This window comes from Paraburkholderia sp. SEWSISQ10-3 4 (assembly GCF_030464785.1).
Lineage (GTDB): Bacteria > Pseudomonadota > Gammaproteobacteria > Burkholderiales > Burkholderiaceae > Paraburkholderia > Paraburkholderia aspalathi.
Window position 1 is genome coordinate 287055 of sequence record NZ_JALPRI010000002.1, and the last position, 57671, is coordinate 344725.

At 64.6% G+C, this 57671-nt stretch carries 36 protein-coding genes and 4 tRNA genes (2 of these 40 cut by a window edge); 19 read left to right on the top strand and 21 right to left on the bottom strand.

Annotated features, from left to right (window positions below):
• The 5 genes from M0D68_RS07150 to M0D68_RS07170 all read right to left on the bottom strand — a co-directional run.
• Nucleotides 1-453, bottom strand: the beginning of a protein-coding gene (locus M0D68_RS07150; protein WP_266224085.1) for a non-ribosomal peptide synthetase. 10824 nt of this gene lie to the left of the window's left edge; only the first 453 of its 11277 coding nucleotides appear in the window; its start codon is at nt 451-453; its stop codon lies beyond the left edge, outside the window.
• A gap of 45 nt (nt 454-498) precedes the next feature.
• Nucleotides 499-17847 (bottom strand): non-ribosomal peptide synthetase, encoded by a 17349-nt coding sequence (locus M0D68_RS07155; protein ID WP_266224086.1) that lies wholly within the window; start codon nt 17845-17847, stop codon nt 499-501.
• A 152-nt stretch (nt 17848-17999) separates the two neighbouring features.
• A complete protein-coding gene (locus tag M0D68_RS07160; protein WP_266224087.1) occupies nt 18000-19448 on the bottom strand; it encodes a peptide synthetase in 1449 nt (482 codons plus the stop codon).
• A gap of 84 nt (nt 19449-19532) precedes the next feature.
• The gene (locus tag M0D68_RS07165; RefSeq protein WP_266224088.1) at nt 19533-20285 is read right to left on the bottom strand and encodes a thioesterase II family protein; all 753 of its coding nucleotides are present in this window, start codon (nt 20283-20285) and stop codon (nt 19533-19535) included.
• Between the two features lie 26 nt (nt 20286-20311).
• On the bottom strand, nt 20312-20560 hold the full coding sequence (locus tag M0D68_RS07170) for an MbtH family NRPS accessory protein (protein WP_093633364.1): 249 nt from the start codon (nt 20558-20560) through the stop codon (nt 20312-20314).
• Between the two features lie 854 nt (nt 20561-21414).
• Between M0D68_RS07170 and M0D68_RS07175 the strand changes: the two genes are divergently transcribed.
• From M0D68_RS07175 to M0D68_RS07195, 5 genes are all read left to right on the top strand, one after another.
• Nucleotides 21415-21490 (top strand) — tRNA-Glu (locus tag M0D68_RS07175).
• Between the two features lie 82 nt (nt 21491-21572).
• Nucleotides 21573-21649, top strand: a tRNA-Asp gene (locus M0D68_RS07180).
• A gap of 61 nt (nt 21650-21710) precedes the next feature.
• Nucleotides 21711-21786 (top strand) — tRNA-Glu (locus M0D68_RS07185).
• A gap of 83 nt (nt 21787-21869) precedes the next feature.
• Nucleotides 21870-21946: transfer RNA gene (locus tag M0D68_RS07190), tRNA-Asp, on the top strand.
• Between the two features lie 153 nt (nt 21947-22099).
• Complete coding sequence (locus M0D68_RS07195) at nt 22100-22564, top strand: GNAT family N-acetyltransferase (protein ID WP_211701174.1); 465 nt, start codon at nt 22100-22102, stop codon at nt 22562-22564.
• A 39-nt stretch (nt 22565-22603) separates the two neighbouring features.
• On the opposite strand, the gene M0D68_RS07200 is transcribed toward M0D68_RS07195, so the two are convergent.
• Entirely contained in the window at nt 22604-23473 is an 870-nt protein-coding gene (locus M0D68_RS07200) for a helix-turn-helix domain-containing protein (protein ID WP_266224089.1), read from the bottom strand.
• A 230-nt stretch (nt 23474-23703) separates the two neighbouring features.
• On the opposite strand from M0D68_RS07200, the gene rraA reads away from it, so the two are divergent.
• Both rraA and M0D68_RS07210 read left to right on the top strand, forming a co-directional pair.
• A complete protein-coding gene (gene rraA / locus M0D68_RS07205; protein ID WP_093633362.1) occupies nt 23704-24198 on the top strand; it encodes a ribonuclease E activity regulator RraA in 495 nt (164 codons plus the stop codon).
• A gap of 55 nt (nt 24199-24253) precedes the next feature.
• Entirely contained in the window at nt 24254-24655 is a 402-nt protein-coding gene (locus M0D68_RS07210; protein WP_093633361.1) for a gamma-glutamylcyclotransferase, read from the top strand.
• 318 nt (nt 24656-24973) lie between these two features.
• Here the strand turns inward: M0D68_RS07210 and aceB are convergent, their stop codons facing one another.
• Both aceB and M0D68_RS07220 read right to left on the bottom strand, forming a co-directional pair.
• Nucleotides 24974-26584, bottom strand: a complete 1611-nt coding sequence (gene aceB / locus M0D68_RS07215; protein WP_266224090.1) for a malate synthase A — start codon at nt 26582-26584, stop codon at nt 24974-24976.
• 83 nt (nt 26585-26667) lie between these two features.
• Nucleotides 26668-27528 (bottom strand): (S)-2-haloacid dehalogenase, encoded by an 861-nt coding sequence (locus tag M0D68_RS07220; RefSeq protein WP_266224091.1) that lies wholly within the window; start codon nt 27526-27528, stop codon nt 26668-26670.
• Between the two features lie 178 nt (nt 27529-27706).
• Between M0D68_RS07220 and M0D68_RS07225 the strand changes: the two genes are divergently transcribed.
• Together M0D68_RS07225 and M0D68_RS07230 are read left to right on the top strand one after the other, a co-directional pair.
• Nucleotides 27707-28618: a LysR family transcriptional regulator gene (locus M0D68_RS07225; RefSeq protein WP_200617916.1), complete on the top strand. Its 912-nt coding sequence runs from the start codon at nt 27707-27709 to the stop codon at nt 28616-28618.
• 237 nt (nt 28619-28855) lie between these two features.
• Nucleotides 28856-29290: a universal stress protein gene (locus M0D68_RS07230; RefSeq protein ID WP_175053195.1), complete on the top strand. Its 435-nt coding sequence runs from the start codon at nt 28856-28858 to the stop codon at nt 29288-29290.
• Between the two features lie 275 nt (nt 29291-29565).
• Here M0D68_RS07230 and aceA read toward each other — a convergent pair whose 3' ends face one another.
• From aceA to M0D68_RS07245, 3 genes are all read right to left on the bottom strand, one after another.
• On the bottom strand, nt 29566-30870 hold the full coding sequence (aceA, locus tag M0D68_RS07235) for an isocitrate lyase (RefSeq protein WP_054041024.1): 1305 nt from the start codon (nt 30868-30870) through the stop codon (nt 29566-29568).
• A 455-nt stretch (nt 30871-31325) separates the two neighbouring features.
• Nucleotides 31326-32969, bottom strand: a complete 1644-nt coding sequence (locus tag M0D68_RS07240; RefSeq protein WP_200652053.1) for a DEAD/DEAH box helicase — start codon at nt 32967-32969, stop codon at nt 31326-31328.
• A gap of 490 nt (nt 32970-33459) precedes the next feature.
• Complete coding sequence (locus M0D68_RS07245; RefSeq protein WP_054041059.1) at nt 33460-33729, bottom strand: acyl-CoA-binding protein; 270 nt, start codon at nt 33727-33729, stop codon at nt 33460-33462.
• Nucleotides 33730-33891: 162 nt separating this feature from the next.
• Here M0D68_RS07245 and tsaB point away from each other — a divergent pair, with 162 nt between their 5' ends.
• Genes tsaB through M0D68_RS07265 form a run of 4 tightly spaced genes read left to right on the top strand, consistent with a single transcriptional unit; the run spans nt 33892 to nt 37331 of the window.
• Complete coding sequence (tsaB, locus tag M0D68_RS07250) at nt 33892-34704, top strand: tRNA (adenosine(37)-N6)-threonylcarbamoyltransferase complex dimerization subunit type 1 TsaB (protein WP_200617917.1); 813 nt, start codon at nt 33892-33894, stop codon at nt 34702-34704.
• Nucleotides 34701-35195: a ribosomal protein S18-alanine N-acetyltransferase gene (rimI, locus tag M0D68_RS07255; protein WP_093633354.1), complete on the top strand. Its 495-nt coding sequence runs from the start codon at nt 34701-34703 to the stop codon at nt 35193-35195. The genes tsaB and rimI overlap by 4 nt, the downstream gene beginning before the upstream one ends.
• Nucleotides 35182-36309 (top strand): uracil-DNA glycosylase, encoded by a 1128-nt coding sequence (locus M0D68_RS07260; RefSeq protein ID WP_093633353.1) that lies wholly within the window; start codon nt 35182-35184, stop codon nt 36307-36309. The genes rimI and M0D68_RS07260 overlap by 14 nt, the downstream gene beginning before the upstream one ends.
• Nucleotides 36306-37331 (top strand): DUF1853 family protein, encoded by a 1026-nt coding sequence (locus M0D68_RS07265; protein WP_266224092.1) that lies wholly within the window; start codon nt 36306-36308, stop codon nt 37329-37331. The genes M0D68_RS07260 and M0D68_RS07265 overlap by 4 nt, the downstream gene beginning before the upstream one ends.
• Nucleotides 37332-37470: 139 nt before the next feature.
• On the opposite strand, the gene thiD is transcribed toward M0D68_RS07265, so the two are convergent.
• Both thiD and lplT read right to left on the bottom strand, forming a co-directional pair.
• Nucleotides 37471-38277, bottom strand: coding sequence for a bifunctional hydroxymethylpyrimidine kinase/phosphomethylpyrimidine kinase (gene thiD / locus M0D68_RS07270; RefSeq protein WP_211705601.1), 807 nt, complete (start codon nt 38275-38277; stop codon nt 37471-37473).
• Nucleotides 38278-38335: 58 nt separating this feature from the next.
• Entirely contained in the window at nt 38336-39643 is a 1308-nt protein-coding gene (gene lplT, locus M0D68_RS07275; protein WP_093633350.1) for a lysophospholipid transporter LplT, read from the bottom strand.
• Nucleotides 39644-39861: 218 nt separating this feature from the next.
• Here lplT and alr point away from each other — a divergent pair, with 218 nt between their 5' ends.
• From alr to M0D68_RS07290, 3 genes are all read left to right on the top strand, one after another.
• A complete protein-coding gene (gene alr / locus M0D68_RS07280; RefSeq protein WP_093633349.1) occupies nt 39862-40932 on the top strand; it encodes an alanine racemase in 1071 nt (356 codons plus the stop codon).
• 176 nt (nt 40933-41108) lie between these two features.
• On the top strand, nt 41109-42485 hold the full coding sequence (gene radA / locus M0D68_RS07285) for a DNA repair protein RadA (protein WP_054041018.1): 1377 nt from the start codon (nt 41109-41111) through the stop codon (nt 42483-42485).
• Nucleotides 42486-42628: 143 nt separating this feature from the next.
• On the top strand, nt 42629-42907 hold the full coding sequence (locus M0D68_RS07290) for a DUF2866 domain-containing protein (RefSeq protein ID WP_093633348.1): 279 nt from the start codon (nt 42629-42631) through the stop codon (nt 42905-42907).
• Between the two features lie 23 nt (nt 42908-42930).
• Here M0D68_RS07290 and M0D68_RS07295 read toward each other — a convergent pair whose 3' ends face one another.
• Nucleotides 42931-43968, bottom strand: coding sequence for a CaiB/BaiF CoA-transferase family protein (locus tag M0D68_RS07295; protein WP_093633640.1), 1038 nt, complete (start codon nt 43966-43968; stop codon nt 42931-42933).
• 142 nt (nt 43969-44110) lie between these two features.
• Nucleotides 44111-46045, bottom strand: coding sequence for an ATP-binding cassette domain-containing protein (locus M0D68_RS07300; protein ID WP_200652050.1), 1935 nt, complete (start codon nt 46043-46045; stop codon nt 44111-44113).
• Nucleotides 46046-46179: 134 nt separating this feature from the next.
• Between M0D68_RS07300 and M0D68_RS07305 the strand changes: the two genes are divergently transcribed.
• Nucleotides 46180-46659: a glutathione peroxidase gene (locus M0D68_RS07305; protein ID WP_054041016.1), complete on the top strand. Its 480-nt coding sequence runs from the start codon at nt 46180-46182 to the stop codon at nt 46657-46659.
• 23 nt (nt 46660-46682) lie between these two features.
• On the opposite strand, the gene cls is transcribed toward M0D68_RS07305, so the two are convergent.
• The 6 genes from cls to dapC all read right to left on the bottom strand — a co-directional run bounded on the left by cls (nt 46683) and on the right by dapC (nt 53111).
• The gene (gene cls, locus M0D68_RS07310; protein WP_266211516.1) at nt 46683-48122 is read right to left on the bottom strand and encodes a cardiolipin synthase; all 1440 of its coding nucleotides are present in this window, start codon (nt 48120-48122) and stop codon (nt 46683-46685) included.
• 264 nt (nt 48123-48386) lie between these two features.
• Nucleotides 48387-49271, bottom strand: a complete 885-nt coding sequence (prmB, locus tag M0D68_RS07315) for a 50S ribosomal protein L3 N(5)-glutamine methyltransferase (RefSeq protein WP_054041015.1) — start codon at nt 49269-49271, stop codon at nt 48387-48389.
• A 16-nt stretch (nt 49272-49287) separates the two neighbouring features.
• Nucleotides 49288-50427 carry a succinyl-diaminopimelate desuccinylase gene (dapE, locus tag M0D68_RS07320; RefSeq protein WP_200617934.1) on the bottom strand — a complete coding sequence of 380 codons (1140 nt, stop codon included), beginning with the start codon at nt 50425-50427 and terminating at the stop codon, nt 49288-49290.
• 190 nt (nt 50428-50617) lie between these two features.
• Complete coding sequence (locus tag M0D68_RS07325; RefSeq protein WP_093633344.1) at nt 50618-50983, bottom strand: ArsC family reductase; 366 nt, start codon at nt 50981-50983, stop codon at nt 50618-50620.
• Nucleotides 50983-51810, bottom strand: coding sequence for a 2,3,4,5-tetrahydropyridine-2,6-dicarboxylate N-succinyltransferase (gene dapD, locus M0D68_RS07330; RefSeq protein ID WP_054041009.1), 828 nt, complete (start codon nt 51808-51810; stop codon nt 50983-50985). The genes M0D68_RS07325 and dapD overlap by 1 nt, the downstream gene beginning before the upstream one ends.
• An 83-nt stretch (nt 51811-51893) precedes the next feature.
• A complete protein-coding gene (gene dapC / locus M0D68_RS07335) occupies nt 51894-53111 on the bottom strand; it encodes a succinyldiaminopimelate transaminase (RefSeq protein ID WP_200617938.1) in 1218 nt (405 codons plus the stop codon).
• Between the two features lie 379 nt (nt 53112-53490).
• Between dapC and M0D68_RS07340 the strand changes: the two genes are divergently transcribed.
• Complete coding sequence (locus tag M0D68_RS07340; protein ID WP_266224093.1) at nt 53491-54489, top strand: DMT family transporter; 999 nt, start codon at nt 53491-53493, stop codon at nt 54487-54489.
• Nucleotides 54490-54638: 149 nt separating this feature from the next.
• Nucleotides 54639-57671 carry the 5' portion of a chromosome segregation protein SMC gene (gene smc, locus M0D68_RS07345; RefSeq protein WP_200652044.1) on the top strand. It continues 486 nt past the right edge of the window, so 3033 of the gene's 3519 nt are visible here — the first part of the coding sequence; the start codon lies at nt 54639-54641; the stop codon falls past the right edge of the window.

Consider the following 57671-nt stretch of genomic DNA (forward strand, 5'->3'; position numbering starts at 1 on the left):
GGCATCGAGTGTTGCATCGAGCGCGGTGCCGTCGGCGCCGCGCAGATCGTGCAGGCGACAAGCGGGCCGCGGCGTGCCTTCCGCCGTCTGTCGCAACTCGCCATCCGCACGCTGAAAGAAGCGTGTGCACAGACTCTGATGCTGCTGCGCGACGCTGCCTAGCGCGTGATCGAGCGCTGCGGTGTCGAGTTCGCCGTCGAGCTCGATCGCGCCCGGCATGTGATAGGCCGGGTTGTCCGGTTGCAGTTTCCACAGGAACCACAGGTGCTCCTGTTCGAACGACAGCGGCGCGTCGCCGCCGTGCGCAGCACTTCGGGCGATGGGCACGATCGGCAGCGTCGCCGGATCGATGTGCTGTGCGGCCACACGTTGCCGGAAAGCGGCGCGACTCTCGGGCGGCAGTGCGGCGTAGCGGAGCGAGATGGCCTGCATTTGCGGAGTCGGTTGGGTCATAAAGTCAGAATCAGTGTCGGGTCGGTGAGCCATGGCGTTACTCGGTTACTCGAGGTCCGCCAGCAGTTGGCTTAGGGTGGCGGCGCCGGTTTGCGCCGCGTCGGCTTGCGCGTCATCGGCGTCGAGGTAGTCGGCGAGCCCGCGAATCGTCGGGTGACGGAACAGCATGGCGAGCGGCACATTGCGCGCGACCATCTGGTTGATGCGCGCGGCGACCCGCACGCCGCTGATCGAATCGCCGCCGGCCGCAAAGAAGTTGACGGTGACGCTGGCGACGGGATGGCCGAGCACGGTCTGCCAGATATCGAGCAGGGCGGCTTCACGCGGCGAGCGCGGCGTGACCACGGGCGTGTCGTCGTCCTGCCATGCGGGTTCAGGCAATGCGCGACGGTCGAGCTTGCCGCTGGGCGTGAGCGGCAGCGCATCGAGCGTGACGATGGCCGAGGGCAGCATGTGCGCCGGCAGTGAACGGGCGAGCCGGGTTCTTAGCACACGGGTGTCCGCTGCGCCGGTGATGTAGCCGATCAGGCGCTGCTGCGCGCCTTCGCCCCTGATCGCCACGGCGGCGTTCTTCACGCCGTCGCAGGCACAGAGCGCGGCTTCGATCTCGCCGGGCTCGATCCGGTAGCCGCGCAGCTTGACCTGCTGGTCGAGGCGGCCAAGCGGTTCGGGGCGGCCATCGTCGCGCAGCCGGCAGAGGTCGCCGGTGCGGTAGAGGCGGGTACCGGGCGCCCCGTCGGGATCGGGCACGAAGCGCTCGGCGGTGAGAGCGGGGCGGCGCAGATAGCCGCGCGCGAGATTGCGGCCGCCGATGCACAGCTCGCCGAGTCCGCCGTCGGGCACGGCGAGGCCGTGCGAGTCGATCACGCGCAGCACGGTGTCGGGCAAGGGATCGCCGTGAGTGATGGGCTGAGCGGTGAAGACCTGGGCGCCGGCGGAATAGATGGTGGTCTCGGTCGGGCCGTACAGATTCCACAAGGCCACGCCGCGGGCGATCAGCGCGGCGGCGAGATCGGGGTGCAGCGGTTCGCCGCCGCTCAGGCCGAGCAGCGGGCGGTGCGGCACGGACAGATCGGCGCGCCAGCCGGCTTCGAGCAGCATGCGCCAGCCGCTGGGGGTGGCCTGGAAGACGGTGGCGCGGCTCGCTTCGAGGCGTGCGGCGAGCGCGATGCCGTCACGGGCGGTCTGCGAGGAGACGAGTTCGAGCGGCACGCCGCGCACGAGCGGCAGACAGAACTCGAGCAGGGAGATGTCGAACACGGGTGCCGATTCGCTGAGCCAGAGATCGTCATCGCGCAGGCCGGGTTGCAGATCGATACTGGCGAGGAGGCGGTCGAGCGCGCCGTGGGTGACGCCGACGCCTTTGGGCCTGCCGGTGGAGCCTGAGGTGTAGATGACGTAGGCGAGCTGGTCGGGGTGGAGGGCGGGTAGTGGGTGGGTGCGGTGACCGGAGTGGGAAACGCAAGCGTGCCGCACGGCGGCGAGCTCGACCACCTGACGCCCGGCAAACAGCGCGGGGCTGTGCTGATCGGTAACCGTAGCGGCATCGGCGAGCACATGCAGCACCTGCGCATCCTCGAGCATCGCGGCGATGCGCTCGGGCGGATAGGACGGATCGACGGGGAGGTAGGCCGCGCCGGCCTGCCACACGCCGAGCATGGCGGCGAGCAGCGCGGGGCCACGGGCGACGCAGACGGCGACGCAGGCGTCGCGCTGCACGCCGTCGCGCAGCAGCCGCTGGGCGATGGCCGAAGCCTGGTCAAGCAGTTCACGATACGTGAGGCTTTCCTGCTCACCGGCAAGGGCAACGGCATCAGGTCGCCGCGCACCGGTCTGTGCGATACGCTGGCTCACTGGCACAAACGTATAACGCGCAAGCGGCACCGCCTCGCGCGTCGGCGAACTCACTGTCAGCGAGCGCAAGCGACGCGGTGCGGCATCCGCCTCAGCCTCGGCACACGTCGCCAACTGATCGAGCAACTCGACATACCCCAGCGACAACCGTTCGACGCCAGGCTGGTCGAGCCGCAAGCCGTCCCATTCCCATTCGAGCTTGAGCGCGGGTTGCGGCACGACCATCAGCGTCAGCGGATAGTGCGTGCGACCGATCGACTGCACGGCGCTCACGCGCAAGCCGTCGCCCGTATCGTTATCGCCGGCTATATTCAGCGCATCGAGCGCGGCATCGAGCGGATAGTTTTCGAACACGAACAGGCTGTCGAACAGCGCATCACCGCTGCGCCCGACCCAGCGCTGCAATTGCGCGAGCGGCGTGTGTTCATGGCGGCGCATCTCGACCGACTGCGTCTGCATGCGACGCAACCAGCCGCCGACGTCCTCGGCCCCAGGCACGCTCGCCCACACCGGCAAGCTGTTGATGAACAGCCCCAGCATCTGTTCGGCGCCGTCGAGCGATTCGGGCCGCCCAGACACGGTCGTGCCGAACGCCACCTGTTCGCGATTGCCGTGTCGCGCGAGCAGCAGCGCCCACGCGCTCTGCATCAGCGTATTGAGCGTGATGCCAAAGGTGCTGGCGGCCGCGCGCAGACGCGCGTCGCGTGCCGCACCCAGTTCGCGATCCAAACGATAGGCGCCAGGCTGAGGGACTGCGGGTCCCGCGACGGAGGTCGTCAGCGTCGCCGGGTCTTCGCAAGCCGCTGCGGCTGCGGACCACCACGCGCGGGCGTCCGGTTGTGCCGCAAGCCATTCGACGTAAACGCGATACGGCGTAGCGCGTTGCACCGGTTCGGCGCGCGAGTTATTCAGCAACACTTCCGGTGCAGCCGACGCATCCGACCCACGATACCCCTCGCCAATTTCCGCGAGCAAACGCGCGGCGCTCCAGCCATCGATCAGCGCATGGTGAGTGGTCCAGATGAGATCGTGAGCGCCATCGGGCCGTGCGAACAGATCGACGCGCATCAGCGGCGCGCGCGCCAGATCGAAGCCGCGCGCGAGGTCGTCGTGCATCCAGGCGGCGAGTCGCGTTTCGTATGCCGCAGCGGTTTCTGCTCCCGCGCCGTGCACACCGAACGGCAACTCGACAGCTCGCTCGACGACTTGCCATGCATCGTCGTCGCGCCATTCAAAACGCGTGCGCAGAATATCGTGCCGCGCAACCGCGCGGTGCCAGACAGCCTGCAAGCGCGCAATGTCGAGCGAGCCGGCCAGCGTCAGCCGTCGCTGCGTGACGTACATGCCGCCGCTTCCACCGTTGCTGTTCCTGCTATCGGACTGGGCCAGGCTGTGGAACAGCAGACCCTGCTGCATTGCCGTGGCCGGATAGGCATCCTGAACCTGCAGCGGATCGAAGCCGAGCGCGGCAAGCGCGTGCGCATCGAGCGGTACGACAGCTGCCGTCGAGGGTCCGTCGACGCCGGTCGGACCCACTTGCACGACGGCGCAGAGGGCGCGCACGGTCGGCCGGGCAAACAGCTCGCGCGAGGTGAATACAAGACCAGCACGGCGCGCCTGAGCGACGACCTGGAACGCGCTGATCGAATCGCCGCCGGCCATGAAGAAGTTGTCGTCGATACCGAGCGCCGCTTGACATAGCACTTGCCGCCAGACATCGAGCAGCGCGTGTTGCAAGGGCGTTTCAGGCGCCGCACTAGCGTCCGCCGACCGGTGCTCTACCGGCTCGGGCAGCGCCGTGCGGTCGATCTTGCCGTTGCGTGTCAACGGCAGCGCGTCGAGCAGACAGATGGCTGCGGGCACCAACGCTGCCGGCAAGCGGACGGCGAGCGCATCGCGCAATTGTTCGGCATCGAGCGTGTTGCCGACCGCGTAGCCGATCAGGCGCACCCGTTGCTGCGAATCCGCACGGCCGATCACCACGGCGTCGCGCACACCGGGCAGCGCGCGCAATTGCGCGGCCACTTCGGCGGGTTCGACGCGATAGCCGCGAATTTTCAGTTGATCGTCGACGCGGCCGAGGAATTCAAGCTGACCGTCGTCGAGCCGGCGCGCCTGATCGCCGGTGCGATAGACGCGTGCGCCGGGCACGAACGGATCGGGCACGAATCGACCGGCGGTGAGCGCCGCTTGCTGCCGATAGCCGCGCGCCAGCGCGACACCGCCCGCGTGGATTTCGCCACGAGCGCCCGGCAGGACGGGATGACCGTCGGGGTCGAGCAGATAGACGCGCGCGTGATCGAGTGGGCGGCCAAGCGGCAATCCGTCATCGGCGCCGCGTTCGGACGTCATGATGCCGACGGTCGACTCGGTCGGTCCATAGTGGCCAAGAATGGCGCACTCGGGTTGCAGCAGCGAGACACGCTCGAGCAGTGCACGGGAGCTGGCTTCTCCACCCAGCAGCAACGCGCGCTTCGGCAATACCGCGTGCGCATCCGCCGCATGAAGCAGGCCTTCGAGATGGCTCGGCGCGATCTTGAGCAGATCGGCCGGATGCGCGCGGCACCAGTCGGCGTACGCGTCGGCATCGAAGGCACGCCGATCGTCGATCAACTGCAGGGTCCAGCCCGACCACAGCGCCGCCATCAAGGTCGAGTGGCCGAGATCGGCGGCCGGTGTCGACAGATACGCGGCGCTGCGAATGCCATCGGGCAGACGGGCGAGTAGCGCCTCGGTGTACGCGGCAAGCGAGCGGTGCGAGACCAGCACGCCCTTCGGCGTGCCGGTCGAGCCGGACGTGTAGATCAGGTAGGCGGCGAGATCGGCAGGCAGGGCGGCCAGTGTCGGCAATGTGGCCGATGCGGCGTCCGGCATGGATTCGCATTCGGGCGTGCATGCCACCAGCGCCACGTTGTCCGGACGCCAGTCGGCGTCTGCATCTGCGATCAGGCAATGCGCCTCGGCATCGCGGATTTGCCAACCGAGCCGTTCGCCTGGCGCGGCCGGATCGAACGGCGCATAGACGCCGCCCGCGCGCCACACGGCGAGCATTGCAACGATCAATTCCGCGCGGCGCGGCAAGACGACGGCCACGGTTGTTTCGGTACGCACACCGGCTGCGGCGAGGCGCGCGGCGAGGGCGCCGGACAGACGCCAGAGCGTCGCCCAGTCGAGCGTGCGGGTTTCATCGTGCAATGCGATTGCGGTGGGTTGGCTGTGCGCATGCTGGGCGATGCGCTTGAGCAGGCCGCCTTGCCATGCTGCCGATGCCGCAGTTTCTGGCGTCGACCGCGCCGACGTGATGTCTTTCGTGCTCCCGGTGATTTGCGCGTCGCTGGGCAGATGCAGTGCGCCGAGCGTGCGCGCGGCATTGGCCGTGAACATCGCGAGCGCCTGCTGCAATTGCGCGAGCAGACGTCGCATGGTCGCGCCGTCGAAGCGCTGCGATTGCGCGGCGAGCGTCAGCGTCAATTCATCGCCCGGTACCGCGATCAGGCTCAGCGGGAAATGATTGCGGCCATCGTGCGCATGACCGTCCGCGCCGGTAGCGAGCCGCTCGATCGCGAGACCATGCACGAGCGGCGTGCGCAGCGATGCATCGAGCGGATAGTTCTCGAATACGAAGATGCTCTCGAACAGGGGTTCGCCCGCGGCGCCGGTGATCTCGCGCTGCAATTGCGCGAGCGGCGTCTGCGCGAGTTCCTGCAACGCGAGATTGCGCGATTGCAGTGCCGCCAACCAGGCGTGCACGGTCATCGCCGGCGGCAATTCAACCGACAGCGGCAAGGTATTGATGAACAGGCCCACCGTGTCGCCGGCGCCGGGCCAGCCGTCGCCGCGGCCCGACACGGTGACGCCGAACGAGACCTCGCGCCGGTTCGCGTGACGCGACAGCAGCCAGGCCCACGCGCCCTGGATCAGTGTGTTCAACGTGACACCGGCAGCGCGGGCGAATTGTTCGGCCTGCGCCGTTAGTGCTTGCGGCAGCCGCACGGTGTGTTCGAGCGGCTGTCCGTGGTCGGCGCTGTCGGGCAGGCTAGCGTCTGCGTGTGAAGCGTGTGGAATGTGCGGAGCGTGTGATGAGGCCGCCAGCGGCAGCGGCGTGCGCGACCAGTCCGTGAGCAGCGGACGCCATTGCGCCAGCGCGTCGCCGTCGCGATTCTGCTGCTCGAGCCAGCGCACGTAGTGGCTGAATGCTGGCGCGGCGTTTGGCGTGGGTATCGAGGAGGTGCGGCTCAGTGCGGCGTCGTACGCTTGCAGCACGTCGCGCAGCACGAGCCCGATGCTCCAGCCGTCGAGTTGTGCGTGATGGAAGCGCCACACGAACCAGCGGCATTGCGTGCCGCGCTCGATCAACAGCAACTGCGCGTGCGAAGTCTGCGCAAAATCGAAACCGCGTGCCTGCACCTCGCGCCATTGCGTCGCCAGGGCGTCGCGCGCGTCGCCTTCGCTCAGATGGCGCCAGTCGAGCGAGCGCACGTCGACAGCGGCATGCTTGCGCACCAGTTGCACGGGAGCGTCGAGCCCGTCCCAACGGAAGTCGGTACGTAGCGCGGGATGCCGGTCTATCGCACTTTGCCATGCAGAGACGAACGCGTCGGCTGCGAACGGCCCGTTCAGTTCGAACACGCGTTGCAAATAGTAGGGGTCGCGCGCCGAACGTTGAGCGAGCGATATCAGGCCTTGTTGCAGTGGCGTTGCGATGCACAGGTCTTGCAGCGCCGCGCGTTGAGTCTCGGTCAATTGCAGTGCGTCGCTCAATGCTGCATCGAGTGTTTCGTCAAGCGGCGGGTTCGTGGGCGTAGCGGCAGGATTCGGCGCGTTTGCGGCCGCTTGCTCGACAGGCGTGGCGACTCGCGCCAACTGCTCGATGGTCGGGTGCTGAAACACCTGCTTCGGCGTCAGCGCGAGGCCTGCGTCCAAGGCGGCGCCGACCATCCGTAGACTAACGATCGAATCGCCGCCCGCCGCGAAGAAATCCGTCGTGACACCGAGTGCGGCGGACGGCAGCAGCGCGCGCCAGATCGTCAGCAACTGCGCTTCGAGCGCGTTGCGCGGCGCGATCAGCGTGGCGGTATCGGCGGCGGGCGCGGGCAGGCTACGCCGATCGAGCTTACCGCTCGACGTGAGCGGCAACGCGTCGAGTACGACCCACGCGGACGGAATCAGCGCTGCCGGCAGACGCTCGGCCAGCGCGCTACGCCATTGCGTGTGATCGGCCACGTGACCGTCTGCACAGACTACATATGCAACGAGATGAGGCGCGTCGCCGTCGTGACGCAGGACCACGGCTGCGTCGCGCACCTCGTCCAGCGTGCGCAGCGCGGCTTCAATTTCGGCCGGCTCGATCCGGTGTCCGCGCAGCTTCAATTGCTGATCGAGGCGGCCGAGATAATCGAGACCGCCGTCGTCGCGGCGCCGGCACAGGTCGCCGCTGCGATAGAGCCGTGCGCCGGGCGCGCCGAACGGGTCGGGCACGAAGCTCGCGGCGGTCAAGGCCGCGCGGCGGAGATAACCGCGCGCGAGGTTGTCGCCGCCGATGCACAACTCCCCCACCGCACCGGGCGGCGTCGGCAAGCCGTCTGGATCGAGTACGCGCAACGCGGTATCGTGCAGCGCCTCACCCAGTGTGATGGGTGCGGCGCTTGTGACCGGCGCCATGCTCGACCAGATCGTCGTCTCGGTCGGGCCATACATATTGGAGAGCGTCATACCGCGTTCGAGCAGCGCGGCCGCCAGATCGGCCGGCAGCGCTTCGCCGCCGCATAGCGCCTGCAGTGGGCCGCGCAAGACGAGGCCGGCGCGCGCTTCACTGTCGAGTAGCATGCGCCAGCCCGCTGGCGTCGCCTGCATGACGGTGGCGCCGCTTTGCTGCATGAGCCGCAGCAGACGGGCGCCATCGAGCACCGTGTCGCGCGAGGCCAGTTCGACGCGCGCGCCGCGCGTGAGCGGCAGATGCAACTCCAGTCCGGCAATGTCGAACGATAGCGTGGTCACGCTGAGCCAGACGTCGTTGTCGTCGAAATCGAGGTGCGCGGCGACGCTCGCGAGCAGGCGGTCGAGACTCGCGTGCGTCACGCACACGCCCTTCGGTTCGCCGGTCGAGCCGGATGTGTAGATCACGTAGGCGGCCTGCTGCGGTTCGACCGGCTGCGGCCAGCCCTGCGACGCTTCGTTGTGCACGTCGCTGACGCGCACCAGCGTGCGGCCGGCGAGGCAATCGGCGAGGCGGCTGGCGCTGGCGTCGTCGGTGACGACGAGATCGACGCCGGCATCGTCGAGGATGCGGCGCAGACGGTGCGGCGGATGATGCGGGTCGAGCGGCACATAGGCGGCGCCCGTTTTGGTGATGCCGTACAAACCGGCGACCAGCGCGTTCGAACGTTCGACACACAAGCCGATCCGTTGCTCCGCGCGCGCGCCGAGCGACTTGAGGCGGCGGCCGATGCGGTTCGACCAGGCATCGAGTGCGGCATAGCTCAGCGCGTCGCCTTCGCAACCGAGGGCCGGTGCCGCCGGTTTGCGCGCGGCCTGCGCGGCGAGGCGTGCGCCGATTGGCTGGAAGCGATGGCCGGCGACGCGGCGCAGCACCTCACGCGACGCCTCGGCGGCCACGTTGCCGCGCGGCATGATGTTGCCGACTGCCGGGTCGTCGGCGTCGCTCAGCGCGGCGAGCACGTCACGCCAGTCGTCGGCGAGCCGGGACAGTAGCGGCGTTGTGATCCGCGCGCCATCGGCGAGCCAGACGACGCGGCCTTGCGCGTCGTTCGAAACCAGCATGGTCAGCGGATAGTGAGTGCGTTCGGTCGATTCGACCCGGCTGACGCTCAGACTGCCGAAGCGGCCACGTAACGCGGCGTCGACCGGATAGTTTTCGAACACGAGCAGGCTGTCGAACAGCGCGTCGCCGCTTTTGCCGCTCCAGTGCTGCAGATCGGCCAGCGACGTATGCTCGGCCTGGTGGCGCTCCGCCTGCGCGGTGTGCAGCGTGGACAACCACGTCGATACGCGTTGCGCGGCCGGGACTTCGATCCATACGGGCAAGCTGTTGATGAAGAGGCCGACCATCCGGCCGGCGCCCTGCAACTGCGCGGGACGTCCCGCGACAGTACTTCCGAATGCAACGTGGCGGCGATTGCCGCGCCGCGCGAGCACGAGTGCCCAGGCAGCCTGCACCAGCGTATTGACGGTGACGCGATGGCGCTGCGCCGCTTCGCGCACCCGCGCGACGAGTGCCTCGCCCAGTTGCTGCGTGAGCATCAGCGACGCGCCGTGTTCGCGCGTTGCGCCGGCGGCCGGCGGCTGATGTTGCAGCAAGGTGGCCGGTTCGGGATGGCGGGCGAGTTGCGCCAGCCACCAGTCGCGTGGCGGCGTCTGGGCGGACAGCCATTCCACGTAGCGGCGGTACGGCAAGACTTCGGGCTGCGGCAACGGCTGCCCGGCGACGCGCGCGACGTAGTCGTCGGCGATCTCGCCCAGCAGTTGCGCGCTGCTCCAGCCATCGAGCAACGCGTGATGAATCGTGCGGACCAGATCGTGACAGCCGTCCGGACGCGTGAAAAGCGCAAGCCGCAGAAGTGGTGCGTGGGCCGGATCGAATCCGCGTTGACGGTCGGCGTCGCACCAGACTTGCAGGTCGCGCTCATACTGTGCCGGGTCGCAGGCGGACCAGTCGCATTCGACGAACGGCAACGCGGCGCTGCGCTGCACGAGTTGCAACGGATCGGCGCCGGCGGGCACGACGAAACGCGTGCGCAGAATATCGTGCCGCGCGAGCGCGGCGGCCCATGCCTCACGCAGCGCGTCGCGATCGAGCGGACCCGCGAGGGTCAGCCGTAACTGATTGACGTAGAGGCCGTGGCCGCCGTCCATCAGCGCGTGGAACAGCAGGCCCTTTTGCAAGGGCGTGGCCGGGTAGAGATCCTGGACGTTCGCGGCGTCGAGCCGCAGTGCGTCGAGCGCGGGCTGATCGAGCCGCGCGAGCGGGAAGTCGGCGGTATCGAGCGGGACGTCGCCCTTCATGCTGCGCGCAGCGAGTGCGGCGAGTTGCGCCTCGAAATCGGTTGCGAGCGCTTGAGCGACATCTGGCGAGATCTGCGCCGGGTCGTAGCGCAGGGTGGCTGTCAAGCGGCCATTCGACACCCACGCATTGATATCGAGCGCGTACTCGAGCGGCGTGTGGTCGGCGATCGCGGCGCCGAGCGGCTCGTCGAGCGCGAACGAGAGCAGGCCCGCGAGTGCGCCGGTTTGCGGCAGGCTCTGATCGAAGCGGCCGAGATAGTTGAAGCTGATCTGCGGCCTCGCGAGCGCTTCGGCGAAACGTTCGCGCATGTGGTGCCAGTTTATGCCGCGTGCCGGAATGGCGCGCAAGGTGCGGGTCGCCGCGACGAGCGGGTCGCTTCGCAGATCGAACCATGCCGGATAGCGCGTGGTGAACCAGCCGACCGTGCGGCTCGTGTCGTGCGCGGCGCTACGGCTTTCATGCGTGCCTGTCTGCACGTCCTGCGGACCGCTGCTGTGAAATTCGCGGCCATGGCCTTCTAGCGACAGCAAGGCGCCGTCTGCGCCGCTCCATTGACCGAGCGATGCGCTCAGCGCGGCGAGCAGCAGTGTTTCGGTTGTGGTGCGTGCGGCGAAGGGCGCGTCGCGCAGCAGCGTAGAGGTGAGCTCCGCGGACAACTGCAGTGTGTGCGTTGCGCTATCGCGAACCCGGCGCAGCTCATCCGGCCGCTTTGCATGCCAGGCTGGCGAACCACTGACAAGCGCTGCTTTTTTGTCATCCGGCAGTGCGGTTTCACGCAAGCACGGCGCTGCCAGCATGCGTTGCCATGACGCGTATTCCGCGTCGAGCGCCGCCGCTTCGGGCGCGCTCTGCTGCAACGCGACCCATGCGCTCCAGGGCAAGCCGCCCGACAACGTGACCGGCTGCTGCTGGGCAAGCTGTTCGTAGGCCAACTGGAACGATTCGAGCAGCACGCGCCACGATATGCCATCGACAGCCAGATGATGGATCGTCAGCAACAGACGGCCTTCGCCGCGCAGTCTGACGTACGCCGCTTTGATCAGGCGTCCGGCTTCGATATCGAGGCTTTGCTGCAACGGCGTGCCGATCGCGAGCAGACGCTCGGGCCATTGCGGGGACTCGGTGCCTCCGTCGACATCGATCACGTCGAGCAACGCGCCGGCGTCCGGCACCGAAGCGGATGCTCGCACCTGTTGCTGCCAGCCGTGAGCGTCACGGAAGAATTTGAGGCGCAGCGCATCGTGCGCGACGACGACCGCGTGCAGCGCCTGGGCGATTAAGCTTGCATCGAGTTCGCCTTGCACGCGCAATGCGACCGTCTGATTCCAGTGCGACTCACCGTGCGGAAAGCGCTCGAAGAACCAGGCCTGAATCGGCGTGAGCGGCAGGGGTACGTGCCGCTCGGCCGGCAGTGCGAGCGCGCTCGCGCTGCCCGATTCGGCGCCTGGTGGCAACTGGGCGAGTCGCGCGATGACCGGCTGCGCGTAGAACTGCTTCAGGTTGAAATGCAGGCCGCGCTGCGCGGCCCGCGCAACCACCTGCAGGCTCAGGATCGAGTCGCCGCCGATGGCGAAGAAATTGTCGTCGATACCGATGGCGTCCGTGCCCAACACGGCGCGCCAGATCGCCAGCAATTCGGCTTCCTGCGGGTTGCGTGGCGCACGAGCGGCAAGCTCGCCTTCACCATGCCCGCCGGACTCCTTCGGGTCGGGCAAGGCGCTCCGGTCGACCTTGCCGTTCAGCATCAGCGGCAGCGTCGCGAGTTGCATCAACACGGCCGGCACCATGTGGGCCGGCAGGCGTGCTTCGAGCGTATCGCGCAGCGCGCCCAAATCGAGTGAGGCGGCGCCGGCCACATAGCCGATCAAACGCAGATGGCCATCCTTGCTGCGCGCTTCGACGGCGGCATCGCGCACGCCTTCGCATTGCCGCAGCATGGCTTCAATCTCGCCGGGCTCGATGCGAAAACCACGTAGCTTGATCTGCCGGTCGATCCGGCCAAGGAAATCGAAGCCGCCGTCGGCGCGGCGGCGGCACAGGTCGCCACTGCGGTAGCAGCGTGAACCGGGCACGCCGTGCGGGTCCGGCACGAAGCGCTCGGCCGTCAGGGCGGCCTGACCGATGTAGCCGCGCGCGAGCGTGGTGCCGCCGATGCACAGTTCGCCCACGGCACCGACCGGCACGGCATTGCCATCGGCGTCGACCACCTGCGCGCTGCGCGACGGGAATGGCACGCCGATCTGCACGATGGGTTGTTCGGCGTCGGCAGGGCCGGTACGGCGGTAGAGGCAGGCGACCGTCGTTTCAGTCGGGCCGTACAGATTGTCGACGTGAATCCCGCGTAGCGGGCCGGCGTTCCAACGCGCCAGCGCGTCACCCGGCAGCGCCTCGCCGCCGACGGTGATCTGCCGCAATGCACTCAGACTCTCGCGAGCGGGCGGCGTTTGCAGCCACTGCTGCCAGTAGGCGGTCGGCATGCGCGCGAAGGTGACGCGCGAATCGATCAGGCACTGGCTCAAGGTGGCAAGGTCCCACGCCTGCGGACCGCGCATGACGACGCGGCCCCCCTGCATCAGTGCGGGCAGCAGCTCATGCAAGGCGACGTCGAAGTTGATCGTGGACGATTGCAATTGGCAATCGTGTTCGGTGATGGCGTAGGTGGCGATAAAGTCGGCGAGATGCCGCGCCAGGGCGCCATGGCTGATGGCGACGCCTTTCGGCATGCCGGTCGAACCGGAGGTGTAGATGACGTAGGCGAGCTGTTCCGGATGCGAGGTCGCGAAACGACGTACTGGCTGAGACAGATCGAGATTCGGTGCCGCAGCGATGTCGAGTGTCGCGCAGGCGCTGAAGACGTCGGCGAGTCCGCCAAGACAGGCGCTGTCGCCGACGACCATGCGTACCCGTGCATCGTCGAGCATGTGGCGAAGGCGTTCGGCCGGATAGACCGGATCGAGCGGCACGAACGCCGCGCCGGCCTTCCAGATGCCGAGCAGGGCGGCGATCATGGCGGGCGAGCGTTCGACGCACAGGCCCACGCACGCGTCGGCGCCGATGCCGGCTTCCAGCAGGCGCTGCGCGAGTTGGTCCGACCAGCGGTCGAGCGCGCCGTAGCTCAGTTGCTGCGCGTCGCATTCGAGCGCGATCCGTTGCGGATGAGTCTCGGCCGCGTGGGCGAACTGGACGGTGACCGGCAGCGGCGCGGCTTCGGCCGTTTCAGCCGTTCCGGCGGCCAGCGTATGCTGCGAATCGGCATGCGTGGCGGCCGGCTGGTGCAAGACGAAATCGCGTACGTCGAGGCTCGCGCCTTCGACCGCCTGCGCGACGATGGCGAGATACGCATCGGCCAGTTGCTCGACGGTTTCGCCGTCGAACAGATCGACCGGATAGTCGAATGCGATCTGCACGCCGTTAGCGTCGCGCGCGAGATTCAGCGCGAGATCGAACGGGGTCGCCTCGGCGCCGTGCTCGAAGCGCTGCAATTGCAGCGTCGTCGAATGCAGGGCGTCGCGCCAGTCGACCTGGTCGAAGTTGAACACGGTCTGGAACAGCGGCGTTTGCCCCCGTTCGCGATGCGGTTGCAAAGCTGCGACCACGCGATGGAACGGCACGTCCTGATTCGCTTGCGCGTCGAGCAGGGCGTCGCGCGTACGGCGCAACAGAGCGTCGAACGACAGTGCGCCCGCGAGCGCAACGCGCACCACGATCGTATTGACGAAGTAGCCGATCGTGCGTTCGGTGGCGGCGTCGCGTCGGCTATTCAGCGGCACGCCGATGCGGATATCGGTCTGCCCGCCGTAGCGATAGAGCAGCGCGGCGAAGGCGGCCATCAGCGTCATCGGCAGCGTGACGCCGTGGTTGCGTGCAAGGCGGCCGGCGCGCGCGATGCATTCGGCCGGCAGGCGCCGCGTGACGCGAGCACCGGCCGACGCGCGTGTCGCGTCGCGACGGGCACCCGACAGAATGATTTCCGCGCGTGTGTCGCCGAGTTGCGCGCGCCAATAGGCGAGTTGTTCGTCACTGCGCGTGGCGCTCAGGACACGGCGTGCGTGCTCGATGCTGGCGAAATACGTGGAAGCCTGGGCGCCGGGGGACGCCTCGCGTCCTTCGTAGCACTGAAACAGCGACTCGACGACCAGCTTGAACGACCACGCGTCGGCGACGATGTGATGCATTGTCAGTTGCAGCACGTGCTCGTCCGGGCCCACACGCACGAGCGTGGCGCGCAGCAAGGCGTCCTCGCGAAGATCGAAGGGCGCGTGCGCAACCGCGATCAGATGATCCTGGAGATGCGCCTCGCGGCTCGCGGCATCGAACGACGTGACGTCGGCGACGTGCCAGTCGAAGCGCGGCGCGGCGCTGCAAACCTGATGCGGCACGCCGTCGTGTTCGTCGAAGCGCACTCGCAGCGCGTCGTGACTCGCGCAGACTTGCGCGAGGGCGTCGTGCAGTCGCGCTGCGTCGAGTGCGCCGCGCGCACGCAACGCACCGGACACGTGATACGCGGTGCTCGCCGGATCGAGCTTCCACTCGAAGTAGAGACCTTCCTGGGCCGGCGACAGTGGGAACGTCGCGCCGGTCGCGACGACGCTGGCATGCGTGCCGGTGGCGTCGGTCTGCACAAGCGTTGCGGCCGAGGCGCTCGCGTTTTGCTGTGCCAGCCAACTGGCTTGCAGCGCAACTGTACGTGCCTCGAAAACGAGTCGCACGGGGGGTACCACGCCGAATGTCTCGCCGATCCGCGCAGTCAGTCGTGCGGCTTTCAGCGAGTCGCCGCCGAGATCGAAGAAGTCGTCGTCGATGCCGACCCGTGCGTGCCCGAATACGGCCTCCCATACCCCGGCCAGACTGTGCTCCAGCGCTGACGCCGGTGCGCGATAGGGCGCGCGTGCCAGCGTGGCGCCCACATCCTCGGCACGCCGATAGACGGCAACCGTGGGCAGCGTGCGTTCGCGCCAGCCGGCGGCGCAGGCGCTGCGGCGCAGTTTGCCACTCGAGGTGCGCGGCAGCTTGCCGGGCGCAAGCAACAGAATCACGCTAGCCGGTTCGCCGTGGGTTTCGGCAATCGCCCGATTGATCTGTGCAAAGAGTTCGGTGGGATCGGCCTTCGCGACGGCATGTGAAACTTCGGCGGCGATGCCGATGCCTTCAGTGCCATTCTCTGTTGCCGCGAACGCGATGATCCGGCCTTTGCGAAGGCGTTCGACCCGCTTCGCAAGCATCGCCTCGACATCCTGCGGATAAGTGTTCTGTCCACGGACGATGATCAGATCCTTGACGCGGCCGGTGACGAACAATTCGCCGTCCAGCACGCAACCGAGGTCGCCGGTACGCAGCCAGCGTTCAGCCGGCGCGTCGCCTGTCACGAACGTTTCGGCGCTCGCTTGCGGATTTTGCCAATAGCCGGTTGCGACGCTCGGCCCGCTGACCCAGATTTCGCCGATCCGACCATCATCAAGCACTGCATGCGATCCGGACTCGACGACGCGCACGCCATGCGCTTGAGGAACCCGCCCGCAACTCACTAGCACGACGCCTTCGCCCGTCGTGTTGAGCGCACCCTCGCTGAGCGCTTGCGGCGCGACGTGGCGCACGGTCATCCCCTTGCCGGGCTCGGCACCGCTCACGAGCAGGGTGGCTTCGGCGAGACCGTAGCAGGGGAAGAGCGCGTTGGCGTCGAAACCTTGTGCGGCGAAATGGCCGGCGAACTGGCTGAGCGTCTCGGCCCGAATCGGCTCTGCCCCGCAGAAGGCGACGCGCCAACTGTCGAGTGCGATCCCTTCGAGTTGTGCGGCGCGTACGCGATCGGCGCACAACTGGAACGCAAAATTCGGCCCGCCGCTGACCGTGCCGCGATACGCGGCAATCGCCTTCAACCAGCGGATCGGTGCTTCGAGAAAATGCTGCGGCGTCATCAGGACGAGCGGAAAGCCACCGAACAGCGGCGCGATAAGGCCGCCGATCAGACCCATGTCATGAAACAGCGGCAGCCAGCTGACCATCGTATCGGCGGGCGTGAAGGCCATGGCGGCGCTGATCGCGCGTTCGTTCGCGACGAGGTTCGCGTGGCTGACCATGACGCCTTTCGCGGTGCTGGTCGAACCCGAGGTGTATTGCAGAAAGGCGATCGTCGTACCGTCGATGTCAATGGGTGCGTTCGACGTTGCGGCGTTGCTGCGCATCGGGTCGTCGACCGGCAGCGTGAGCGGTGTGACGGCTTCGCTGCCAGGCTGCGCGTACTCGTCGGCGAGCGCGTGAACGGCGTCCGCGTGCGCCAGGTCGGTGAGCAGCAGACGTGGCTGGGCGTCGTCGAGAATCGCCAGCAGCCGTTCGAATTGCTGCGCCTGGGTGGGCTCGGGCGGATACACCGGTACGGCCGCAATGCCGGCATGCAGACAGGCGAGAAACGCGACCGGGTAGTCGAGTCCCGACGGCAGCAGCAACATGGCCCGGTCGCCTGGCGCGGCGTGGCTACGCAATGTGGCGGCGAGTTCACGGGCGCGGGTGTCGAGTTCGCGATAGGTCAGCGTGCGCTCGTCGCGTTCGCCGTCGGCGAGAAAGCGGATGGCGATCTGCCCAGGTTGCCGTTCGAGGTGCCCGGCGAGCGCGTCGAGCAAGGTCGCTGGCGGCTTCGCTACCGCCGAATGTGCGCTCGTTAAGGTCGATGCGGGCGGCGCCGCCTGCGTCCCGCCGTGCTGGTTCGATTCGATCGCGGCTTGCATCAAGCCAGGATTGCGCCGCAGGAACGGGCACGCGCCGAAGTTCGGTGTTTCGTCGTCGGGCAGAAAATATTGCTTCCACTCGCGATTGTCCGTGTCGCCGAAATAGCCGAGATCGGCGTGCGGTGGCACTTCGTCCCAGATGTTCAGGCGGCGGCGCACTTCGGAGCGCGCCTGTGTGCTGATTGCCCGGTTCGTGACCTTATCGACGAACACGGCGCGCGGCTGGAACAGCAGCACCATGCCGGGCCCGAGATTGCGGCTGTGACGCGCGCCGAACGACGGGCACGCGCACACGACAAAAGTCTCCAGACCGGCGAAGGAAAACTCCCAATCCGGATGCGACGGGTCGAGTTGCTGCCCCACCTTGGGATCGGGGTCGCGGTCGTGGAGATATTGCAGCGTGTGCCAGAACGCGTCGTGATAGGCCTCGTGCGAAAGCGGCTGTGTGTCGGGCTCGAAAAAGATTGCGATGTTGTTCTTTTCGTACTGCGGCAGCGTGGCGAGTTCGGCAAAGGCCGCCATGGTGTCCGGCAGTGACGAGATGTCCTTGCCGTCGACCCACGAGTAGAACATTTCGCCGCGCTTTTCCGCCTGGGTGCCGAAGAAGCATGGATAACCCGGGTCCATCACGTCGGCGCGCAGGCGCTCGTACGACGCAGGCAACCAGTCGGGTAACGCACGATCGAACGTGCTTGCGCCCACTCGGCGCCCCAGGATGATGCGGGAGCGCCAGTCGGATACGTCAATCGTGTCGCTTTCGAGATTCGGGCGAACAGGGTCCTTTTCAGGCTGCATCAGGTGCTCCAGATGTGCGTGTGCTAACGCCGGCTTGCGATGCGCGAGCCGGACGGCTTGATCCGGGGGGACAGGCGGCTCTGTGATCGAGCCTTGAGTGAACGGCGTGGGCGGGATTCAGGTGCGGCCCGAGTCCCGCCGGCCGATGTGCGTCAGGTGGTTGCCGTTGTGACGGCGGCGCTGCCCGCAGTCGATGGATCGGTGAGTTCGGCGATCCACTCGTCCGGAATGATCGGCTGGTGATACGTGCACGAATCGGACTCGACTGTCGAGCCGTGCAGACGCCCGTCGGGAATCAGCACCATGTCGCCGGGATGCATCGAAAGCTTCATGCCGAGGTTGCCCCAGAACAGCATGTCGCCGCTTTCGATCACGACCAGCCGATGTTCGTTGTGCACGTGAGTGGTCGAGCAGAGTTCATGAGGTTCGATGAACGTGTCGCGGTCGATGTCCGGAAAATCGATCTCGATCTTGTCGTAGATCCGGCGTGCGTACTCGCAATACGTTTCAATCGACGATAGCCAGTCCAGTTGTTCGCCGAGGTCCCAGCGTGCGCGCTGCGCCAGCAATTGCGCGCCGGCCACGCCCTGCGCGAACTGGTGCAATGCCTGCTCGCCGTGCCGCGCGATAAGCGTGTCGATCGTGCGTTCGAAGCGTGTTTGCAGGTCCGCGCGCAACGTCTCGACACTAGCGCCTGCGGCGGCGCCGGGCGCGATGTGGGCACAGGCTTTGAGCAGCGCACCGCCAAAGGCGAGATGCTCGGCCTCGGCAACGAACGCCGCGCCGGCGAGCGCGAATGCGCGGTCCGGCCGCGAGCCGAGTGCGTAGAGCAGATTGCAGCGGGCCAGCGTGGTCGGCAGATAGAACTGCCAGTACGAATGGGTCTGGCGCGTGACGCCGCACATGCCGGCAATGCGCGCGAAGGTTGCGTCGTCCGGCAGCTGGCTCGATAGACTCGGGCGAAGTTCGGGATCGAGCCAGTCGAAATAGTTGGAGCCGGCAGCCCGTGCCAGTGCGGTACGGCGCGACGGCAGCGTCGCCCAGCGCTGAATGACGATGAAGCGCAAGCCTTCTTCGAGGAAGTCGCGCTGCAGCAGTCTGTCGAAGCGTGTGCTCCAGAACTGCAGTTCGTCATTCAGGGTTGCGGTGAGACGTGTGCTGAGCGTTGCGCGGGTTTCGCCGGGTTGCGCCTGATCGCCCAGATAGTCGAATGCGTACGCTTCCAGGTAAGGGCGGATCTGTGCGCCGATGATGCGCTGTTTGTCGGCGTAAAACGAAGCACAACGCTGTTGCTGGTCGAGACTGCGGCCCGGTGCGCGGGCGATGTCGAGCTCGTTTAGCGTCAACAGCGTGCGGTTCGTGGCGAGCGACGGCAACCGGCTGACGTTGTCGGCGCGTACGGGTTTCTGGTACTGGAGAAAGTTGAAGTCTTCCGGCCGCAGCGGTCGCCGGTAGAAATCGTCGTCCAGCACCAGTTCATCCACCGATGCGCTGCGGAATGGATCGCACGCTGCGAATTCGCGTAGCAGCGACAGAAAAGTTTCACGCTGCGGATGCTGCGCGGCGAAATCGAACAGGGCGGGGAAGGCGGTTGGGTTCATGGGAAAGCGACTCCATTGCATTGAACAGGGCGGCTATGAGCGCAGCGAGCAGGTAACGCGCTGCGCGTACCGCTGACGGCCGCGTTAGCCGATAGATTGCAGGTCTGCGTGCGTCTGCTCCAACGTGGCATGCCGCAACGAAACAGCGATCGCGTCGATCAGTTCGGCGCGATGACTGTCGATAAAAAAATGGCCGCCGTCGAAAATCGAGCGATCGAAGGCGCCGCGGCTCTCGTCGCGCCACGCATCGAGCTTGAGCGCATCTTGCGTGACGTCGTCGCGACTGCCGCCGAATGCGTGGATCGGACAATCAAGCGGATTCCGTGTGCCGGGGCGCGGCGCGCGCCACGTGCCATACAGATGGAAATCGTTGCGCACTACCGGCACGATCAGTTCGACAAATTCACGATTCGCCAGCAACTCCGCCGAGGTCTGACCGAACGCCTTCAATTCGTCGAGCACATCCTGCTCCGGGCACACCAGCCAATCCGTTCTAGCCACGTGATGCGCCGGCGCGGGACAGCCGGACACGCCGAGCCAGCAAGGCTCGACACCGGTCCGCTGACACAGCGCGTGAGCTAACTCGAATGCGAGCAGCGCGCCGAGGCTGTGTCCGAACAATGCGAAAGGGCGATCGGGCTGTGAGCGCACGTCGGCGACCAGTCGGTCGATCAGACGCTCCCACTCCGGCAACAACGCCTCGTCGAGACGCACGCCGCGGCCAGGTAAATGCAATGGCGCGATCCGTAGCCACGACGGTGCCGCTTGTGGCCATTCCCGATAGACGGCCGCCGCCCCGCCCGCATACGGCAGGCAAAACAATGTGATCGGCTGCATGGAAGGTGCGTTAGTGCGTTAGTACATTAGTGTGTCGCCGCGCCGACGGGGGCTGCACTCGCGGTTTCAGCCGGAGCGTCCATCGCCTGGCGCAGGCTGAGCGGGCGCATGTCGACCCACACTTCGTCGATATATGCGAGGCATTCGGCTTTGGTGCCCTGCTTGCCCGCGGTGTTCCAGCCAGCCGGCAAGTTTTTGTAAGTAGGCCAAATTGAATATTGTTCTTCGTGATTCACGACTACGTCATAAACGGTATTTTCGTCGCCCCAGCTCATATTTTCCTCGTTAGTAATCCAAATTACCTATGCCAAAGGAATAGGTTTCTAGAGTGGTTGAATTGCATGCGTGAAAGGGTTCGCGAACCGCTAGCATTGCGAATTCTTTCGGCGGTATCTCTATTTTCTTGCGTGGATACGCGGGCTTGAAGCTTGATAAGCAGAATAGGGCAACGTAGGAAGTCCGTCAAGGAATGAGAATGATTCTCATCTTCATTTCGGGGTTATTGGTCGATTGCCTCGCACGACAAGAGCTTCCGGAGCGGACGACGATGGAATCTGTACCGCGACCCGGCATCACGGATGCAGTACAACCCGGCGAAGGTCGGCATGGCGGCCTCTCTCAATCTTGATATGGTTGTGTTCGCGTCTCGGCGATCTTCTGTTGATAGCGGCTTTTGCACTTGGCACACATGGGCTAGGTGCTTCGGGTGCATAGGCATCCGAAGGCCGTCTGGATGTCGGATAGAGCGGTGAAAGAAAATTCTTGCGCGGTGAAAAGGTAGCTGCGTATAATTGCGTTCTTCGCTGCTGTGACTTCCGGGACAAGTTGCAAGAGGGTGTTTCAGAGCGAGATGTTGTTGGAAAGCGTCGAATCGTAGATCATGTACCCCAAGTCGTACCCGATGGGGCTCGTGATTCACGAGAGCCTTTGGTGGCGTAGGTCTGCAGGGAATTTTTCGATCCCGCTTACCCCTATCAGAGCAGAGTGAAGTCGTTCCGAAGTCTGGAGCTTGTAGCAAAAAAGACTTCACAAACAGCTGTAACGTAGTTAGAATATCGGTCTTTGCTGCTGACGAAAACGAAGTTAGCGTGAATTAGCAGCAAGATAAAGACAAATCTGAAAAGATTATGTCCCCTTCGTCTAGAGGCCTAGGACATCACCCTTTCACGGTGAGTACAGGGGTTCGAATCCCCTAGGGGACGCCAAACATCAGCGTCGCTTGGTAGTAGTAAAGCAGCGCAGCTTGCAGAGAAAAAACCAACGCTCGCAAGTCATGATAGGCAAACTGGAGTGGTAGTTCAGTTGGTTAGAATACCGGCCTGTCACGCCGGGGGTCGCGGGTTCGAGTCCCGTCCACTCCGCCAGACAAAGCCCGTTCATACAAACCTGAACGGGCTTTTTCATTAAAGGTGTAAGCAGTACGTTGTCCCCTTCGTCTAGAGGCCTAGGACATCACCCTTTCACGGTGAGTACAGGGGTTCGAATCCCCTAGGGGACGCCAGCAACATAGGCGTCGCTCGGTTAGCAGTATGAGCGGTGCAAGTGGTAAATGAGCCAAGCTCATTTGCCACGGTGCAAAAATCTGGAGCGGTAGTTCAGTTGGTTAGAATACCGGCCTGTCACGCCGGGGGTCGCGGGTTCGAGTCCCGTCCGCTCCGCCAGATTTTAAGAAGCCCACTTCGAAAGAAGTGGGCTTTTTTTATTTCCGCAGCCGGTTCGCCTGGGTATCGTCCGGGTATGCTCGGGACAAACAGCCATTGCCAGCGCGCGCAGCCTGTTTTACCGTTGACCCGACTCATCTTCGTCGTTCCACCATGTTCGATCCAACCGAAGCTCCGTCACCGTTTCATCTGCGCCCGGCCAGCATGGACGATTTCGAGTTCGCCGAGGCGCTGACTCGCAATAACATGGGCGGCTACTATCGTCGGCACCATCTGGTGTGGCGTGGCGATCTGTTTCTCGGCAGTTGGCGCGAGTCGGAGAATTTCATTCTCGAAGTGGGCGGCGCGCCGATCGGTGTGCTGCGCATCACCCAGGAAGGCGATTCGCTACATATCCGCGACGTGCAGATTGCCGAAGGGCATCGGCGCCTAGGCGCCGGCACGTATCTGCTCGATATGTCGCATCAATGGGCGCGCGAGCGCGGGCTGCGCGAGTTGCAGTTGCGCGTGTTCGTCGACAATCCTGCCGCGCGGCTGTACCAACGCAAGGGGTACAAGCTGGCGGGGCCGCGTCTGGCGCAACTCGGGGCGATCCGTCATCTGGCGCGGCGCGTTTGACGCACTGCGGCGAGTGGCTGCCGGTTACGCTTTACGCCGTCACTTTTGCGCGGTCTCTTCGTCCGCCTCGCTATCGCCGCGATCTCCACTCTCTACACGATGTTCAGCGCCACGCTCGATGAACGCTCGTGGGCTTTCGCCGAATGCTCGCCGGAACATGGCCGAGAACGCACTCTGACTCTGATAGCCAAGCTCTTGCGCCACATGTGAAAGCGGCCGCCCCTGGCTCAACAGCGGAATCGCGCGCGCGAGAATGGCCTGCTGACGCCATTGCGAAAAGCTCACGCCCAACTCCTGACGAAACAGCCGCGCAATCGTGCGCGTACTCGCTCCCACGCTCGATGCCCATTGTTCGAGCGATTCGCCGTGCGTCGGGTCCGCGATCACGGCTTCGCACAATGCGCGCAAACGCTTTTCGTTCGGCATCGGCACGGACAACGGCAGCGGCTCCGAACGCGTTAGCTCGTCGAGCGCGAGCGCGCCTAGCAATTGTTCGCGCGTCGCTGAAATGCCAGGCGTGTCGAGCGCGGCGATGACTTCGCGTAGCAGATCCGATACTTCGACCACGCGCGGCGTATCCAGTCCGGCCGGAACCGTGCTTTCGGTGATGTAGAGCGTGCGCAGAAATGCATCTTCGACTGCGACCACTTCGTGTGTCACGTGCGGCGGCACCCAGATCGCCCGGGATGGCGGCACCATCCACGTCGTGCCGGTCGTCGCAACCCGCAGCACGCCGCGCGATGCATAGGCCACCTGCGCCCACGCATGCGTGTGTCGCGCGATACGCCAGCCCGAAGGCATCAGCCGCGAGCGCACGCGGATCGGGTGCGTTTGTGTCGGCTGGAATTCGGGCGGGATGTCGGCGAAGTGGACCTGGCTCGACAGGGCTGAGTCAGTGGGCGAATTCATCTTGAAGATCGATCCAATGGATGGAACGCAAAAAACGCAGTGGAGGTATGCGCGCAACCCGCAAGCAGGGAGCGCTCACGCATAGAGCCATCAAGCGCGGACCTGAGCGCGCGGGCCAAGCAAGACCCAAAGGCCCAGACTCAAAACCACCGCGAGCCTCTCATTGTAGGTGTTACGTCGGAGTCAACGTTGCATAATGTCCCGATTGCACGGATCCCGAGGAGAAGGTCATGAGTTTTGCAACCGCCGACTTGTGCGACGCACACGAGGACCAACTGGCGCTGGGCACACTGCGCGTGCTCGAACCGGTCTTTCATCTCTTCAGCCGTGCCGAGTGTTTCAGCGGCGAGGCGGTCACGCTAAAGGTGTTCGAAGACAACGCGCTCGTGCGTGCCACGCTCGAGGAGAAGGGCGCCGGCCGGGTGCTGGTCGTCGACGGCGGTGGCAGTCTGCGTTGCGCCCTGGTGGGCGGCAACCTCGCGCAAATCGCCGAACAGAATGGCTGGGCGGGCATCGTGCTGAACGGCTGCGTGCGCGACGCGCTGGAGCTCAATGAAGTCAATGTCGGCGTCGCGGCGCTGACGACCTGCCCACGGCGTGGCAAGAAGCTCGGCACAGGCGAGCGCGACGTGCCGGTGCAATTGCCGGGCGCGCTGGTACGTCCGGGCGAATGGATCTATGTGGATATCGACGGCGTGCTGGTGGCGAGCGCGCCGCTGAACTGAACCCTTGGCAACAGCCGGGGCGAGCCGAACTCATCATCAAGGAGAACAAACGACGATGCAGACCGTTTTTGTATACGGCACGTTGCGAGCCGGTGAAGTGAACGATCTTAGAGAGGCTGCGGCGCGCAACGAGATTGCCGCACCGAATCTGCTCGGCACGGCCACAGTGCGCGGCCATCTATTCGACTTCGGCCTGTACCCGGGCCTCGTGGTCGACGAAGCGGGCGTGGACGTCACGGGCGACGTCTACGAAATCGACGATGAACTGGTTGCGGTGCTCGACGAGATCGAAGCCGTGTATCCCGGTGTCGAAGATCGATTCCTCGCGCGGGAAGTGATGGTGAAAGTTGACGGTAACGTCGTGAATTGCCGCTTCTATCCGGTCGCGCCTCAAGCGGCGAAGGGCCTTCCGGAAATCAGGTCGGGCGACTGGGTTGAGTACCGCAGCACGCGCTGATAGGTTGTATGGCTGGCCCACGGCGAGCGCGCCGCGGCGTAACTAATGCGTGACGCGCACATCGCGAGCGCATAGCACGAGCACAACGAGCACAACGAGCACAACGAGCACAACGAGCACAACGAGCACAACGAGCACAACGAGCACANCCGAGCACATAAAAAAACGGCCCGGCAGGTATACACCTGTCGGGCCGCGCGGTCGGTCAGCCTTGCGACCCAGGCCGCTCTTTCGTCTTGCGTGGCTGGTGAAAGCGGGCCTGGTACGACGTCGTTATTGCTGGTAAATCAGGCTCATGCATGAGGCGTTTCAGATGCCTCAGATTTCCTCGTACAGCGGCAGCGTCAGGAAGTCGGTGAACTGCTCCGACGTCGACATCTCTTCGAAGATTTGTGCAGCGCGATCGTACGGCTTCGTATCGCCGCCGACTGCCTGCTTCACCTTGTCGAGCTCCTGTGCCGACAACTCGCGCACCAGCTCGGCCGTGACCTTGCGGCCATCTTCGAGCTTGCCCTTCGGCGAGCGAATCCATTGCCACACTTGCGAGCGCGAGATCTCGGCGGTGGCGGCGTCCTCCATCAGGTTGTGAATCGGCACGCAGCCATTGCCCGCGAGCCACGAACCCAGGTAGTGAATGCCGACGTTGATGTTGTTGCGCAAACCGCCTTCGGTGATCGGCGCTTCCGGGCGGAAGTCCGTCAGGTCGGCGGCCGTGACGAGCACGTCGTCGCGTTGCTTGCCGATCTGATTCGGCTTGTCGCCGAGCACCTTGACGAATTCTTCCATCGCGATCGGCACAAGGCCCGGATGCGCGACCCAGCCACCGTCGTAACCGTCGCCGGCATCGCGCGCCTTGTCCGAGCGCACACCACCCATGGCCTTGTCGTTGGCGGCCGGATCGTTCTTGATCGGAATCAGCGCGCTCATGCCGCCGATTGCCGGCGCGTTGCGGCGATGGCAGGTCTTCAGCAACAGCAACGCGTACGCACGCATGAACGGCGAGGTCATCGTGATCTGCGAGCGGTCAGCGAGACAGAAATCGCGGTCGTTCTTGAACTTCTTGATCGCCGAGAAGATGTAGTCCCAACGGCCGGCGTTCAGACCCGAGCTGTGTTCGCGCAGCTCGTACAGGATCTCGTCCATTTCGAACGCGGCGACGATCGTCTCGATCAGCACGGTCGCGCGAATCGTGCCGCGCGGCACGCCGACGGCTTCCTGTGCGGCGAGGAAGATGTCGTTCCACAGACGCGCTTCCAGATGGCTCTCCATCTTCGGCAGATAGAAGTAGGGCGCCGTGCCGCGCGCAACCTGTTCCTTCGCGTTGTGAACCATGAAGAGCGCGAAATCGAAGATGCCGCCGGAGACGCGCTTGCCGTCCACGGTCACATGCTTTTCGTCCAGATGCCAGCCGCGCGGACGCACGATCAACGTAGCGATCTTGTCGTTCAGCGTGTACGACTTGCCGTTCTGTTCAAGCGAAATCGTGCGGCGCACCGCGTCCTTCAGATTGGTATGACCGGTAATCTGGTTGTCCCAGCTCGGCGCATTCGAATCTTCGAAGTCGGTCATGTACGAATCCGCGCCCGAATTCAGCGCGTTGATGATCATCTTGCGCTCGACCGGTCCGGTGATTTCCACGCGGCGGCATTGCAGATCCTGCGGCAGCGGCGCGATCTTCCAGTCGCCTTCGCGCACGCTTTTCGTTTCCGCGAGGAAGTCGGGGCGCTCGCCGGCGTCGAGACGTTTGGTGCGTTCCACACGCGCCTGCAGCAGTTGCTGGCGGCGCGGTTCGAACGTGCGGTGCAGCGCGGCGACGAGTTCGAGCGCTTCGCGGGTGAGAATTGCTTCGTAGCCCGGCTTGATCTCAGCCGTGATTTCCATGCCCTGCGGCAGCGACAGCGATGATTGCGATGACAGCGGATTCGCCATGGTTTCTCCTTGGTCGGTCAGATTGCAAAGGTGCAAATGTTGAGATGCGGTTGAATTGCGTCCCGGGATCGAGGTGGTAGCTGTCATGCGCCAGGGCTGTGGCGTGTGCGGCTGCCAGCGGGATTGCCGGTGCTGCCCGTGCCGCCATTGCGGCCGGGCGACGCGAGGGACTTCAGAAAAGCGAGCAGATCGTTCATGCCTCCGCCCGCGCCATGCGGCGTGACGCCCAGTTCTTCGGCTGGTGCGTTTTGCCGGTTAAGCCAGAAAGTTGTGAAGCCGAACCAGCCCGCGCCTGCCACGTCCCAGCCGTTCGACGACACGAAGACGATCTCGCGCGGTTCAGCGTTGAAGGCTTGCGTGCCGAGTGTGTAGGCCAGGGGCGAGGGTTTGTAGGCGCGTACTGTGTCGACGGACAGGACATGGTCGAACAGGCGCGTCATGCCGGCGCTCTTCACGGCGATGTCGAGCATTTGCGGATTGCCGTTCGAGAGGATCGCGAGACCGGGCCTTGTTGAACTCGCGCCTGCCCCGGCTTTGGCGCCAGCAGGCGCGGATGCGGATCCGGACGACGCTGAAGGCGCGTCGCGCAACTGGCGCAGCGCGGGGACGGCATCGGGAAAAGCGGACAGACAAGCATATTCGTCCATCAGACGCTTCTCTGCCGCACGGCCCAGCGTGAGATGCAGTTTCTTGGCGGCGAAGCGCAAGGCGTCGAGCGTGATGTCCCAGAACGGCCGGTAATGTGCACCGGGCGCACCGGCCGGATCGGCGAGCGTGCGCAGCTGCGTGTATTCGATCTGTTTCTGGCGCCACAACTGCGAGAGCGCGTCGCCGTGGCCCGGGAACATCTGCTCCGCGGCAGCGATCACCGAATGCACGTCGAAAAGCGTGCCGTACGCGTCGAAAATCACTGCTTTGGGGAAGGGTGTCGTTGTGGCCGACATTGCCGTGCACTCCTATCAGAGGTCAGGATGGATTGTATTAGTGATGCCATACGCTAAAAAAGAGGCTAAACATCACTTGATCTTTTACTTTCATACACCTAATCTGACGCGCACCGACCACTTTCCTGCACAAACGCCCCCAAAGGGACATCCTTCGAGGCGCGCGGCTCCGTTCCCCATGGATCGTTTCAAGCAGATCGAGACTTTCGTTACCGTCGCGGCCAAAGGCAGCCTGTCCGCCGCGGCGCTCGCCGAGGGCGTCGCGCCGGCGATCATCGGCCGTCGCATCGATGCGCTCGAAGAGCGTCTCGGCGTCAAATTGCTGGTGCGCACCACGCGCAAGATCACGCTGACCTTCGAAGGCTCGGCGTTTCTCGAGGATTGCCAGCGCGTCATCCATGACATGCAGAACGCCGAGGCCAGCGTGTCGGCGGGCGGCGTGAAGGCGAGCGGCCATTTGCGGCTTTCGGCGCCGGCCGGGTTTGGGCGTCGGCATGTTGCGCCATTGGTGCCGGCCTTCACCGTCGCGCATCCGGATGTATCGATTACGCTCGACCTGTCCGACCGGCTGGTCGACCTCGTCAACGAGGGCTTCGACTGCGCCGTGCGCCTCGGCGAATTGCCGGATTCGTCGCTGGTGTCGCTCAAGCTCGGTGAGAACCGCCGCGTATGCGTGGCTTCGCCGTCGTATCTGAGCCGGCGCGGTTCGCCGCACTCGCTGGCCGATCTCGCGCATCACAACTGTCTCGCGCTCGGCGCGAGCGCCAACCAGCAGCGCGGCTGGATGTTCCAGCAGGGGGACAAGGTCGTGTCGATCAAGGTGTCCGGCACGATGGAATGCTCGGACGGCGCCGTGCTGCACGAGTGGTGTCTCGAGGGTTACGGGCTCGCATGGCGCTCGTGGTGGGAGGTCGGCACGGATATCGCGGCTGGCCGGCTGGTGAGCGTGCTCGACGAGTTCGCCGCGCCGCCGATCGGCATCCATGCGGTTTTTCCGCAGCGTCGGCATTTGCCGCTGCGGGTCCGGCTGTTTCTGGACTTTCTCAAGCATACGTACGGCCATCCTGATTACTGGGGCGAGGGCGGCTGAGTTGCCTCTGCGGTCCGGCGGTCCGTTGATCAGGCACAACGGCCCCTTATGCCGTCCTGCACAATCGCGACACACGACTGCTATGCGAATCCGCGCAGCGGGTTTTCGATATGCGGACAGACCCGCACGACGGCCTTGAGCGCGTTTCTGCGACCTACAATCGATTGAAGCGGTTTCCAAGCCGCGCCTCGTGGGACGCTGACGCCGCGCTGCACGCAGCCGGCGACGGAGGGCATCATGTTCAGGCACATCCTGGTTCCGACCGATGGTTCAGACCTGTCACGCAAAGCGATAGACGGCGCCATCGATCTCGCGCAGGCCGTCGGTGCTCGCGTTACCGCCTACGCGTGTCTGCCGCAATATCCATACTCGCCGTTCTCCGATGTAGTGATCGAGCCGCCGGTCGAGTTTCTGCAGCGCAGCGAGCGCGAAGCGCACGTGCACCTGAGAGAAGTGGAACTGGCCGCGCGCCGCGTCGGCGTCGCGTTCGACAGTCGCACGAGCGTGCATCCGGCGCCGTACCTCGGCATCATCGAAGCCGCGGAGCAGGGCGCCTGTGACGTGATTTTCATGGCGTCGCATGGACGGCGTGGTCTCGGCAGTTTGCTGATCGGCAGCGAGACGCAGAGGGTTCTGACGCATACGAAGATTCCGGTCATCGTGTACCGCTGAGGCGCGCGTTCGCGATTCCCGTCGCGGGCTAAAGCTGCGTAGCAAAACCGGCATAGCAAAAAAAACGCGCCGGCGATGAGGCCGGCGCGTCCGATGCTCGCCGCACAATGCGTTGTGCCGACTTTTTCTCCACTGCCGTCATCTCTCCCAGATTCCAGCCATCAGGGCAGACCGGCGTGCTTCCGCCCTGATGGCTGCTCCTCCCTGACCGCGGCTCTCTAACGGAGCCGCTTTTTCGTCTGCCTTGCCGTTCCCGCGATCAGACTGCAGGGTACTTACGCGACCTTCTTGTCGAAGAACTGTTCGTCTTCCGTCGAACCGTGCAGCGCGGTCGTCGATGCATCGCGCTCGACCGTTTGCGTCACGGCGTCGAAGTAGCCGGTGCCGACTTCGCGCTGGTGCTTGACCGCGGTGAAGCCCTTTTCGGCCGCAGCGAATTCAGCCTGCTGCATTTCGACGAAGGCGGTCATCTGGTTGCGGGCATAGCCGTGCGCCAGGTTGAACATCGAGTAGTTCAGCGCGTGGAAGCCGGCCAGCGTGATGAACTGGAACTTGTAGCCCATTGCACCGAGTTCGCGCTGGAACTTGGCGATGGTTGCGTCGTCCAGGTTCTTCTTCCAGTTGAACGACGGCGAGCAGTTGTACGACAGCAGCTGGTCCGGGAATTCCTTGTGGATCGCGTCGGCGAATTTCTTCGCGAACTCGAGGTCCGGCTTGCCGGTTTCACACCAGATCATGTCGGCGTACGGCGCATAGGCGAGGCCACGCGAGATTGCCTGTTCCAGACCCGGCTTCGTGCGGTAGAAACCTTCTACCGTGCGTTCGCCCGTCAGGAACGGCTTGTCGTTGTCATCCACGTCCGACGTGATCAGGTCGGCGGCTTCCGCGTCGGTGCGAGCCAGCAGCACGGTCGACGTGCCGGAGACGTCGGCGGCCAGACGAGCAGCGGTCAGCTTGGCGATGTTTTCGCGGGTCGGCACGAGCACCTTGCCGCCCATGTGGCCGCACTTCTTCACCGAAGCGAGCTGGTCTTCGAAGTGCACGCCTGCGGCGCCCGCTTCGATCATCGCCTTCATGAGTTCGAACGCGTTCAGCACGCCGCCGAAACCGGCTTCCGCGTCGGCCACGATCGGGGCGAAGTAGTCGATATAGCCTTCGTCGCCCGGGTTCTTGCCTTCCGACCACTGGATCTGGTCAGCGCGCGTCAGCGTATTGTTGATGCGCTTCACGACGAGCGGCACCGAGTTCGCCGGGTACAGCGACTGGTCCGGGTACATTTCACCGGCCACGTTCGCATCGCCCGCCACTTGCCAGCCCGACAGGTAGATCGCCTTCAGGCCGGCCTTGACCTGTTGCATCGCCTGGTTGCCGGTCAGCGCGCCGAGCGAGTTCACGAACGGCTCGTTGTTGACGCTTTCCCACAGCTTTTCCGCGCCGCGCTTGGCAAGCGTGTGCTCCACTTGCAGCGAGCCGCGCAGGCGGATCACGTCTTCGGCGGTGTACGTACGCTTCACGCCTTTCCAGCGCGGATCGGTTTCCCATTGCTGCTGGAGTTGCTTGGCTTGTTGTTCGCGCGACATGGTGTGCTCCTTGGTTGCCTGTAATGGATAGATGACTCTTGTCTCTTCGTCGAAGCGCTTGGCCCGTTGAGGCGTTTCGTTTCGTGAAGTCTTATATAAGAGTCTAGGCAAATCGACCGTCGCGCAATAGCTGCCGAGGAGCGTTTTTTTAATATTTATTTTTGTTAAAAATCAATTGTTTGCGTCACACGTTTCGCATTAAGAAACGTCTTTTCCCATCTTGCAATAGGCCTTGTTGTGCCTTGCAGCACGATTTTTTACGACGCAAAAAAATTTTCCACATCGTGAAATTTTGCCGGTGTCCAAAGTGTGGACGAAAAAAAACCGGTGCCTGAGCACCGGTTCTTTTCAGACTGACGAACTGCGCGAGGCCGTTCGTGTCTTTTCAGGCCGCCCTACGCGCTTAACGAGCCACGTAAATAGGCTTGCCTGGTGACTGCCAGGGCAGTCGCTGCTTAGCTGCCGCGACGCGCCGTACGCGGGCCGTCGCTGCGGCGTGCGCCGTAGCCGCCGTCACGCGAACCACCGCCGAAGCCGCCTTCACGTGAACCGCCGCCGAAGCCGCCTTCACGCGAACCGCCGCCAGCCGACTTGCCGGCCCAGCCGCCACCATTGCCGCTACCGCTGCGCGAGCCGCCGCCGTTACCGGCCGGCTTGCCTGCGCCGCTGCCGCTACCGAAGCGACGGCCACCACCATTGCCACCGCCCGGACGGCCACGGCCGCCAAAGCCAGGACGGCCACCGCCCGACGGAGCCGACTTGCGCGGCTCGAAGCCTGCGACGACATTCACCGGCAGCGGGGTGCGCACGAAACGCTCGATGCGCTTCAACGCGCCTTGTTCCGCGTGGTGCACGAGGCTCACTGCGATACCCGAGCGGCCAGCACGGCCGGTACGGCCGATACGGTGCACGTAGTCTTCAGCGAACTTCGGCAGGTCGTAGTTGAACACGTGCGTGATGCCCGGGATGTCGATACCGCGAGCGGCGACGTCCGTTGCCACCAGCACGCGCACACGGCGCTCGCGCAGAGCCTTGATCGTGCGGTTACGTGCGCCTTGCGGCAGGTCGCCATGGAGAGCTGCCGATTCGAAACCGGCGTCGGCCAGACGGCCAGCCAGTTGGTCAGCGTCCATCTTGGTTGCCGTGAAGACGATAGCCTGGTCGAGGCCTTCGTCACGCAGCAGATGGTCGAGCAGACGATCCTTGTGATCGCGGTCGTCAACGTAGTGGACGGTTTGCGCGATGTTGGTGCGTTGTTCAAGGCGTTGAACGATCTCGATACGTTCCGGATCCTTCAGCAGGCGGCCGGTCAGCGAACTGATCTTGCCGTCGAGCGTAGCCGAGAACAGCATGGTTTGACGCGAAGCCGGCGTAGCGGCAACGATCGTTTCGATGTCTTCGATGAAGCCCATGTCCAGCATGCGGTCGGCTTCGTCGAGCACGAGGATCTGCAGTTGCGACAGATCAATACGGCCGCGTTCCAGGTGGTCGATCAGACGGCCCGGCGTAGCAACCAGGATTTCCGGGTTCTTTGCCAGCAGCATCAACTGTTGACCGTATGCGACGCCGCCCAGAATGCTGACGGTGCGCAGACGCTTGAGGTGCTTGCCGTACGTGGCAGCGGCGGTGGTGACCTGCATCGCGAGTTCGCGGGTCGGCGTCAGAACCAGCATGGTCGGACGGGCAACGGGTTGCGGACGGCGCGTGCGGGCACCGTCAGCCGGACGCGCTTCACGCGGCTGGCTGGCTTGTGCTTTTTGCAGTTGCGAAAAACGTTCGATGGCGGGCAGCATGAACGCGGCGGTCTTGCCCGAACCGGTCGGGCTCGAGACCATCAGATCGCGGCCGGCGATGCCAGCGGGGATCGCGCGTTGCTGAACCGGAGTCGGGTTTTGATAACCAGCGGCGGTCAGGGCGGAGACGACGTCCGCGGAGAGACCGAGCGACGCGAACGACGGGCCGGTCGGCGCTGCGGCTTCTGCGGCGACAGCTTCCGGAGCGGCAGCAACAGCTGCGGCTTGTGCGGGTGCGTCGGCGAAACCGAGAGCTTGATCGGCGATGGCGTTCAACGGGCTGCTGGGGGTATTGCTCGAAGTCATGAGAATCCTTGGTACACAGGGAATTAAAACGTCGGCGCCAATCGGCATACCCAAGTCGTCGGATTCAGCGAGCAAAGAAGCAGCGAGCAAATCGAAAAACGGGGGCAGCTCGCGACAATGAAGGCGAGCTTTTCGTTAGAAGCTGTATCGGATGCGACATGCCAACACGGCGTGCCGCCAGCCTGGGACATGATCGCCCGTAGGGGGCTAGGCAGGAGGGGACAGGTTCTAAACTGGATTGGAGCTAAACGCTACGAGGCGCTGCGCCGCAAAGGCCGCTAGAGGAAAGCCGGGCAAAGCAGTGAAGCGCAGGCAGCATTGTATAGGGTTTTGTTGCACTGCGCCACTGTTAGGAAGTTTCCTGGGGGAAAACTTTCATCCGGCTGCCCGAGTGGGCTTAAGGAGCCGGCCTGCTGGGCCACACCTAAGGACTTGCCCGCGGGGCTGCGGCGGCCAAGTCCGGGCGACGGATTTAGCCGCGGGGTCAGATTCAGGCGGCGGTGCCGCTCTTGAGGGCTTCGATCAGTTCGACGTATTGCTGCTTTGCGGCGTCCGGCGCGGTGCCTTTGAGCGCGGCCCACGCATCGTACTTGTATTTGCCGACGATATCGGTGAAGCCGGGTTTGTCGCCGTGGACGTCGCCGTCGATCGCCTGCTTGTAGAGGGCATAAAGGCGCAGAAGGGTAAGGTTGCCCGGACGCTCGGGCAGTTGCTTGGCGTCTTCCTGGGCCTGGACGAATTGCGCGTTGATGTCTGTCATGGTGGTTTTTGCCCGGCTGGCGGGGTTGGTTCTGGCTGGGCCGATGATCATAACAACTGCATGCGGCAGCGGGGCCGAGGGCTTATTCCAAACATTCTTGCCCGCCCGGCAGGCACACCCAAAACCGCATCTGCACGCGCCGTGCCGATTACAATACGGTCCATGACTCAAACTGTGCTTCTTGCTCTCGATACCTCGACCGAATTCTGCTCGGTAGCGCTCCTGTCCGCCGTCGGCGGCGCGGCGAGCCAGACAGCGGACCAAGGCAACGCCGAACCCCGGATCTGGATGCGCCACGAGCAAACCGGCGCAGTCTCCAGCACGCGCCTCTTGCCCGCAATTCGCGAACTTTTCGACGAAGCTGGCCTGAAACTGGCGGACTGCCACGCCATCGCCTTCGGCTCCGGCCCCGGCTCATTCACGGGTCTTCGCACCGCGACGGGCGTCGCTCAAGGCCTCGCGTTCGGCTTGAACCTGCCGGTCGTGCCGGTCAGCACGCTGCTGGCCTGCGCGGAAAGCGCACGGTTGCGCGATCCGTCGGCGACCCGCGTGCTTGCTGCCCTCGACGCCCGGATGGACGAAATCTATTGGGCCGACTACGCCTGGGACGCGGCTGTTGGCGAATGGCGCACGCTACAGGCGGCTTCGCTGGACGCGCCGGAACGGCTCGTGTTGCCCGACGTCCCATTCACTCTGGCAGGCAATGCTGCTGCGGCCTTCGGCGCGCGGCTGCCCGCCGTCGCGGCTGCGCGGACCGTCGACAGCGAAGCGCTGCCGCATGCTGTGCCGCTCGCGCACGCGGCGTTGCGCGCGTTTCGCGCCGGCCGCACCGTGCCCGCGGATCAGGCCGCGCCGGAATACATTCGCGACAAGGTTGCCCAGACTACGGCGGAACGCGTCGCTGAAAAAGCCGCCAAGGCCGAACAGGCTGCCAAGGTGGCGCATGAAGCGGATCAAGGTGAGGGCCGGCAATGAGCGGGGTGTTGCTGGCGGATCGCTATATGTCGCCGATGACCGAAGCCGATCTGGACGAGGTCGCGGCTATCGAAAAGATCGCCTACGAATTCCCCTGGAGCCGCGGCAATTTCGGCGACTCGCTGCGCAACGGCTATTTCGGCATCTGCATGCGTCACGTAACGGGCTCGCTGATCGGCTATTGCGTGCTGATGCCGGTGGTCGATGAAATGCATCTGCTCAATTTGTGCGTGACGCCCGCTGCGCAAGGTGCCGGCGCCGGGCTCGCGCTGCTGCGTGAAGCGGTGCGCATTACGCGCGCTGAAAAACTCGAAGGTTTGCTGCTCGAAGTGCGGCCCTCGAATCACCGGGCGATCCGGCTTTACGAGCGGTTTGGCTTTGCGTCGATTGGCCGGCGCAAAAACTATTATCCGGCGCGGCATCGCAGCCGGGAGGACGCCATCGTGATGCGTTTCTCGTTTGCCACGGAGGGCGCAGATGGCGCTGCATGAATCGGTACTGGAAGAGTTCGGACTCGCGCCGCTGTGGGTGCGTCGCGGGATGTCGGCGGCGCAGGAACCCGTAGTCGAAGCCGCTGCCGAGCAGGGCGGTGCCGGGTTGGCGGATCAGGTAGCGCGTCGCGAAGATCCGCGGATGACGGGGAGTGAACCATCGTCGTCCATGCTCGCTCAGGATGGCCGGGACGTCGCGCGGCCCGCGATGCGAACCGGCGAAGCTGGACAAGCCGATTCGGCACAACTGCAGGGAGAGCGCCGTGCGCCGGTACGCGCGGATCAAGCGCCGCCACCTGCGGAAACGCGCGATCGATTCGATCGTCAGACTCCCGCACGTGCAAGCGATTCGTCACGGCCCATGCCGGCGCCTGTCGAAACGCGGCAGCCACCGCAGCAGTCTCGTACACCCGAGCCACCGCCGTTCGACGCACCACCCGACGACGATTTCGCATGGTTCGACGACCAGCCGTCCCACGCTCACGCTCCCGTTGAAGCGCGCCGCGACGCGCCCGAGCCCTCATCGATCCAGACGCTCGACTGGGACGCATTGAGCCAGCAGGTCGCTGCCTGCGAACGCTGCCGTCTGTGCGAGAAACGCACGAACACGGTATTCGGCGTCGGCGATCGCAACGCCGACTGGATGCTGATCGGCGAAGCGCCGGGTGAGAACGAAGATCGGCTGGGCGAGCCGTTCGTCGGCCAGGCCGGCAAGCTGCTCGACAATATGCTGCGTTCGCTGACGCTCGCGCGCGACAGCAACGTCTATATCGCTAACGTAATCAAGTGCCGCCCGCCGGGTAACCGCAATCCTGAGCCGGACGAAGTCGCGCGTTGCGAGCCTTATCTGCAACGCCAGGTCACGCTGGTCAAGCCGAAAGTGATCGTCGCGCTCGGCCGCTTCGCCGCGCAAAGTCTGCTCAGGACCGAAGCCAGCATTTCGTCGCTGCGCGGCCGCGTGCACGAATACGAAGGCGTGCCGGTTATCGTCACCTATCACCCGGCGTACCTGCTGCGCAGCCTGCCCGACAAGGCGAAGGCCTGGGCGGACCTGTGCCTCGCGCGCGACACGTGGCTCGCTGCGGGCGGCGTGCCGTCCAACGCGGCAAAGTGACGGACGCGAACGGGCCGGCGGCGCGCTTTGCCGCCGCGCCCGGCACATCGGCGGCGGTCCTCGAACAGTTGCTCGATACATTGCACGAACCGGCCGTGCGCGATCTCGCGTGGCTGCTGCTGAGCGCCGATTTGTTGCGCGCGCAACCACCGGTTGGTGCGCTCGCGAGTCCTTTCGACACGCCGCAGGAAGCTGACGCAACCGTCGACTGGTTACGCGCGCTGGACGCCGATCCGGCCGACCTGCACCGCGATCTCGCCGCGACGCGTATCACGCGTCTTGGCCGCTACGCCGAGCGGTTGCTCGGATGGTTCCTGCAAAACGGGCCGGCGACGCGGCTGGTCGCGGCCGGCGTGCCGTTGCGGCGCTCGGGCGTCACGCTCGGTGAATGCGATTTTCTCGTGCAGACGCAGCAGGGCGCGCGGCTGCATTGGGAGCTGGCGGTGAAGTGCTATCTGCATGCGGGCGAGAGCCGCGCGCAGTCGGCCACGCAATCGGTGGCGCGCTTAGCCGATTACGTCGGCCCGAATCTGAAAGACCGCTTCGATCTGAAGCTCGCGCATGTTCTGAATCATCAACTGCCGTTGAGCGCGCGCGAAGAGTTCGCATCGGTCGGTCACACAGGGCCGTGGACGCCGCAGATGTTCATCAAAGGCTGGCTGTTCTATCGTGCGGGCGAGACGCCGGCTGATCCTGTCGAACTCGATCCGTCGCATGGACGAGGCTGGTGGGTAACCCGCAGCGAATGGGCAGACTTTGCCGAGGCGCATGCGCAAATGTGGCGTGTGTTGCCACGGTTGGAATGGCTCGCGCCGCGGCGGCTTAAAGAGAGTGAAGTGGAGGCCGCAGGGTTTGCTTTCGTCGATCAGCAGATGCTTGCTGAACAAACATCACATCAGCATGGACCAACGATGGTCGCGGCGTTCGCCAGTGACGGCGCGGGTACTGTTGCAGAACTTTCGCGCGGCTTTATCGTGCCGGACGATTGGCCAGAGCAGGCGCAGATCTACGCGCGGAAGTAGCAGGGCTGTTGGTGAGATTCGCGCCGAGCTACCCGACGCGTGGCCGCTGCTTTTCGATCAGACTCGCTGTTGACCCCGGCGTCTGAGTCGAATGGGCCGCATCGCCAGGCATAGCCATGCGCGCCCCTGTCCCAGCCCCTCACCACCACCGATAAAAATGATGCACCGGCCCGACGCCTCTGCCGACATCCAGCCGGTCGCTCGCTTGCAACGCGCCGGTCAGATACAGCTTGGCGTCGGCGACCGCGCTCGCCAGATCAGCGCGCTGCGGAATCAGTGCCGCAATTGCCGACGACAGCGTGCAGCCCGTCCCGTGCGTATTCTTCACCGGCACGCGTGGGCCGCCCAAACGCAGCGTGCCGCTTTCCTGTACGAGCCAGTCGGGACTGTCCGCCGCGCTCAAATGCCCGCCCTTCATCAGCACCGCCCGCGCGCCAAGCGCACGCAACGCTTCACCTTGTTCGACCATCCCGGCTTCGTCGGTGGCAGCTTGCACGCCCAGCAAAGCCGCGGCTTCCGGCAGATTCGGCGTCAGCAGATCAGCGAGCGGCAGTAACTCGTCGCGCACTGCTGCAACCGCATCCGGCAGCAACAGCGCGTGATTGCTCTTCGAAATCATCACCGTGTCGAGCACGACGTGCTTCGGCTTGTGCCGCCGCAGCGCCTCGGCAACCGCACGCGCGATGCCCGCATTCGCCAGCATGCCGATCTTCACGGCATCGATACGGATGTCGTCGAACACCGCATCGAGTTGCGCGGTAATGAAGGCGGGCTCCGGCGCATGAATCGCCGTGACGCCACGCGTGTTCTGCGCGGTGAGCGCGGTGATCACGCTCGCGCCGTAAGCGCCGAGCGCCGAGAAAGCCTTCAGATCGGCCTGAATGCCGGCGCCGCCGCCGGAATCGGAACCGGCGATCGTCAGCACATTGGGAATGGGTTGAGTCATGGCAAAGCGAGGAAAGGGGGAAGGCGCGGGCACTACCAGGAGCAGTACCCGCCGCGGGTCAGTGCTTGACTTCGCCGATCAGCGCGACCGAGTCGAACGCGCGCTGATTCGCCTGGTGGCGGCGCATCACGAACCACATCATCACGCAGACGAAGGTGCCGAATAGCACGATCACCGCCGTAACCGGCACATCGAGCCACACCAGCACGGCGTACAGGCACAGCATCACGAGCACGGAGAGGTTTTCGTTGAAGTTCTGCACGGCGATCGAGTGTCCTGCCGACAGCAGCACGTGGCCGCGATGCTGGAGGAGCGCATTCATCGGTACGACGAAAAAGCCCGACAGCCCGCCGACGATCATCAGGAAGATATACGCGACGATCAGATAGCCTGGCACATGCACGCGGCCGAAATACAGGCCCCAATGCGTGGGGAACAGATCGCGTGTGTAGAACGCCATCAGCATGACGGCAATGCCCATCATGATGCCGACCGGAAGCACCGTCAGCGACTTCTTCAACGGCACGCGCGAGGCCGCGTAAATCGCGCCGACCGCCACGCCGACCGCCACGACCGCTTGCAGAATGGCCGCTTCCGAAAGCGACATGTTCAGCGACACCTCGGCCCACTTCAGCACGATGAATTGCAGCGTCGCGCCGGCGCCCCAAAAAAGCGTGGTGACGGCGAGCGAGATCTGACCGAGTTTGTCACGCCACAGCACGAGAAAGCAGTCGGCGAAATCGGTGACCAGCTTGATCGGGCCGCGTTCCTGTTTCGGATAGCGTGCGCCGGTGTCGGGAATGCGCAGATTGAAGAGCGCCGCGATCACGTAGATGGCCATGATCACCAGCATCGCTGCTTCAGCGGGCGTGTTGACGGTAGGGATGTGGTGCCTGAGGATCGGTGCGGCAATGTGCGGGCTGATGAGCGCGCCGCCGAGCACGGTGCCGAGAATGATCGAGCCGACCGTGGTGCCTTCGATCCAGCCGTTCGCCGCGACCAGCCGGTCAGGCGGCAGCAGTTCGGTCAGAATGCCGTATTTGGCGGGCGAGTAGGCCGCCGCGCCGAAACCCACGATGCCATAGGCGATCAACGGATGCGCGCCGACCAGCATCGTGATGCAGCCAACCACCTTGATGGTATTGGTGACGAACATCACGTGGCCTTTCGGCCGGGAGTCGGCGAAGGCGCCCACGAAGGCGGCCAGAACGACGTACGACAGCACAAAGAACAACTTGAGCAGCGGCGTCATCCAGTTCGGGGCGTGGAGATCTTTCAGCAGTGCGATAGCAGCGATCAGAAGCGCATTGTCGGCCAGCGACGAAAAAAACTGCGCGGCCATGATGGTGTAAAAACCTTTTTTCATCTGATGCGATGCTGTCCTCGCTGCGGTCTGTCCGCCCCGGCCGTGTGCAAAGCGTCCGGGCTTATACCGTTCGAAATGGGTTGTGCGCACGGCTTTATATCATGAAAATAGCTGGATTCGGACTAGCAGAATCCTTGATCGCACCGCCCAGCGGGCTGCCGAGCACTGAAAACGCCCTGTAAGCTCCTGATTCGCAAGCGTCTTTACGAAAATTACCCATGCCGCGCCCCCTCTCAGCCACGATCCACACTGCCGCACTCGCCAATAACCTCGCCGTCGCCCGGCGCTACGCGCCAAAATCCAAGATCTGGGCCGTGGTCAAGGCAAACGCCTATGGGCACGGGCTCGCGCGTGCTTTTCCCGGCTTGCGCGCAACCGACGGCTTTGGTCTTCTCGACCTGGAAGAAGCGGTGAAGTTGCGTGAATTGGGCTGGGCCGGCCCGATTCTGTTGCTCGAAGGCTTCTTTCGTCCGACCGATATCGACGTGATCGACCGTTACAGCCTGACCACGGCGCTGCACTCGGACGAGCAGCTGCGCATGCTCGAAATGGCGCGCCTGTCCAAGCCCGTCAATATCCAGCTGAAGATGAACACCGGCATGAACCGCCTCGGTTACACGGTGGAAAAATTCCGCGCCGCGTGGGAGCGCGCGCGGGCCTGCCAGGGCGTCGGCCAGATCACGTTGATGACCCATTTCTCGGATGCTGACGGCGAGCGTGGCGTTGCCCATCAGATGGAAGCGTTCGAGCGCGGCGCGCAGGGCATTGCCGGCGCGCGCAGCCTGTCGAATTCGGCGGCCACGTTGTGGCATCCCGAAGCCCACTTCGATTGGGTCCGCCCGGGCATCATCATGTACGGCGCGTCGCCCTCCGGCGTGACGGCGGCGATCGCCGGCACCGGCCTGCAACCGGCCATGACGCTCGCCTCCGAACTGATCGCCGTGCAGACGCTCGCCGAAGGCCATACGGTCGGCTATGGTTCGGCGTTCAAGGCGCGCGGGGCGATGCGCATCGGCGTAGTGGCCTGCGGTTACGCGGACGGTTATCCGCGGGTCGCGCCGGAAGGCACACCAGTGATCGTCGACGGCGTGCGGACGCGGATCGTCGGACGGGTGTCGATGGACATGCTGACCGTCGATCTGACGCCGATTCCCACCGCCAACGTCGGCTCACGCGTCGAACTGTGGGGCACGTCTCTGCCGATCGACGACGTCGCGCAGGCGTGCGGCACGATCGGCTACGAGCTGATGTGCGCGGTGGCGCCGCGCGTGCCGGTGCGCGCGGAGTAAGGCGCGGCACTGACTGGCTGGCTGTGTGGGCCGCCGCGTTGGCGGTCTCCATGACGGTGCAAAGACAATCCCAAAGACGGTCGCAGTGAGGTCCCCGGTGAGCTGGAGTTGGAACTGCTCAACGAGGACCCCAGCGAGCGCATCAATCCAAAGAACAGCAACACAGGCAAGGGCGCGTGGCTAAACAGAAGACGTTGTACATCTGCAGTGAATGTGGCGGCCAATCGCCGAAGTGGGCCGGACAGTGCCCGTCATGCAATGCGTGGAACACGCTGGTGGAATCGGTCGCGGAGGCGCCGTCCACGCATCGCTTCCAGTCGCTCGCGAAGAGTGCGCCGGTGCGGCGTCTCGCCGATATCGAAGCGTCCGACGTGCCGCGCTTCTCGACCGGCGTCAGCGAGTTCGATCGTGTGCTGGGCGGCGGTCTCGTGCCGGGTGGCGTAGTGCTGATCGGCGGCGATCCGGGGATCGGCAAATCGACGCTGCTGCTGCAGTCGCTCGCGGAAATTGCCGCGGACAAACGCGCGCTTTATATCAGCGGCGAAGAATCGGCCGCGCAGATTGCGTTGCGTGCGCAACGACTTTCGTTGCTGGAGCCCGGCTCGAAGGCGAGCGAATTGCAACTGCTGGCGGAAATCCAGCTCGAGAAAATTCAGGCGACCATCGCCGAGCAACGGCCGGACGTCGCCGTGATCGACTCGATTCAAACCGTTTACTCCGACGCGCTGACCTCGGCGCCTGGCTCGGTCGCGCAGGTGCGCGAGTGCGCGGCGCAGTTGACGCGCATTGCCAAACAGTCGGGTACCACAATCATCATGGTCGGCCACGTGACGAAGGAAGGTGCGCTCGCCGGGCCGCGCGTGCTCGAGCACATCGTCGATACGGTGCTGTACTTTGAGGGCGACACACATTCGTCGTACCGCCTCGTGCGGGCGATCAAGAACCGCTTCGGCGCGGTCAACGAACTCGGCGTGTTCGCGATGACCGAGCGCGGTCTGCGCGGTGTCGCCAATCCGTCGGCTTTGTTTCTGTCGCAGCACGAGCAATCCGTGCCGGGCTCGTGCGTGCTGGTGACGCAGGAAGGCACGCGGCCGCTGCTGGTCGAAGTGCAGGCGCTGGTCGATGCGGCCAACGCGCCGAACCCGCGGCGCCTTGCCGTAGGGCTGGAACAGAACCGCCTGGCGATGCTGCTGGCGGTGCTGCACCGGCACGCCGGCATTGCCTGTTTCGATCAGGACGTGTTCCTGAACGCGGTGGGCGGCGTAAAGATCACTGAGCCCGCCGCCGACCTCGCCGTGCTGCTCGCGATCCATTCTTCGATGCGCAACAAGCCACTGCCCAAGGGGCTCGTCGTATTCGGCGAAGTGGGCCTCGCCGGCGAAATCCGGCCGTCGCCACGCGGTCAGGATCGTCTTAAGGAAGCCGCCAAACTGGGCTTTTCGGTGGCGGTCATTCCAAAGGCCAATGCACCGAAACAGCCGATTGAAGGCTTACAAGTTGTTGCGGTGGAACGGATCGAACAGGCCATCGATCGGGTCCGCACGCTTGACTAGACGGGGTTCCGGCGCCTGCGGGCGCCTGTCCGTCCGTAATGGCCAGTAAATATCTCCATATTGGCTGTAACCTACCCGACATTCCTTTTTCCTAAGCTGGCAGGGTATTGCATCCCTTCTGATGCCCGAAAAAGGATCGCGCCTTGAAACAGTCATACGAAACCGTGGCCGAGCGGCCCATGCAGGTGCGCGGCTGCCGCGTCTCCGAGCCGATTCGCCAGCCTTGGGGTGGTGCCTGCCGGATTGTCGAGTGGATCGACACGACCGGGCAGATTTCGCGCCGGGTGGTGGCCGAAGATGTTACTGCCGCCGAAGTCCGCGCGACGATCAACCGTCACGTGGAAGGCCGCAAGCATGTCCTGTACGACGACGAAAAAACGCCGCGCCAGGTTTTGCCGCGGCAAACGGTGGTGCGGCGCTAAGGTTTTGCACTGCGAGGTAGTGCTTAACCGTTCTGGCCTTCGTTCATCGCCGCGTACGCCTCGCGGTTGAACAGTGGGTGCTGCGCGGCTTCCGCTGGCGTCAGTACCGGCGAGACGCAGCAGTCCAGCGATTCCAGCAACAATACCCATTCTTCCAGCGGCCGTTTGATGATCAGGTCGGCCAGTTCTTGCGTCAGCGCAGCGGCGTCCGGGCCGCCGATCGCCTGGCCGAGGCTCCAGTGCCGCGTCGCCCATTCGGGCCGATCAAGCGCCATGCACAGCGTTTCCCAGAACTTCAGTTCGAGCGCGCCGACCGCGAGCCAGCGGTTGTCTAGCGTCCGGTACAGGTTGTAGCAGGGCACGCCGCCGTTCAGCAGACTGGCGCCTGCCGCGGGCGCGGCGCCCTCATTAGCGAGCGCCACTTGCGCGACGACGTTGTGCGCATAGGTGGCGTGCGTCATCGATACGTCGACGAAGCGGCCTTCGCCGCCACGCGACACGTGCCATAGCGCGGCGAGAATCTGCGTCACCGCGCTCAACGCGCCACCGAGCAGGTCGGCGATCTGGAAATTCGGCAGGATCGGCGTGCCGTCGCGGCCCGCCAACTGATCGAGCACGCCCGCGTAGCCGATGTAGTTGAGATCGTGACCGGCATGGTCGACAAACGGACCGCTGGCGCCGTAACCGCTGATCGCGCAGTACACCAGCCTCGGATTGAGCGCGCGCAGGGTTTCGTAGCCGACGCCGAGGCGCTCCATGACGCCGGGACGGAAACTTTCGATCAACACGTCTGATTCGGCCGCCAGCGCGCGCAATACATTACGTCCTGCATCCGATTTGAGATCGAGGCGCGTTTCGCGCTTGCCACGATTTACCAGCCGGTAAAACGCGCCGGGGCGGCCCGCTACGCGGTCGCCGGACGACTGCATCATCGTGCGGGTGGGGTCGCCGGCGCCTGGCGCTTCGATCTTGAGCACTTCTGCGCCGAGTTCTGCGAGCCGCAAGGCGGCGACCGGACCCGGCAGCAGGCGCGTCAGGTCCAGCACACGCAGGCCTTGCAGCGGTGCAGGCGCCGCTGCGGACGACGGCGCAACCGATGGCGCGGCTGAAGCATCAGACGACTCAGACGAGGACGCAGACGAGATCACGGGTGACAAGGGCTACCTCCGATCGATGCCGGCGCGGACCGCGAACAGCCTGCCGCTAGCCGATTTGTTCGAGTTCCTCGTGAGTCTCGAGCCATTCGGCTTCGAGCGTTTCGAGGCGCGCGTTCACATCTGCCTGACGGCGGATCGCTTCCGTCAGTTTGCTCTTCTGCTCGGGCTCGTAACTGGCCGGATCGACGACGAATGCATCGAGCTTCGCCTTCTCCGCGTTGAGCGCGTCCATTTCCGTTTCGATCTTGGTGATGCGGCTTTGCAGCGGTTTTTTCAGGTGCGCGAGCTTTTGACGCGTTTCCGCTTCGAGACGGCGTTGCTCCTTGCGATTGACGCCGCTGTCCGCGCTATCCGCACCGTCTGATGCCGTGCCCGCCTTGAGCGCTGCGCGCTGGTCGGCGGCATGTTGCAGCAGCCAGTCGCGGTAGTCGTCGAGATCGCCGTCGAACTCCTGCAGACGATGCTTGGCCACCAGCATGAACACATCGGTGGTGGCGCGCAGCAGATGCCGGTCGTGCGACACCAGAATCAGCGTGCCCTCGAATTGCGCGAGCGCCATGGTCAGCGCGTGACGCGTTTCGAGATCCAGGTGGTTGGTCGGCTCGTCGAGCAGCAACAGATTCGGCTTTTGCCAGATAATCAACGCAAGCGCCAAACGGGCCTTTTCCCCGCCCGAGAAGGGCGCGATTTTCGCGGTCGCCATCTCGCCGGAAAAGTTGAAGCTGCCAAGGAAGTCGCGCAATTCCTGTTCGCGCGTATCCGGTGCGAGACGCGCCAGATGCTGCAGCGGCGTGTCGTCCGGACGCAGCGTTTCGAGCTGATGCTGCGCGAAGTAGCCGATGCGCAGGCCTTTGCCTTCGCGCACATGGCCGCCGAGCGCTTCGAGCGTGCCGGCGAGCGTTTTGATCAGCGTCGATTTGCCCTGGCCGTTCGCGCCGAGCAGGCCGATGCGCTGACCGTTCTGGATCGACAGCATCACATGGTCGACGATGGGAATTTCGCCGTCTTCACCGCGATAGCCGCAGCGCACGTCTTCCATCACCATCATCGGATTCGGTGCGGAATCGGGCGTGCGGAATTCGAACGTGAAGGGCGAGGACGCATGCGCCGGCGCGATCATCTCCATCTTTTCGAGCGCCTTCACGCGGCTTTGCGCCTGGCGTGCCTTGGTGGCCTGCGCCTTGAAACGGTTGATGTAACTCTGCAGATGTTCGACCGTGCGCTGCTGCTTCTCATACGCGCTTTGCTGCAAGGCGATCTGCTGCGCGCGCAGGATTTCGAACTGCGAGTAGTTGCCGCCGTAACGCTTGATCTGCTGATGCTCCAGATGCAGCGTGACGTTGCAGACCGAATCGAGAAATTCGCGGTCGTGCGAGATCACGATCAGCGTGCCGGGATAACGGTGCAGCCAGTCTTCGAGCCAGACGATCGCGTCGAGATCCAGGTGATTGGTCGGTTCGTCGAGCAGCAGCAGGTCGGAGCGGCACATCAGTGCCTGCGCCAGATTCAGCCGCATGCGCCAGCCGCCAGAAAAGCTGCTAACCGGCTCGCGCGTTTGTTCGAGCGTGAAGCCGAGGCCGAGCAGCAAGGCTTCGGCGCGGGCGGGCGCGGTGTAGCCGTCGGCATCGGCGAAGGCGGCGTGCGCTTCGCCTTCCGCTGCGCCGTCATGCGCCGCCGAGGCTTCGGCGATGCACGCTTCGATCGCGCGCAGGGCGGCGTCGCCGTCGAGCGTGTAGGCGAGGGCGGTTTTGTCCGCTGCGGGCGTTTCCTGCGCGACGTGAGCGATCTGCCAGTTCGGCGGGATCGAGAAATCACCGGCGTCGGCGTGCAGTTCGCCGAGCAGAACGGCAAACAGCGTCGACTTGCCCGCGCCGTTCGCCCCCACCAGGCCGGCCTTCTCGCCGGGATTGAGGGTGAACGTGGTGTTTTCAAAGAGCGGCTTGGTGCCGCGCGCGAGGCTGAACTGGTTAAAGCGGATCACGAAGAGGCCGACTGAAGAAAAACGCTATTTTAGACTGCTGGGGCTGACACCGGGCGCCCGGCCAGGATCGGCCATTCGGCCGACTGTACCGGCGCGGCTTTTGGCATAGACTGACGGCTTTCACGGGGGAGCATATGACATCGATTTATTCGTTTTCCGCACGTACGCTTGGCGGCGAGGAAGTGAGCCTCGAGCGCTATCAGGGCAAGGTCTTGCTGATCGTCAATACGGCAAGCGAATGCGGGTTCACGCCGCAGTACGCGGGTCTGCAGAAGGTTTATGACACGTACGCGGCGCGCGGCCTCGCGGTGCTCGGTTTTCCGTGCAACCAGTTCGGTAAGCAGGAACCGGGTGACGCTACGCAGATCGGCAGTTTCTGCGAAAAGAATTACGGCGTGACCTTTCCGATGTTCGACAAGATCGATGTGAACGGCGCCAATGCGCATCCGCTGTTTCGCTATCTGACGGGCGAGGCGCCGGGCTTGCTGGGGCTCGAAGCGATCAAATGGAACTTCACCAAGTTCCTGATCGGCCGCGACGGCAACGTGGTGAAGCGCTATGCGCCGCTGACCAAGCCCGAGGCGATTGTCGAGGATATCGAAAAGCAGTTGTAAGGCACGGCGCGGTGGCAGGGACGCTACAGGATCGGTGAGAACAACCGCGCCACGTGCATCAACACGCGCCGCAGCGCGCTCGCGTTGCGGTACTCGGTGCGGTCGATTTCGAGTGACTCCGCGAAGTCTTTGAGCAGCATCGCTTCGACATCCTTGGCGAAGCCGCGGTCCACGGTCAGCACCATGATCTCGAAGTTCAAGCGGAACGAGCGGTTGTCGAGATTGGCGCTGCCGATGGCCGCCGCCGCGCTGTCGATCAGCACGACCTTCTGGTGCAGGAAGCCTGGCTGGTAGCGGAAAATGCGGATGCCCGCGCGCAGCGAGTCGTACGCATACAGTTTCGAGGCGGCGAACACCACGCGGTGATCGCGGCGGCACGGAATCAGAATGCGCACATCCACGCCGCGTAGCACGGCCAGTCGCAACGCTGAGAATACGGCTTCGTCGGGGATCAGATAAGGCGTGGTGATCCAGATCCGCTCGCGTGCCGCATTGATCGCTTCGACGAAGAAGAGCGAGCAGGTTTCCTGTTTGTCGGCCGGACCGCTCGGCACGACGAGGCAGTGCATGCCCTCGTCGGAGGGCTGGAAAGCCGGCATGGCGAACTCGGGCAACTGCTGGGTCGCCCAGTGCCAGTCCTCGGTGAACACGAACTGGATGCTGGCGACGGCCGGGCCGCGCACTTCGATATGCGTATCGCGCCATGGCGACAGGGGCGGTTTGCTGCCGAGATATTCGACCCCCACGTTGTGTCCGCCGACGAACGCGCGCTCACCGTCCACCGAGACGATCTTGCGGTGATTGCGGAAATTCAGCTGCAAGCGGTTCACGAAGCGGCGATTGGTGGCGAACGGGTGCGTCTCCACGCCGGCCGCGCGCAGCGCCGCCACGTAGCGGTGGGGCAGATCGAAACTGCCGATGCTGTCGTACAGGAAATAGACGCGCACGCCTTGCTGCGCTTTCGCGATCAATGCGTCCTTAAGCATCTCGCCGAGCGCGTCGTCACGCACGATAAAGAACTGCACGATCACGTAATTGCGTGCGCCTTCGATCGCTTCGAAGATCGCCTCGAAAGTGGCGGCGCCGTTGACCAGCGTGCGCACGGAATTGCCCGGCAGGAACGGCATGCCACCGAGGCGCGTGAGCGAATGCACGAGTCTCGCGCCAAGTTCCTGGGTAGGCAGCCCGGCCGACGAGGCCAGCGTGTCCCATGCCTGAGGATGGGCGCGCGTGCGCAGCAATTCGTTTTCGATGCGGCGGGCGTCCGCGTAACCCTGGAATTTGCTGCGGCCGAGGAACAGATACGGGACGAGCGTGAGATACGGCATGGCGACCAGTGACACGGCCCATGCGATCGCGCCTTGCGATGTGCGGGTGTTCAGAATCGCGTGGCACGCCGCCACCACGCCGAGAATATGGGCGAGGGCGACCAGCGTGCCGATGTGAAGCAGGTCGAATTCCATAGGCGGACGAAGGGTTGGCAGGGCGCTACCGCTGCTGCCTGATGGCGCAGCGTGCAGCTGACCGCGCCCATCTTACCGAACGTGCGTGAGTTGGGGTGGTGTGATGGTTCAGCGTCTTCGGGGATTCCGCGAATGCGGGGTGAGCGGGGGAGAGGTGGGCGGTGCTGGCCTGTGCGGCCAGGCGCTGCGACATGCGCGGCAGGCAATGAACGTCTGCCGCGCGTGTCGTGCGATAAAGCGGTCCGGCGGTCCGGCGATAAAACGTTACACCGGCAGGTCCGCGGCCTGAATCAGGAACACGTTGTCGTCGCCGGCACTCGTCGACAGCCAGACCAGATCGAGGCCGCCGAAGGCCGCTTCGACGTTCGCGCGCTCGTTGCCGATCTCGACCACCAGCACGCCATCTTCGGTTAGCCAGTTGCGCGCTTCGGCGATGATCCGGCGCACGATGTCCATACCGTCCGCGCCGCCTGCCAAAGCCATGTCCGGCTCGTGCTTGTACTCGGCGGGCAGTTCCTGCATGGAAGTGGCGTTCACATACGGCGGATTGCTGATGATCACGTCGTAGCGGCGCTCGGCGAGCGGCGCGTACAGATCGCCTTCGAAGAGGGCGATGCGGTCGTCGAGATGGTAGTCCGCGACGTTGCGCGTGGCCACTTCGAGAGCGGGCGCGGAGAGATCGACGGCGTCGATATCCGCGTTCGGGAAGGCGTGCGCCGCGAGAATCGCAAGGCAGCCGGAGCCGGTGCACAGTTCAAGCACGGCGCCGACCTGTTCAGGATCTTCGACATACGGCTGCAGACCGTCCTGCAGCAACTCGCCGATGAACGAGCGCGGCACGATCACGCGTTCGTCCACGTGGAAGCGAAAGCCGTGCATCCACGCTTCCTGCGTGATGTATGCGGCCGGCACGCGTTGGCCGGCGCGGCGCTCGATTACGTTCAGCACGGCGTCGACTTCGGCCGGGGAGAGACGCGCGTCGAGGAACGGCTCCAGCAGATCGAGCGGCAGATGCAGTGTGTGCAGGATCAGATAGGCGGCTTCGTCGTAGGCGTTGGCCGAGCCGTGGCCGAACGACAACTCGGCCTGGTTAAAGCGCGACACCGCGAAACGCAGCAGGTCGCGGACAGTGGAAAACGGGAGCGTCATCGCAGAAATTCCTTGGTCAGGCGATCAGTTGTTCGAGCACGCGGCGATACACGTTCTTCAGCGGCTCGATGTGTGCGACTTCGATGTGTTCGTCGATCTTATGGATGCTGGCGTTCAGCGGGCCGAATTCGATCACCTGCTCGCAGATGCGGGCGATGAAGCGGCCATCCGAGGTGCCGCCGGTGGTCGACAGTTCGGTCGTGACGCCGGTTTCGTCCTTGATCGCTTTAGCCAGCGCGTTCGACAGGTCGCCGCGCGGCGTGAGGAACGGCAGGCCGCTCACGGTCCATTGCAGGTCGTATTCGAGATTGTGTTTGTCGAGGATCGCATGGACGCGAGCCTGCAAGCTTTCCACTGTGCTCGCCGTCGAGAAGCGGAAGTTGAACATCACGTCCGCATGGCCCGGAATGACGTTGGTCGCGCCGGTGCCGCTATGGATGTTCGACACCTGCCAGGTGGTGGGCGGGAAGTACTCGTTGCCGTCGTCCCAGCGTTCGGCGACCAGCTCGGCCAACGCGGGCGCGAGCAGATGCACCGGATTTTTCGCCAGATGCGGATAGGCGATATGGCCTTGCACGCCCTTGACGATGAGCTTGCCCGACATGGAACCACGCCGGCCGTTCTTCACCATGTCGCCGAACTGCGCGCTCGAGGTCGGTTCGCCGACGATGCAGTAGTCCATGCGCTCGCCGCGTGCCTGCAGCGCCTCGACGACCTTGACGGTGCCGTCGGTGGCGGGGCCTTCTTCGTCGCTCGTAATCAGGAAGGCGATCGAGCCACGATGCGCCGGGTGCGCCGCGACGAACTCCTCGCTTGCCACCACGAAGCCGGCGATCGACGACTTCATGTCCGCCGCGCCGCGGCCATAGAGCTTGCCGTCACGATGGGTCGGCTCGAAGGGTGCCGAGTGCCATTGTTCGAGCGGGCCGGTCGGCACGACGTCCGTGTGGCCGGCGAATGCGAGCAGCTTGCCGCGCGTGCCGTCGACGCCGCGTTTGACGGCCCATAGGTTGGTCACGCCGTTCGATTCGATCGTCTCGTGCTCGAAGCCGAGCGCGGACAGGCGCTCGATCAGGAGGCGCTGGCAATGCTGGTCGTCGGGCGTGACAGACGCGCGCGCGATCAGTTGTTCGGTAAGGGCGAGGGTGCCGGACATGGATTCAGTACAAGCCACTTTGAAATGAAAAAATGCCGGCTGGCGGTGGGACACCGCAGCCGGCAACAGCTTTTAAGCAACACGGCGAGGCCGCGTTTTACTACTCGTTGCACTCGATCGAGGCGCTGAGCCTGGCGTTCAGTCCCGCGCGTCGAGTCACGCAAGCGGGACTGCGCGCTAACAATCAGCGTCAGGCAAACAGCGCCGTGTATTCGTCCGCGGAAAAGCCGAGCGACTTGACCTTTCCGTTGACCACCAGCACCGGCCGCTTGATCACCGACGGCTTGTGAATCATCAACGCGATCGCGCCCGGCTGCGTTTCCGCCGCCGCCTTCATGTCGTCAGACAGGCCACGCCAGGTCGTGCCGCGACGGTTCAGCAATGCGTCGAGCTTGACGTCCTTCAGCCAGTCCTGAACCAGCGGCTCAGTCACGCCGTGCTTCTTGAAGTCGTGGAACTCGAACTCGACGCCGTGCTCTTCGAGCCACACACGGGCCTTCTTCACGGTGTCGCAGTTCGGGATGCCGTAGACGACGGTCTTGGTGCCGCGTGCCATCAGTCGCCTCGCAGCAGCTCGTTCAGGCCGACCTTCGCGCGCGTCTTGGCGTCGACCTTCTTGACGATCACGGCGCAGTAGAGGCTATGCGAGCCGTCCTTCGACGGCAGGTTGCCCGCCACCACCACCGAACCCGCCGGAATGCGGCCATACGTGACTTCGCCGGTTTCGCGGTCGTAAATCTTGGTGCTTTGACCGAGGTACACGCCCATCGAAATCACCGAGTTTTCTTCAACGATCACGCCTTCCACCACTTCCGAACGCGCGCCGATGAAGCAGTTGTCTTCGATGATGACCGGGTTCGCCTGCAGCGGCTCCAGCACACCGCCGATGCCCACGCCACCCGACAGGTGGACGTTCTTGCCGATCTGCGCGCACGAACCGACAGTCGCCCACGTGTCCACCATCGTGCCTTCATCGACATAAGCGCCGATGTTGGTGTACGACGGCATCAGCACGACGTTCTTCGCGATGAACGAGCCGCGGCGCGCGATGGCGGGCGGCACCACGCGGAAGCCGCCGGCGGCGAAGTCTTCAGCGGTGTAGTTGGCGAACTTCGACGGCACCTTGTCGTAGAACTGTGAGTAGCCGCCAGCCGGCTGCACCACGTTGTCTTCCAGGCGGAACGACAGCAGCACGGCTTTCTTCAGCCATTGATTGACGACCCAGTCGCCGTCCTTCTTCTCGGCCACGCGCAGCGCGCCCTTGTCCAATTGCTCGATGGCGTGGGCGACGGCTTCGCGCACCTCGGCCGGCGCGGCCTTCGGCGACAGGTCGGCGCGGTTTTCCCAGGCGGTATCAATGATCTGCTGAAGTTGTTGCGACATATGCGTGCTTTTCTGAAGAGTTGAAGTCTGAAGAAGGGAGTGCGGTGCGCGGGGTTGCCGAATATGAAAATTCGCGAAAAACCTCAACCCGCGAGCGCGCGGCAAAAATCGACGATCCGTTGTGCGCCCTGCGTGCATTCGTCGACATCGGCGACGAGCGCCATGCGCACGAAATTGCGGCCGGGGTTCACGCCATGCGCAGTGCGCGCGAGGAACGAGCCCGGCAGAACCGTCACATTATAGTCGGCGTAGAGGCGCTGGGCGAACTCGGTGTCCGTGAGGCCCGTGCGCGAGACGTCCGCCCACAGGTAGAACGCGGCGTCCGGCAGGCGTACGTCGAGCACCTCCGCGAGCATCGGCGTCACGGTGGAAAACTTCTGCACGTACTTCGCGCGGTTCTCGCGCACGTGCGTTTCGTCATTCCAGGCCGCGATGCTGGCACTCTGGAACACCGTCGACAAGGCCGTGCCGTGGTATGTCCGGTATAGCAGGAAGTCTTTCAGGATCGCCGCGTCGCCCGCCACGAAGCCCGAGCGCATGCCTGGCACATTCGAGCGTTTGGACAGGCTCGACAGCATCACAAGGCGCTCGAAGCCGCGGCCAAGCTTGTGGGCCGCTTCCAGACCGCCGAGCGGCGGATTGGCTTCGTCGAAGTAGATTTCCGAGTAGCACTCGTCCGAGGCGATCACGAAGCCGTAACGGTCCGACAGGGCAAACAGCTCGCGCCAGTCGTCGAGCGTGAGCACGGCGCCCGTGGGATTGCCCGGCGAGCACACGTACAGCAGCTGCGTGCGCGCCCAGATGTCGGCTGGCACGGCTGAATAGTCGCAGGCGAAGTTGCGCGCCGGGTCGCTATTCACGAAGTACGGCTGAGCGCCGGCCAGAAGCGCCGCGCCTTCATAGATTTGGTAGAACGGGTTCGGACAGAGTACGATCGCAGGCTCGCCGTTCGCGTTGAGCTTGGGGTCGATAACCGTTTGTGCGAGCGCAAAAAGCGCCTCGCGCGAGCCCGCCACCGGCAGCACCTGGGTGGCCGGATCGACCGGCGGCAGGTTGTAGCGCTGGGTCGCCCATTTCGCGATCGATTCGCGCAGTGCAGGCGAACCGATGGTGGCCGGATACGCCGCCAGGCCGCCGAGCGAGGCGATCACCGCGTCGCGAATCAGCGCGGGCGTGGGATGTTTCGGTTCGCCGATGCCGAAGCTGATGTGCGCGAGGCCGGCCGGCGGCGTGACGTCCTTGAAAAGCGCACGCAGCTTTTCGAACGGATAGGGCTGAAGGGAGTCGAGTAGCGGGTTCACTGGGCGGATCGAGCCTGATCGAAGATGGGCGCAGAGGAATGCTGGCACGCATGCTGACCGTAAAACGCATGAAACACGCGAAAAGGGCGGCAGCGGCGGCGAGCGAATGATTATAGCGTGGCGGCGCGTACGGGAAATTCGTGGTGGCGTCCCGCGTGTAAGACGCGGCGCAACCCGCCAGGCGGCGCAGACAATGCGACGCAGCGGGAACGACGCGAACCGCAGACGGTTCGCGCAAAAAAGAAGCAGGAGCAGCAATGTTTGTAGCAGCAATGGAGACATCCGCACGATTCGGACGAAGCGGGCGCAAGAACGCCGCCGTCTGTAAAGTCAGCAACATCGCCTGCAGGAGCAGCAACCGCCGCGGGGGCCTTGCATCATGAGCAACTGGCTTCGCACAGGCTGGCCCACGCTCGCGATCATGCTGGGCGCCTCGGTATGGGGGATGATCTGGTACCCGCTGCGCATGCTGAATGCGCTTGGCGTGACCGGCACGGCGGCAAGCGCACTGACGAGCGCCGCCGGTTGTCTGTTCGTTCTGCTGGTGCGCCATCGTGCGCTCAAGACAGTGCGCTGGCACTGGCTGCTACCGGCCCTTGCGCTGGCAGCCGGCGTAACCAATCTCGGTTTCGTGTGGGGCTCGATCCACGGCGAGGTGATGCGCGTCCTGCTGCTGTTCTATCTCACCCCCGCCTGGACCGCGCTCTTTGCGCACTTCATCCTGCACGAACGGCTGACCTGGTCGGGCGCAGGCCTTGCCGCGCTGTCGCTGGCCGGCGCGATGACCATGCTGTGGTCGCCGCAACTGGGGCTCCCGGTGCCCGGCAACCTGGCCGAATGGGCGGGACTCGCGGGCGGCATGGGTTTCGCGATGAGCAACGTCCTGATCCTCAAGACGAGCCGCGTGCTGCCTGAGATGAAGCCCGAAATGCGCACCGCGACGATCTTCGGCGGCGCGGCGATTTTCAGCGCCTGTGCGTCGCTGTTCGAGGCGATGCCGGCACCGCCAACCGGCGCGCATCTCGGCACGGCCGCGTTACTAGTGCTCGGCCTCGGTTTTCTGCTGGCGTCGAACAATATGCTCGTGCAGTACGGACTCGCGCGCGTGCCGGCCAACCGGGCCTCGATCATCATGCTGTTCGAGATCGTGGTGACGGCTTTGTCCGCATGGCTGTTCGCCGGCGAGTCGCCGGGCCCGCGCGAATGGGCAGGCGGCGCGTGCATCGTGCTGGCGTCGGCATTGTCCAGTTGGGTGCACCGGACCAAGGCTTTACCGCCCGATCCGGCCAATCAGGATGCGGGTCTTGATGTTGACCGAGACGTCGACCTCGGTGCGGACCGTAAGGACGCTAAGAACCGCTCCCGCGCGATGGTATGATTGCCCCTCATTAGCCGGCGCATGCTTCATCGCGTGCAGTTGGCGCCCGTGTCGCGGGGGTTCGCGGGCCGTTTCGCTGCATCGGCGAACGGCTGGCGCGGCCTTCACGAGCCACCTTTTATTTTCCCTTTTCAAACAGCGAAATCGCCGTGCGTCTGACCTCGATCAAACTCGCTGGCTTCAAGTCATTCGTCGATCCCACGCATTTCCAGGTCCCGGGCCAGCTTGTCGGCGTGGTCGGACCCAATGGGTGCGGCAAGTCCAACATCATCGACGCCGTGCGCTGGGTGCTCGGCGAATCGCGCGCTTCCGAGCTGCGCGGCGAGTCGATGCAGGACGTGATCTTCAATGGCTCGACCGCGCGCAAGCCGGGTAGCCGCGCCAGCGTCGAACTCGTGTTCGACAACGCCGACGGCCGCGCCGCCGGGCAGTGGGGGCAGTATGCCGAAATCGCCGTCAAGCGCGTGCTGACGCGCGACGGCACTTCGAGCTACTACATCAACAACCTGCCGGCGCGTCGCCGCGACATCCAGGACATCTTTCTCGGCACCGGCCTCGGGCCGCGTGCGTACGCGATCATCGGGCAGGGCATGATCGCGCGCCTGATCGAGGCGAAGCCGGAAGAGCTGCGGGTGTTCCTTGAAGAAGCCGCGGGCGTGTCGAAGTACAAGGAACGCCGCCGCGAGACGGAGAACCGTCTGCACGACACGCGCGAGAATCTGATCCGCGTCGAAGACATCGTCCGCGAACTCAGTGCCAACCTCGAGAAGCTCGAGGCGCAGGCAATCGTCGCGACCAAGTACAAGGATTTGCAGGCCGACGGCGAAGAGAAGCAGCGTCTGTTGTGGCTGCTGCGCAAGAACGAAGCCGGCGGCGAGCAGGAACGCCAGCAACGCGCGATCGAACAGGCGCAGATCGACCTCGAAGCGCAAACCGCGAAGCTGCGTGAAGTCGAAGCGCAACTCGAAACGCTGCGCGTCGCGCATTACTCCGCCAGCGACGCGATGCAGGGCGCGCAAGGCGCGTTGTACGAGGCGAATGCCGAAGTCAGCCGCCTCGAGGCTGAGATCAAGTTCATCGTCGAATCGCGTAACCGCACGCAGGCGCAGATTGCCGCGTTGACCGCGCAGCGCGAGCAGTGGCAGTCGCAGGCGCAGAAGGCGCAAGACGATCTGGCCGACGCTGAAGAACAACTGGCCGTCGCCGACGAAAAGGCCGCGCTGGCTGAAGACGAGGCCGCCGCCAAGCATGATGCGATGCCGGCGCTCGAAGCGCGCTGGCGCGATGCGCAGACCGAACTGAACGCCGAGCGCGGCGGTATCGCGCAGACCGAACAGGCACTCAAGCTCGAAGCCGCGCATCAGCGCAATGCCGATCAGCAATTGCAGCAGTTGCAGCAGCGTCACGAACGGCTGAAATCGGAAGCGGGCGGTCTGGATGCCCCTGACGAAGCGCAGCTCGAAGACATGCGCGCGCAGCTCGCCGAGCACGAAGAAATCCTGCACGACGCGCAGGCCCGTCTTGCCGACGCGCAGGAAACGCTGCCGCGTCTCGACGGCGAACGGCGCGCTGCGCAGGAACGCGTGCAGTCGGAAAGCGCACAGATTCATCAGCTCGACGCACGCCTTGCCGCGCTCAAGCAACTGCAGGAAAACGTCCAGACCGAAGGCAAGATCCAGCCGTGGCTCGAAAAGCACGAGCTGAGCGGCTTGCCGCGCCTTTGGAAAAAGCTGCACGTCGAAGCCGGTTGGGAAGCCGCGCTCGAAGCGGTGCTGCGTGAGCGGCTCGCCGCCCTCGAAGTGTCGAACCTCGACTGGGTCAAGGCGTTCGCCACCGACGCGCCGCCCGCCAAGCTCGCGTTCTACGCGCCGCCCGCGGCTGGTCAGCCGGCTGCTGCGCCGGCGGGATTGCGTCCGTTGCTGTCGCTGGTCCGTATCGACGACGCAGGCATTCGCGCCGTGCTGAATGACTGGCTCGGCCTCTCCTTCGTCGCTGACGATCTGCAACAGGCGCTCGCCATGCGCGCGCAATTGCCGGAAGGCGGCTCGTTCGTCGTCAAGGCCGGCCACGTCGTGACGCGCGTCGGCGTCCAACTGTATGCCGCCGATTCCGAACAGGCCGGCATGCTGGCCCGCCAGCAGGAAATCGAAAACCTGGGCCGTCAGGTGCGCGCGCAGGCTTTGCTCGCCGATGAGGCGAAGGCCGCCGCAATCCGCGCTGAAGCCGCACACACGCAAGCCGCGCAAGCGTTGACCGATGTGCGTCAACAGTCGGAGCGCGCAACCCAACGCGTGCACGCCTTGCAGATGGACGTGCTCAAGCTTGCGCAAGCGCATGAGCGTTACACGCAGCGCAGCACGCAAATCCGCGAAGAGCTCGAAGAAATCACCGCGCAGATCGAAGAGCAGCGCGCTTTGCGTGGCGAATCGGAAGCGAACTTCGAGCGTCACGATTCCGAACTCGCCGAATTGCAGGCGCGTTTCGAAGATCACCAGATGGCCTTCGAAGCGCTCGACGAATCGCTTACCGCCGCGCGCGCCCAATCGCGCGATCTCGATCGGGCCGCCACCGACGCGCGCTTCGCGGCGCGCAACATGGCGAACCGCATCGACGAATTGAAGCGCAGCATCCAGGTCTCGCACGAGCAGAGTGAGCGCGTCGCTGCGTCGCTGGAAGATGCGCGCGCCGAACTGGAAACGATCAACGAGCAAACCGCGCATACCGGTTTGCAGGACGCGCTCGATATCCGCGCGGTCAAGGAAGAAGCGCTGCACGCCACGCGTCTGGAGCTGGACGACCTGACGGCCAAGCTGCGTGCCGCCGACGAAACCCGTCTGAGCGCCGAGCGTGCGCTACAACCGCTGCGTGACCGCATCAACGAATTGCAGTTGAAGGAACAGGCCGCGCGCCTGAACGGCGAGCAGTTCATCGAGCAACTGGCGGCAGCCGGCGTCGATGAAGCGGAGTTGCAGGCCAAGCTCACGCCGGACATGAAGCCGTCCTACCTGCAAGGCGAAGTCACGCGGATCAACAACGCCATCACCGCGCTTGGGCCGGTCAATATGGCCGCGCTGGACGAACTGAAGGCCGCGACCGAGCGCAAGACGTTCCTCGATTCGCAATCGGCCGACCTGAACAACGCGATCGAAACGCTCGAAGACGCGATCCGCAAGATCGACGGC

Excerpts from the sequence above, each read along its gene's own strand:
- M0D68_RS07155 (WP_266224086.1), bottom strand. The coding sequence starts at position 17,847 with ATGCAGCCTGAAAAGGACCCTGTTCGCCCGAATCTCGAAAGCGACACG.
- M0D68_RS07160 (WP_266224087.1), bottom strand. The coding sequence starts at position 19,448 with ATGAACCCAACCGCCTTCCCCGCCCTGTTCGATTTCGCCGCGCAGCAT.
- M0D68_RS07165 (WP_266224088.1), bottom strand. The coding sequence starts at position 20,285 with ATGCAGCCGATCACATTGTTTTGCCTGCCGTATGCGGGCGGGGCGGCG.
- M0D68_RS07170 (WP_093633364.1), bottom strand. The coding sequence starts at position 20,560 with ATGAGCTGGGGCGACGAAAATACCGTTTATGACGTAGTCGTGAATCAC.
- M0D68_RS07195 (WP_211701174.1), top strand. The coding sequence starts at position 22,100 with ATGTTCGATCCAACCGAAGCTCCGTCACCGTTTCATCTGCGCCCGGCC.
- M0D68_RS07200 (WP_266224089.1), bottom strand. The coding sequence starts at position 23,473 with ATGAATTCGCCCACTGACTCAGCCCTGTCGAGCCAGGTCCACTTCGCC.
- rraA (WP_093633362.1), top strand. The coding sequence starts at position 23,704 with ATGAGTTTTGCAACCGCCGACTTGTGCGACGCACACGAGGACCAACTG.
- M0D68_RS07210 (WP_093633361.1), top strand. The coding sequence starts at position 24,254 with ATGCAGACCGTTTTTGTATACGGCACGTTGCGAGCCGGTGAAGTGAAC.
- aceB (WP_266224090.1), bottom strand. The coding sequence starts at position 26,584 with ATGGCGAATCCGCTGTCATCGCAATCATCGCTGTCGCTGCCGCAGGGC.
- M0D68_RS07220 (WP_266224091.1), bottom strand. The coding sequence starts at position 27,528 with ATGTCGGCCACAACGACACCCTTCCCCAAAGCAGTGATTTTCGACGCG.
- M0D68_RS07225 (WP_200617916.1), top strand. The coding sequence starts at position 27,707 with ATGGATCGTTTCAAGCAGATCGAGACTTTCGTTACCGTCGCGGCCAAA.
- M0D68_RS07230 (WP_175053195.1), top strand. The coding sequence starts at position 28,856 with ATGTTCAGGCACATCCTGGTTCCGACCGATGGTTCAGACCTGTCACGC.
- aceA (WP_054041024.1), bottom strand. The coding sequence starts at position 30,870 with ATGTCGCGCGAACAACAAGCCAAGCAACTCCAGCAGCAATGGGAAACC.
- M0D68_RS07240 (WP_200652053.1), bottom strand. The coding sequence starts at position 32,969 with ATGACTTCGAGCAATACCCCCAGCAGCCCGTTGAACGCCATCGCCGAT.
- M0D68_RS07245 (WP_054041059.1), bottom strand. The coding sequence starts at position 33,729 with ATGACAGACATCAACGCGCAATTCGTCCAGGCCCAGGAAGACGCCAAG.
- tsaB (WP_200617917.1), top strand. The coding sequence starts at position 33,892 with ATGACTCAAACTGTGCTTCTTGCTCTCGATACCTCGACCGAATTCTGC.
- rimI (WP_093633354.1), top strand. The coding sequence starts at position 34,701 with ATGAGCGGGGTGTTGCTGGCGGATCGCTATATGTCGCCGATGACCGAA.
- M0D68_RS07260 (WP_093633353.1), top strand. The coding sequence starts at position 35,182 with ATGGCGCTGCATGAATCGGTACTGGAAGAGTTCGGACTCGCGCCGCTG.
- thiD (WP_211705601.1), bottom strand. The coding sequence starts at position 38,277 with ATGACTCAACCCATTCCCAATGTGCTGACGATCGCCGGTTCCGATTCC.
- lplT (WP_093633350.1), bottom strand. The coding sequence starts at position 39,643 with ATGAAAAAAGGTTTTTACACCATCATGGCCGCGCAGTTTTTTTCGTCG.
- alr (WP_093633349.1), top strand. The coding sequence starts at position 39,862 with ATGCCGCGCCCCCTCTCAGCCACGATCCACACTGCCGCACTCGCCAAT.
- M0D68_RS07305 (WP_054041016.1), top strand. The coding sequence starts at position 46,180 with ATGACATCGATTTATTCGTTTTCCGCACGTACGCTTGGCGGCGAGGAA.
- cls (WP_266211516.1), bottom strand. The coding sequence starts at position 48,122 with ATGGAATTCGACCTGCTTCACATCGGCACGCTGGTCGCCCTCGCCCAT.
- prmB (WP_054041015.1), bottom strand. The coding sequence starts at position 49,271 with ATGACGCTCCCGTTTTCCACTGTCCGCGACCTGCTGCGTTTCGCGGTG.
- dapE (WP_200617934.1), bottom strand. The coding sequence starts at position 50,427 with ATGTCCGGCACCCTCGCCCTTACCGAACAACTGATCGCGCGCGCGTCT.
- M0D68_RS07325 (WP_093633344.1), bottom strand. The coding sequence starts at position 50,983 with ATGGCACGCGGCACCAAGACCGTCGTCTACGGCATCCCGAACTGCGAC.
- dapD (WP_054041009.1), bottom strand. The coding sequence starts at position 51,810 with ATGTCGCAACAACTTCAGCAGATCATTGATACCGCCTGGGAAAACCGC.
- M0D68_RS07340 (WP_266224093.1), top strand. The coding sequence starts at position 53,491 with ATGAGCAACTGGCTTCGCACAGGCTGGCCCACGCTCGCGATCATGCTG.